Annotated in this window: 50 protein-coding genes and 1 pseudogene (2 of these 51 cut by a window edge); 32 read left to right on the top strand and 19 right to left on the bottom strand. The window is 70.0% G+C overall.

Features of this window, described 5'->3' with window-relative positions:
• Positions 1–1,414, bottom strand: partial view of an MFS transporter gene (locus tag ACGF7Y_RS14495; RefSeq protein ID WP_393233990.1) — the 5' portion only. Its footprint begins 146 nt before the window's first position; the window shows 1,414 of its 1,560 coding nt (coding positions 1–1,414); it begins with the start codon at positions 1,412–1,414; the stop codon falls past the left edge of the window.
• Between the two features lie 434 nt (positions 1,415–1,848).
• Between ACGF7Y_RS14495 and ACGF7Y_RS14490 the strand changes: the two genes are divergently transcribed.
• Positions 1,849–2,421 carry a TetR/AcrR family transcriptional regulator gene (locus ACGF7Y_RS14490; protein ID WP_393233553.1) on the top strand — a complete coding sequence of 191 codons (573 nt, stop codon included), beginning with the start codon at positions 1,849–1,851 and terminating at the stop codon, positions 2,419–2,421.
• 72 nt (positions 2,422–2,493) lie between these two features.
• Here the strand turns inward: ACGF7Y_RS14490 and ACGF7Y_RS14485 are convergent, their stop codons facing one another.
• Positions 2,494–2,919 (bottom strand): hypothetical protein, encoded by a 426-nt coding sequence (locus ACGF7Y_RS14485; protein ID WP_393233551.1) that lies wholly within the window; start codon positions 2,917–2,919, stop codon positions 2,494–2,496.
• A 63-nt stretch (positions 2,920–2,982) separates the two neighbouring features.
• Positions 2,983–5,568, bottom strand: coding sequence for a DNA helicase PcrA (gene pcrA, locus ACGF7Y_RS14480; protein ID WP_393233549.1), 2,586 nt, complete (start codon positions 5,566–5,568; stop codon positions 2,983–2,985).
• 385 nt (positions 5,569–5,953) lie between these two features.
• On the opposite strand from pcrA, the gene ACGF7Y_RS14475 reads away from it, so the two are divergent.
• Positions 5,954–6,247, top strand: a complete 294-nt coding sequence (locus ACGF7Y_RS14475) for a chorismate mutase (protein ID WP_062977356.1) — start codon at positions 5,954–5,956, stop codon at positions 6,245–6,247.
• Between the two features lie 158 nt (positions 6,248–6,405).
• On the opposite strand, the gene ACGF7Y_RS14470 is transcribed toward ACGF7Y_RS14475, so the two are convergent.
• Both ACGF7Y_RS14470 and ACGF7Y_RS14465 read right to left on the bottom strand, forming a co-directional pair.
• Positions 6,406–7,602 carry a hypothetical protein gene (locus ACGF7Y_RS14470; RefSeq protein ID WP_393233546.1) on the bottom strand — a complete coding sequence of 399 codons (1,197 nt, stop codon included), beginning with the start codon at positions 7,600–7,602 and terminating at the stop codon, positions 6,406–6,408.
• 320 nt (positions 7,603–7,922) lie between these two features.
• Complete coding sequence (locus ACGF7Y_RS14465) at positions 7,923–9,380, bottom strand: NAD-dependent succinate-semialdehyde dehydrogenase (protein ID WP_393233544.1); 1,458 nt, start codon at positions 9,378–9,380, stop codon at positions 7,923–7,925.
• 115 nt (positions 9,381–9,495) lie between these two features.
• Between ACGF7Y_RS14465 and pgi the strand changes: the two genes are divergently transcribed.
• On the top strand, positions 9,496–11,133 hold the full coding sequence (gene pgi, locus ACGF7Y_RS14460; RefSeq protein ID WP_393233541.1) for a glucose-6-phosphate isomerase: 1,638 nt from the start codon (positions 9,496–9,498) through the stop codon (positions 11,131–11,133).
• Positions 11,134–11,146: 13 nt separating this feature from the next.
• Here pgi and ACGF7Y_RS14455 read toward each other — a convergent pair whose 3' ends face one another.
• The gene (locus ACGF7Y_RS14455; RefSeq protein WP_393233538.1) at positions 11,147–11,695 is read right to left on the bottom strand and encodes a potassium channel family protein; all 549 of its coding nucleotides are present in this window, start codon (positions 11,693–11,695) and stop codon (positions 11,147–11,149) included.
• A gap of 189 nt (positions 11,696–11,884) precedes the next feature.
• Between ACGF7Y_RS14455 and ACGF7Y_RS14450 the strand changes: the two genes are divergently transcribed.
• A complete protein-coding gene (locus tag ACGF7Y_RS14450) occupies positions 11,885–13,072 on the top strand; it encodes an NAD(P)/FAD-dependent oxidoreductase (RefSeq protein ID WP_393233535.1) in 1,188 nt (395 codons plus the stop codon).
• Positions 13,073–13,227: 155 nt separating this feature from the next.
• Positions 13,228–14,178, top strand: a complete 951-nt coding sequence (locus ACGF7Y_RS14445; protein WP_393233532.1) for an RNA polymerase sigma-70 factor — start codon at positions 13,228–13,230, stop codon at positions 14,176–14,178.
• Here the strand turns inward: ACGF7Y_RS14445 and ACGF7Y_RS14440 are convergent.
• Complete coding sequence (locus ACGF7Y_RS14440) at positions 14,165–15,004, bottom strand: nucleoside/nucleotide kinase family protein (RefSeq protein ID WP_393233529.1); 840 nt, start codon at positions 15,002–15,004, stop codon at positions 14,165–14,167. The genes ACGF7Y_RS14445 and ACGF7Y_RS14440 overlap by 14 nt on opposite strands.
• Positions 15,001–15,927 (bottom strand): LysR family transcriptional regulator, encoded by a 927-nt coding sequence (locus ACGF7Y_RS14435; RefSeq protein WP_393233526.1) that lies wholly within the window; start codon positions 15,925–15,927, stop codon positions 15,001–15,003. Before ACGF7Y_RS14435 ends, ACGF7Y_RS14440 begins: the two co-directional genes overlap by 4 nt.
• Positions 15,928–15,998: 71 nt before the next feature.
• On the opposite strand from ACGF7Y_RS14435, the gene ACGF7Y_RS14430 reads away from it, so the two are divergent.
• Positions 15,999–16,400: a nuclear transport factor 2 family protein gene (locus ACGF7Y_RS14430; protein ID WP_393233523.1), complete on the top strand. Its 402-nt coding sequence runs from the start codon at positions 15,999–16,001 to the stop codon at positions 16,398–16,400.
• Between the two features lie 237 nt (positions 16,401–16,637).
• Here ACGF7Y_RS14430 and ACGF7Y_RS14425 read toward each other — a convergent pair whose 3' ends face one another.
• Positions 16,638–18,257, bottom strand: a complete 1,620-nt coding sequence (locus tag ACGF7Y_RS14425; RefSeq protein WP_393233520.1) for an acyl-CoA dehydrogenase family protein — start codon at positions 18,255–18,257, stop codon at positions 16,638–16,640.
• The gene (locus ACGF7Y_RS14420) at positions 18,244–18,894 is read right to left on the bottom strand and encodes a TetR/AcrR family transcriptional regulator (RefSeq protein ID WP_393233518.1); all 651 of its coding nucleotides are present in this window, start codon (positions 18,892–18,894) and stop codon (positions 18,244–18,246) included. Before ACGF7Y_RS14420 ends, ACGF7Y_RS14425 begins: the two co-directional genes overlap by 14 nt.
• Before the next feature lie 65 nt (positions 18,895–18,959).
• Here ACGF7Y_RS14420 and ACGF7Y_RS14415 point away from each other — a divergent pair, with 65 nt between their 5' ends.
• From ACGF7Y_RS14415 to ACGF7Y_RS14405, 3 genes are all read left to right on the top strand, one after another.
• Entirely contained in the window at positions 18,960–19,721 is a 762-nt protein-coding gene (locus tag ACGF7Y_RS14415) for a crotonase/enoyl-CoA hydratase family protein (protein WP_393233515.1), read from the top strand.
• Positions 19,722–19,726: 5 nt separating this feature from the next.
• Positions 19,727–20,968: a hypothetical protein gene (locus tag ACGF7Y_RS14410; protein ID WP_393233988.1), complete on the top strand. Its 1,242-nt coding sequence runs from the start codon at positions 19,727–19,729 to the stop codon at positions 20,966–20,968.
• Between the two features lie 419 nt (positions 20,969–21,387).
• On the top strand, positions 21,388–22,140 hold the full coding sequence (locus tag ACGF7Y_RS14405) for an MspA family porin (protein ID WP_393233512.1): 753 nt from the start codon (positions 21,388–21,390) through the stop codon (positions 22,138–22,140).
• A gap of 87 nt (positions 22,141–22,227) precedes the next feature.
• Here the strand turns inward: ACGF7Y_RS14405 and ACGF7Y_RS14400 are convergent, their stop codons facing one another.
• Positions 22,228–22,902, bottom strand: coding sequence for a pyridoxamine 5'-phosphate oxidase family protein (locus tag ACGF7Y_RS14400; protein ID WP_393233509.1), 675 nt, complete (start codon positions 22,900–22,902; stop codon positions 22,228–22,230).
• Between the two features lie 81 nt (positions 22,903–22,983).
• On the opposite strand from ACGF7Y_RS14400, the gene ACGF7Y_RS14395 reads away from it, so the two are divergent.
• The 4 genes from ACGF7Y_RS14395 to ACGF7Y_RS14380 are packed head-to-tail and all read left to right on the top strand — an operon-like array spanning position 22,984 to position 27,577.
• The gene (locus tag ACGF7Y_RS14395; RefSeq protein ID WP_393233507.1) at positions 22,984–24,354 is read left to right on the top strand and encodes a PLP-dependent aminotransferase family protein; all 1,371 of its coding nucleotides are present in this window, start codon (positions 22,984–22,986) and stop codon (positions 24,352–24,354) included.
• Positions 24,355–24,364: 10 nt separating this feature from the next.
• Positions 24,365–24,610, top strand: a complete 246-nt coding sequence (locus ACGF7Y_RS14390; protein ID WP_063052940.1) for a DUF2630 family protein — start codon at positions 24,365–24,367, stop codon at positions 24,608–24,610.
• Positions 24,611–24,618: 8 nt separating this feature from the next.
• Positions 24,619–26,055 carry a dihydrolipoyl dehydrogenase family protein gene (locus ACGF7Y_RS14385; RefSeq protein WP_393233504.1) on the top strand — a complete coding sequence of 479 codons (1,437 nt, stop codon included), beginning with the start codon at positions 24,619–24,621 and terminating at the stop codon, positions 26,053–26,055.
• A 13-nt stretch (positions 26,056–26,068) separates the two neighbouring features.
• A complete protein-coding gene (locus ACGF7Y_RS14380; protein WP_393233501.1) occupies positions 26,069–27,577 on the top strand; it encodes a carboxylesterase/lipase family protein in 1,509 nt (502 codons plus the stop codon).
• 9 nt (positions 27,578–27,586) lie between these two features.
• Here the strand turns inward: ACGF7Y_RS14380 and ACGF7Y_RS14375 are convergent, their stop codons facing one another.
• Positions 27,587–28,456, bottom strand: coding sequence for an Fpg/Nei family DNA glycosylase (locus ACGF7Y_RS14375; protein WP_393233498.1), 870 nt, complete (start codon positions 28,454–28,456; stop codon positions 27,587–27,589).
• 54 nt (positions 28,457–28,510) lie between these two features.
• On the bottom strand, positions 28,511–29,254 hold the full coding sequence (cobF, locus tag ACGF7Y_RS14370; protein WP_062976713.1) for a precorrin-6A synthase (deacetylating): 744 nt from the start codon (positions 29,252–29,254) through the stop codon (positions 28,511–28,513).
• 108 nt (positions 29,255–29,362) lie between these two features.
• Between cobF and ACGF7Y_RS14365 the strand changes: the two genes are divergently transcribed.
• The 7 genes from ACGF7Y_RS14365 (at position 29,363) to ACGF7Y_RS14335 (ending at position 35,524) form a co-directional block, all read left to right on the top strand.
• Positions 29,363–30,190, top strand: coding sequence for a thymidylate synthase (locus ACGF7Y_RS14365; protein WP_063052937.1), 828 nt, complete (start codon positions 29,363–29,365; stop codon positions 30,188–30,190).
• Positions 30,187–30,693: a dihydrofolate reductase gene (locus tag ACGF7Y_RS14360; protein WP_393233496.1), complete on the top strand. Its 507-nt coding sequence runs from the start codon at positions 30,187–30,189 to the stop codon at positions 30,691–30,693. Before ACGF7Y_RS14365 ends, ACGF7Y_RS14360 begins: the two co-directional genes overlap by 4 nt.
• A 196-nt stretch (positions 30,694–30,889) precedes the next feature.
• The gene (locus ACGF7Y_RS14355; protein ID WP_040869925.1) at positions 30,890–31,216 is read left to right on the top strand and encodes a cupin domain-containing protein; all 327 of its coding nucleotides are present in this window, start codon (positions 30,890–30,892) and stop codon (positions 31,214–31,216) included.
• Positions 31,217–31,272: 56 nt separating this feature from the next.
• The gene (locus ACGF7Y_RS14350) at positions 31,273–32,325 is read left to right on the top strand and encodes a Dyp-type peroxidase (protein WP_393233493.1); all 1,053 of its coding nucleotides are present in this window, start codon (positions 31,273–31,275) and stop codon (positions 32,323–32,325) included.
• Positions 32,322–33,122, top strand: a complete 801-nt coding sequence (locus tag ACGF7Y_RS14345; RefSeq protein ID WP_040869929.1) for a family 1 encapsulin nanocompartment shell protein — start codon at positions 32,322–32,324, stop codon at positions 33,120–33,122. Before ACGF7Y_RS14350 ends, ACGF7Y_RS14345 begins: the two co-directional genes overlap by 4 nt.
• 101 nt (positions 33,123–33,223) lie before the next feature.
• The gene (locus ACGF7Y_RS14340; protein WP_040869942.1) at positions 33,224–33,754 is read left to right on the top strand and encodes a hypothetical protein; all 531 of its coding nucleotides are present in this window, start codon (positions 33,224–33,226) and stop codon (positions 33,752–33,754) included.
• 165 nt (positions 33,755–33,919) lie between these two features.
• Complete coding sequence (locus ACGF7Y_RS14335) at positions 33,920–35,524, top strand: TerD family protein (RefSeq protein WP_393233986.1); 1,605 nt, start codon at positions 33,920–33,922, stop codon at positions 35,522–35,524.
• 3 nt (positions 35,525–35,527) lie between these two features.
• Here the strand turns inward: ACGF7Y_RS14335 and ACGF7Y_RS14330 are convergent, their stop codons facing one another.
• Positions 35,528–36,202: a TetR/AcrR family transcriptional regulator gene (locus ACGF7Y_RS14330; RefSeq protein ID WP_393233491.1), complete on the bottom strand. Its 675-nt coding sequence runs from the start codon at positions 36,200–36,202 to the stop codon at positions 35,528–35,530.
• Positions 36,203–36,423: 221 nt separating this feature from the next.
• Here ACGF7Y_RS14330 and ACGF7Y_RS14325 point away from each other — a divergent pair, with 221 nt between their 5' ends.
• From ACGF7Y_RS14325 to ACGF7Y_RS14290, 8 genes and pseudogenes are all read left to right on the top strand, one after another.
• On the top strand, positions 36,424–37,959 hold the full coding sequence (locus ACGF7Y_RS14325) for an amino acid permease (protein ID WP_393233489.1): 1,536 nt from the start codon (positions 36,424–36,426) through the stop codon (positions 37,957–37,959).
• Between the two features lie 81 nt (positions 37,960–38,040).
• Positions 38,041–38,793, top strand: a complete 753-nt coding sequence (locus ACGF7Y_RS14320) for a DUF1989 domain-containing protein (protein ID WP_393233486.1) — start codon at positions 38,041–38,043, stop codon at positions 38,791–38,793.
• Positions 38,790–39,404 carry an urea amidolyase associated protein UAAP2 gene (locus tag ACGF7Y_RS14315; RefSeq protein WP_393233484.1) on the top strand — a complete coding sequence of 205 codons (615 nt, stop codon included), beginning with the start codon at positions 38,790–38,792 and terminating at the stop codon, positions 39,402–39,404. The genes ACGF7Y_RS14320 and ACGF7Y_RS14315 overlap by 4 nt, the downstream gene beginning before the upstream one ends.
• The gene (locus ACGF7Y_RS14310) at positions 39,401–41,455 is read left to right on the top strand and encodes a 5-oxoprolinase/urea amidolyase family protein (protein ID WP_393233481.1); all 2,055 of its coding nucleotides are present in this window, start codon (positions 39,401–39,403) and stop codon (positions 41,453–41,455) included. The genes ACGF7Y_RS14315 and ACGF7Y_RS14310 overlap by 4 nt, the downstream gene beginning before the upstream one ends.
• Positions 41,456–41,575: 120 nt before the next feature.
• Positions 41,576–42,526 carry a helix-turn-helix transcriptional regulator gene (locus tag ACGF7Y_RS14305; RefSeq protein ID WP_393233478.1) on the top strand — a complete coding sequence of 317 codons (951 nt, stop codon included), beginning with the start codon at positions 41,576–41,578 and terminating at the stop codon, positions 42,524–42,526.
• 30 nt (positions 42,527–42,556) lie between these two features.
• Positions 42,557–42,700: pseudogene (locus tag ACGF7Y_RS14300) on the top strand (hypothetical protein); the annotation flags it as partial.
• Positions 42,698–42,856 (top strand): CGNR zinc finger domain-containing protein, encoded by a 159-nt coding sequence (locus tag ACGF7Y_RS14295; protein WP_393233983.1) that lies wholly within the window; start codon positions 42,698–42,700, stop codon positions 42,854–42,856. The pseudogene ACGF7Y_RS14300 and the gene ACGF7Y_RS14295, both read left to right, overlap by 3 nt.
• 96 nt (positions 42,857–42,952) lie before the next feature.
• Positions 42,953–43,729, top strand: coding sequence for an SDR family oxidoreductase (locus ACGF7Y_RS14290; protein ID WP_393233475.1), 777 nt, complete (start codon positions 42,953–42,955; stop codon positions 43,727–43,729).
• Between the two features lie 13 nt (positions 43,730–43,742).
• Here the strand turns inward: ACGF7Y_RS14290 and ACGF7Y_RS14285 are convergent, their stop codons facing one another.
• Positions 43,743–44,753 (bottom strand): NAD(P)-dependent alcohol dehydrogenase, encoded by a 1,011-nt coding sequence (locus ACGF7Y_RS14285; protein WP_393233473.1) that lies wholly within the window; start codon positions 44,751–44,753, stop codon positions 43,743–43,745.
• A gap of 90 nt (positions 44,754–44,843) precedes the next feature.
• Here ACGF7Y_RS14285 and ACGF7Y_RS14280 point away from each other — a divergent pair, with 90 nt between their 5' ends.
• Entirely contained in the window at positions 44,844–45,497 is a 654-nt protein-coding gene (locus ACGF7Y_RS14280; protein ID WP_393233470.1) for a TetR/AcrR family transcriptional regulator C-terminal domain-containing protein, read from the top strand.
• 3 nt (positions 45,498–45,500) lie between these two features.
• Here the strand turns inward: ACGF7Y_RS14280 and ACGF7Y_RS14275 are convergent, their stop codons facing one another.
• Positions 45,501–45,974: a MarR family winged helix-turn-helix transcriptional regulator gene (locus tag ACGF7Y_RS14275; protein ID WP_393233467.1), complete on the bottom strand. Its 474-nt coding sequence runs from the start codon at positions 45,972–45,974 to the stop codon at positions 45,501–45,503.
• Between the two features lie 107 nt (positions 45,975–46,081).
• Between ACGF7Y_RS14275 and ACGF7Y_RS14270 the strand changes: the two genes are divergently transcribed.
• On the top strand, positions 46,082–47,218 hold the full coding sequence (locus ACGF7Y_RS14270) for a GDSL-type esterase/lipase family protein (RefSeq protein ID WP_393233464.1): 1,137 nt from the start codon (positions 46,082–46,084) through the stop codon (positions 47,216–47,218).
• Between the two features lie 16 nt (positions 47,219–47,234).
• Here the strand turns inward: ACGF7Y_RS14270 and ACGF7Y_RS14265 are convergent, their stop codons facing one another.
• The gene (locus tag ACGF7Y_RS14265) at positions 47,235–47,846 is read right to left on the bottom strand and encodes a TetR/AcrR family transcriptional regulator (protein WP_393233461.1); all 612 of its coding nucleotides are present in this window, start codon (positions 47,844–47,846) and stop codon (positions 47,235–47,237) included.
• Between the two features lie 71 nt (positions 47,847–47,917).
• On the opposite strand from ACGF7Y_RS14265, the gene ACGF7Y_RS14260 reads away from it, so the two are divergent.
• Positions 47,918–48,475: a peroxiredoxin-like family protein gene (locus ACGF7Y_RS14260; RefSeq protein ID WP_393233458.1), complete on the top strand. Its 558-nt coding sequence runs from the start codon at positions 47,918–47,920 to the stop codon at positions 48,473–48,475.
• Entirely contained in the window at positions 48,472–48,954 is a 483-nt protein-coding gene (locus tag ACGF7Y_RS14255) for an anthrone oxygenase family protein (protein WP_393233455.1), read from the top strand. Before ACGF7Y_RS14260 ends, ACGF7Y_RS14255 begins: the two co-directional genes overlap by 4 nt.
• A gap of 211 nt (positions 48,955–49,165) precedes the next feature.
• Here ACGF7Y_RS14255 and ACGF7Y_RS14250 read toward each other — a convergent pair whose 3' ends face one another.
• Together ACGF7Y_RS14250 and ACGF7Y_RS14245 are read right to left on the bottom strand one after the other, a co-directional pair.
• Complete coding sequence (locus ACGF7Y_RS14250) at positions 49,166–49,804, bottom strand: Uma2 family endonuclease (protein ID WP_393233452.1); 639 nt, start codon at positions 49,802–49,804, stop codon at positions 49,166–49,168.
• Between the two features lie 153 nt (positions 49,805–49,957).
• On the bottom strand, positions 49,958–56,587 hold the end of the coding sequence (locus ACGF7Y_RS14245) for a non-ribosomal peptide synthase/polyketide synthase (RefSeq protein ID WP_393233450.1). It continues 37,269 nt past the right edge of the window; 6,630 of the gene's 43,899 nt are visible here — the last part of the coding sequence; its start codon lies off the right edge, out of view; it ends in the stop codon at positions 49,958–49,960.

The raw sequence follows: 56,587 nt of genomic DNA, 5'->3' as shown, positions 1-56,587 counted from the left end.
CCTTCATCGCGTAGATCAGGTCGGCCTTCTGCTGGGCGAAGGCCGGGTTGATGGGGCGCTTGGTCATTTCGAGTACAGCGATGACGCTCTCGCGGGCGAAACTCTTCTCGTTCGGGGTCATCAGGAAGTCGGGAATGGCATCGATGCGCGGTCCGACCTCGGTGGTGTACACCGACGCCACGATCGATCCGAGCACCGCGACGCCGAGAGTTCCCCCCGCCTCGCGGGTGGTGTCGTTGACCGCCGAACCGGCTCCCGCTTCGTCCAGGGCCACCGAGGCCATGATCGATTCGGTCGCCGGGCCCTGCACGATCGCCAGCCCCAGACCCATCAGCACCATCGAGACGAGCACCGGACCCACATACGGTGTCTCCACTTTCACCTGCCCGGCGATGAACATCCCGACACTCATCACCACCAGACCGAAGACGATGACTGCCGTGGTGCCGACCTTCTGGGCGATCAGCGTGGCCAATGGGGCGCCGACGGCGATGGCCACGGCGAACGGTAGCGAGTGCAACCCGAATTGCAGCGGCGACAGCTCCATCACTCCCTGGAAGTATTGGGTGATCATGAACAAGAAGCCGAACATGGAGAAGTAGCCGACCGCGATCGCCACCGCGGGCAGGGAGAATCGCCGGATCCGGAACAGGTTCATGTTCAGTACGGGCGAGCCGGTGCGCATCTCCCATCGGACGAACACCGCGAAGCAGACCACGGCGAAGACGAAGCACGTCAGGCTGGTCGGGGAGAGCCAGCCCTGACGCGGCGCGGCGATGATGGTCCACACCAAGGTGGTGACGCTCAGGAGCGACAGGGCGATGCCGATCACATCGAGCCTGCCGGTGTGTGCCGCCTTCGACTCCGGAAGCAGTACGCGGGCGAGGAGCAGGACGATCGTCGCGACGGGAACATTGACCCAGAAGACCGAGTGCCAGGAGAAGTGCTCGAGTAGCCAACCCCCTGCGGTGGGCCCGATCGCGATGGCGAAGCCTGCCATCGCCGTCCACGCCGCGATGGCGACGGTCCGTTCCCTGACGTCGGTGAAGATATTGATGATCAGCGCCAACGTCGCGGGGAATACAGCGGCGGCGAACACTCCCATAGCGGCGCGGGCGGCAATCACCTGCCCCAGGTCGGTCGCCAACGCGCCACCCAGAGACATGACGGCGACGCCGGCCAGTCCGAGCATCATCACCATGCGGCGGCCGTAGCGATCTCCGAGGTGGCCGAACGCCAGCAGCAAGCCCGCGAAGGCGAGCGTGTACGCGTCGACTACCCACTGCAATCCGCTGAAACCGGCGTGTAACTGCACCCCCAGGGACGGCAACGCGACGTTGACGACGGTGTTGTCGAGCACCACGAGCAATTCCGCGGCGCAGATGACGACAAGGGCCGGCCACCGCCCCCGCATGCTCGGGGTTGCGGTGTGCTCAGCCCGTGCGGCCGGCTCGGCGACAGATGAGTGGGGCATGGGAAATCGACTCCTCGTCATTGCGATGCGGACCACGCGGAAAGTGGCTGCCGACCCCGGCGGGCAGGGCGATAGCCACCGCGGACCGGTAGCCATGCGGTGTCGGCGGGCAGCTCGATTCCGCGACAGCACCGCCTTTTTGTGGGACGCCGAGATCAGGCCCCGCGGTGGGGTTCGGACCGGTTCCCTCCGACAAATTGATGTTACTTCGCGTAACGCTAACGGCAGCGTAGTAGAACGATTGGTCTATCGCAAGCGAGGGGTAGCGCACTCTTCGAGGAGATCTGGAGACGAGAGTCAATCCGGAAGACTGGATGGTCTACTGTTCGGGTGCGTCGCTAGGCTGGATGGCCTGCGCAGAGGGGAAGAGGCTCATGGCTGCGGATGCGCGACGGCGCTTGATCGAGAGCGCGATCGAGCTGATCAGACGCCGAGGGGTGGCCGGCACCGGGGTGGCCGATCTGCTCGAGCACAGCGGCACCGCACGACAATCGATCTACAAGCATTTTTCCGGCGGAAAGACGGAGTTGATCGAGGAGTCCGTCCGGACCGCAGGCGCCTGGATCGAGCAGATGATCGAGCAGATGGCCGAGACGCTGTCGTCGCAGGAAATGCTGCGGGCCTTCGTCGAGTATTGGAAATGGGTGCTGGTGACCAGCGACTACCAGTCCGGGTGCCCGATCGCCGCCGCGGCGTACGGCGGAAGCGAAGCACCGGGCGCCCGAGAACTATCCAAGGAGGCATTCCGGCGCTGGGAACGCCACCTGGCCGAGAAAGCCATCGCGCAGGGCGTACCAGCCCGGACAGCCCAGAGCCTGGCGACCACGACAATCGCGGCGATCGAGGGCGCAGTCATGATGTCGATCGCGGATCGCAGCATCGCACCCCTCAACCGCACCTACGACCAGCTCCGCGAACTGCTCGGAATCCATCTCGAGGCACCCTGACCACGCCGCCCGTCGAGACAGCGGAGCGGACGGTTACGAGCGCTCAGCTATGACCTCGACGTCTGTGGACGCCTAGGGTGCGGCGGCGATCGCGAGACCGAGCAACGCGACGACCTTCACGACCTCCAGGCCGATGTACCAGTAGTGCGCGTGCGAGCGCGGCAGATCCTCGCCCGCCAGCACGCGATCGGCGCGGCGGGACAGCGGCGGGCGCACCACGAGGATCTGGACGGCCAGCAACACCACGGCCACGCCCAGCCACAACCAGGTCGGCTTGCCGGGGCCCGCGACCAGTGCGGCGACCACCAGCAGCACGGCGAGCACGGCCTCTGCGGCGTTCAGCGCGCGGAACACCAAGCGGCCGATGCCGAGTCCCAGCGGCAGCGTGACCCCGGGTGCACGGAACTTCAGCGGCGCTTCCAGGAACGAGATGGCCAGCACCATGCCGAGCCACAACATGGGCAGAAACCACAGGATGTGCTGCGCGACCGTGTCCATATCGCGGACCCTACCGGCGGAACGCGTCCGCGCGGCAGGGTCCGAAGGCCCGACCCCGGCAGCTCAGAGCTTGACCAGCGTCCGGCTGTACTGCGGGATCAACCGGATCTTGCCCGCGGTGCCGAAGTCGATGGTCACCGTGGCCAGCGGCCCGAAGCCCTCCGCGGCGATCACCCGTCCGAGACCGTATTTGTCGTCGCTGACCCGATCGCCAACGGCGAGCACCAAGTTCGTGTTGTTGCGGGTCGCGCCGCCGGGAGCGGGCCTGCGCGGGCCGCGATCGCGCAAGCCGGGCCGTGGCTCCGACCACCCGTCGCCGCGCGTCCAATCCCGTTCCAGCCCGTCGTCGTCACCGCCGCGACGCCGCAGACCCCTCGTTCCGGGCGATCCGGCGGGCTCGAGCCTGCGCCAGTCGATGAGGTGGCCGGGGATCTCTTGCAGGAAACGCGATTCCGGGTTCGACACCGGCTGCCCCCAGCCGGACCGCACCACCGCCCGCGTCAGGTACAGGCGCTGCCGGGCCCTCGTGATGCCCACGTAGGCGAGGCGGCGTTCCTCGGCCAGCTCGGTCGGATCGCCGAGCGCCCGCATGTGCGGGAACTGCCCATCCTCCCAACCGGTCACGAACACCACCGGGAATTCCAGGCCTTTGGCGGTGTGCAGCGTCATCATCGTGACCACGCCGGAGCCCTCGTCCGGGATCTGGTCGGTGTCGGCCACCAGCGAGACCCGCTCGAGGAACGCGGCGAGCGAACCGGGATCCGGCTCCCCTTCGCCCACCTCGGGCAGCAGCCCCTCCTGCCGGGCCGCCTCCGCGTTGTTCTGCGCCTCCGAGCTGAATTCCCGCGCGACGCTGACCAGCTCGTTGAGGTTGTCCAGCCGGGCGCCGTCCTGGGGGTCGTCGGAGGCCTCCAGTTCGGCGCGATAACCGGTGCGCTCGAGCACCGCTTCGACGACGTTGCCGACATCGGGGAAGTCGGACTCCGCGCGTTCCCCGGCGGCCCGGATGTCGTCGAGCAACTCCAGGAAGCCCGCGATGGCTCGCTGCGCGCGCGTGTTCAGCAGCGCCACCTTGCCTTCGGCGGCGTCGCGCAGCGCGGCGGCGAAACCGATGCCGCGCTGTTCGGCATGGACCGCCACGCAGGCTTCGGCGCGATCGCCGATGCCGCGGCGCGGCGTGTTCAGGATGCGGCGCATGCTCACCGCGTCCTCCGGGTTCTCCAGCACCCGCAGGTAGGCGACGATGTCGCGGACCTCTTTGCGCTCGTAGAAGCGGACGCCGCCGACCACCTTGTAGGGCAGGCCCATCCGGATGAAGATCTCTTCCAGCGCGCGGGAGTTGTTGTTGGTGCGGTAGAACACGGCGACGTCGCCGTAGTTGGCCTCGCCCTGGTCGACCAGCCGGTCGATCTCGCGCGCGACGAACGACGCCTCGTCGTGTTCGTTGTCGGCGACGTAGCCGGTGATCAGATCGCCTTCGCCGGAATCGGTCCACAGCTTCTTCTCGCGCCGGTTCTCGTTGCGCGAGATCACCGCGTTGGCGGCGGAGAGGATGTGCTGGGTGGAGCGGTAGTTCTGCTCCAGCAGAATGGTTTCGGCGTCGGGGAAGTCGCGCTCGAACTCCTCGATATTGCGGATCGTCGCGCCACGGAAGGCGTAGATGGACTGGTCGGCATCGCCGACCACGCACAGTTCGCTCGGCGGGACCCGGTCCTCGGCGCCGTCTTCCACGTGGTGGCCGACCAGCTCGCGGACCAGGACGTACTGCGCGTGGTTGGTGTCCTGGTACTCGTCCACCAGCACGTGCCGGAACCGGCGGCGGTAGTACTCGGCGACCTGCGGGTGATTCTGGAGCAATGCCACCGTCTCACCGATGAGGTCGTCGAAATCCAGCGCGTTCGCCGAGCGCAGCCTGCGCTGGTATTCGGTGTAGACCCGCGCGACCAGGCCGGGCAGCTCGGTGTCGTCGGATTCCGCGTCGGCGGTGGCGCGGGCCGGATCGATGAGTTCGTTCTTCAGATTGGAGATCGCCGTCGCCAGCAGGCGCGCGGAGTACTTCTTGGTGTCGATGTCGAGGTCGCGGCTGATCATGGTGAGCAGGCGCCGCGAATCGTCCGCGTCGTAGATCGAGAAGTTGGAGTTCAGCCCGGACAGCAGCGCCGCCTGGGTGCGCAGGATGCGGACGCAACTGGAGTGGAACGTCGACACCCACATGGCGTTCGCCCGCGGGCCGACCAGTCCGGTCACCCGCTCCCGCATCTCCGCGGCGGCTTTGTTGGTGAACGTGATGGCCAGCACCTGGCCCGGCGTGACGCCACGGGCGGCCAGCAGGTAGGCGATGCGGCGGGTGAGCACCGCGGTCTTGCCCGAGCCCGCGCCGGCCACGATGAGCAGCGGGGATCCGGTGTGCACGACCGCCGCGCGCTGCGGCGGATTCAAGCCGTCGAGCAGCCGCTCGGCCTCCTCGGCGCGCCGCTGCTCCCGCTCGGCGCGCTGCCGCTCGCGCTCCGCGTCGGTCGGCGGCGCCGCGCCGACGGCGGCGGGCTGCGACCCCTCCGCCGCGTTACCGCCGGCGAACTGCGGTTTCGATGCCGGATCCGGGTGCACGATCCGACCGGCCTGCGTCTTGGGAGCCACCGTGATGTCCATCGTCCGTCCACGCTACCGGCGGCCACCGACACAGATGAAGCCCCGGGTGAGATCGGTATCGGTTCGGCGCCGGATGGCTGAACGGCGAGTGAACTCCCGCTGGTGGGAAGGGCGGGTGAAACAACCTGCGAATCTCGCGCGATTGCCAAATGTATATGTTTTGCATACCCCCCAGCCCGTGGCACACTGGCGACATGCTCAGCGCTTTCGCCAGACATCCGATTCGGCTGCCAGCCGAACGCCGGGACCGCGGGGCCTGTACCTGAGCACACCTTTCTGGGGGGACAATACGAGGCCCCACCAGGTCTGTTTCACGGTGAAAGAACCGATCGGTAACGAGCCGCGAGCACGCGCCGATCCATGTTCTGACACGAGGAGATGAATGATGAGCACCCCTGCCACGACGACCGGGTCCGAATCCGCGCTGCCGCAGACCGAGGCCGAGATCGACAAGCTCCGCAAGGAGATCGATCGTCTCGACGCGGAGATCCTGGCCGCGATCAAGCGTCGCACGGAGATCTCCCGGATCATCGGCCGGACGCGCATGGCGTCGGGCGGGCCGCGCCTTGTGCACAGTCGCGAGATGAAGGTGCTGGAGCGTTTCAGCGAGCTCGGCCAGGAAGGCCACACTCTCGCCATGCTGCTGCTTCGCCTCGGCCGCGGTCGTCTCGGCCACTGAACTGAAAGTACGCGGCGCGCTCGCCAGACCGTCGCTTCCGAACAGGCCGTCCCGGGTGTACATGCACCCCGGGGCGGCCGCCTCATGTCCGCCCAGGCCGCCTACCGCCCGGGGAAGGTTTCCAGATCGTCGGCTCGGTGGATGGTGCCCCACCGACGCTATCCGGGATCCACGGTCGGTTTATCACCTGCGGCGGAATCGTTCAGTGCCCGCAGGTCGGCCCTCAGCTCCGCTTCGAGCGGTTCGGCATGCGAGCGCATAACGGGATGCACATGGCGAAGATGCTCTAGGTCTTGACTCGTCCGTTCGATCGCGGCCGCTCGTTCCGCGGGGCTGCCCTCCGCCGCGATCGTGCGATTGTCCAGCACGCGCCAATCTATTCCGGATTGGTCCAACGCCTCTCGCACGGCTGCACTAGGTGGCTGGTGCAACCCGATGAAATCTATGTCCGCGGTCGTCAGATCGAACATCTGGGCTTCGATGAAATGGTTGGCGCGAAAATCCGCTCCGAGATAGTCGCGGCCGATCGGAGCGATACCGTTCACTCCGGCGCCATAGGAGTATTCCGACGGGTTGTCAAGGGGGGAGGGTATCGCCCGCTCCCTCTCCACCAGCGAGTCACCGAACGTGATGGTCGTTCTCGACCGGACCTCCGGCTTCAGGTAGATCTGATTGTCGCCGTAGTTCAGCTCCGACAACGCATCGATCATGCCGTCTTGTGATGGGCGCACTCCGTCCACGGCGACGTAGCCGTAGACGGGTGGGTTGTCGTGGACGTCCGGGCCGAACCACTCGGCTTCGGCATGGGCGCGATCGCCCACGGGATTGCGGATGCCCCTGATTCGCCCTTCCTCGAGGATCGCCACGAGTTTGTCGTCGCGGACACGAATAGCCAACGGTTTCCCGTCGAGCGCGGCCTTCAGCTCTCGCCGCATCTGCTCACGTAACTCGGCGCTGTCCCGGCCGAGGGAAACCGCTGTCTCGTCGATTCTTCTGTCGATGATGGCGTATTGCTCCAGCCGGGACAGCCGACGGTGGGCTATGAGGTCATACAATTCCTCATCGGTCGGTCCGCTCTCGCCGAAACGTCGATTCAGTTCGGCGTCGAGTCTCTGTACGGCCTGGGCCAACGACGCTCGGTCCGGCGGCGGGGGGCACAAATCCCGCCCGGGACCGGCATCGCCACCTGCCGCACGTCGGATCCCGAGCCCACCGTCGGCGTCGCCGTGCGTGTGCGCATCGATGACTTGGCGGGAAGCGCGGGCTGCGCCCGTTTTCATGCCCGCGACGCCCTCGGCTTCCCTCTTGGTCAGCCGTTTCAAAGCGTCCACGACCTGCAATGCGGCTCTGACCACGCCGTTGCTCAATCGAGCATCACCAGCACCCGCGCCCTCTCGCAATCAGCCCACCGGCGGAACCAAGGCCGAGGCTAGTGTCGATGATCCATCAAGTCGCCCCCCGAAAGCACGGGGCACAGACAGTTGGGTTCAGAGCGGACGCCCAGCTGCGCGCCCCGAGCATGCTGAACCCACCTGGGCCGTCCGGTCGGCACCGGACCGACCGACGCCGATCTCGGGTCGGCCGAACCCCACGAATAAGCGCCGCCGACAGGCAGGATTCGACCGTCAGCTGCGCGAGCGATCGCCTTCGGGAACGCGGAACCCGCGGCGCGCGCTCACGTGAGCGCGATGTACTTGGTGGACAGGTACTCCTCGATCCCCTCCGTGCCGCCCTCCCGGCCGAAGCCGGATTCCTTGACGCCGCCGAAAGGAGCAGCGGGGTCGGAGATGACGCCGCGGTTGACGCCGACCATGCCGGATTCCAGCCCCTCGGCGATCCGCAAGGCGCGATCGAGATCGCGCGTGTAGACGTAACTGACCAGACCGAACTCGGTGTCGTTGGCGGCGGCGAGCCCCTGCTCCTCGGTGTCGAAACCGACGATCGGGGCGACCGGGCCGAACACCTCCTCGCGCAGGATCCTGGCTTGCGGCGGGACGTCGGCCAGCACAGTGGCCGGATAGAACCAGCCGGGGCCACCGGGCGCCTTGCCCCCGATCAGGACCCGCGCACCCGCCGCGACCGCGTCGTCCACGAGTTCGCCGACCGTGCGCAGTTGCTCCTCGTTGATCAGCGGGCCCAGCGTCGTGTCCGGATCGGCGCCAGGGCCGAGCCGCACGCTGCTCGACATCGCCTCGACCAACTTGGTGGTGAACTCCTCGAGCACGCTGTTGTGCACGTGAAAACGGTTGGCGGCGGTGCACGCCTCACCGCCGTTGCGCAGTTTCGCCAGCATCGCGCCCTGCACGGCGGCATCGATGTCGGCGTCGTCGAACACCACGAACGGCGCGTTCCCGCCGAGTTCCATCGAGGTGCGCAGCAGCCGGTTCGCGGATTTCTCCACCAGCTTCTTGCCCACCTCGGTGGAGCCGGTGAAGGTGAGCTTGCGCAGCCGGGGATCGTCGAGCAAGGGCTGGGTCACCGCGCCGGAGTGGCTGGAGGTGAGCACGGACAGCACGCCGTCGGGCACCCCCGCCTCGCTGCACAGCTTCGCCAGCAGCAGCATGGTCAGCGGCGTCGCCGAGGCGGGCTTGACGATCATCGTGCAGCCCGCGGCCAGCGCGGGGCCGATCTTGCGGGTGCCCATGGCGAGCGGGAAGTTCCACGGCGTGATCGCCAGGCACGGGCCGACCGGTTGCTTGTGCACCACGATCCGGCCGGTGCCGGAAGGAGCGTGCAGGTAGCGCCCGTGCACCCGGGCGGCCTCCTCGCTGAACCAGCGGAAGAACTCGGCGCCGTAGCGCACCTCGTTGCGGCTCTCCGGCAGCGCCTTGCCCATTTCCAGGGTCATCAGCAGGGCGAACTCCTCCGCGCGGGCGGTGATCTGTTCGAACACCTCGCGCAGGAGCTCCCCGCGCTCGCGGGCGGGCGTGGCCGCCCATTCTTCCTGGGCTGCGACGGCCGCGTCGAGCGCGCGCATCGCGTCCTCCGGCGTCGCGTCGGCGACGTGCGTCAGCACCTCGCCGGTCGCCGGATTGTGCACCGGGAAGGTGCCCGCTCCGGTGGCGTCGACGGGCCGCCCTGCGATCCACAACTGCTTCGGTACGGATTCGAGAAGTTCACGTTCGGACACCATGACGCCAGCCTAAGCCTCACGACGGAAGCGCAAACGCCGAACGCGCGCCGGTCCGGCCGACTCTCCACGCAGGCACCCGTGCGCGCGGCGGTGCCTGCTTGTACTCTCGGCGAACGTGAGCAGCGACATCACCGCGACGGCGGCATGGCGGAAACTGCACGATCACCACGGCACCGTCGCCGGACGACACCTCAGGGAGTTCTTCGCCGACGATCCGGCCCGGGGCAGCGAGCTGACCGTCCAGGTGGCGGACCTGCACATCGACTACAGCAAGCACCGCGTGAACCGGGAAACCCTGCATCTGCTGGTGGAATTGGCGCGCGAGGCGGGCGTACCCGAGCGGCGCGACGCGATGTACCGGGGTGCGCACATCAACACCTCCGAGGACCGCGCGGTCGGCCACATCGCGCTGCGGCTGCCCGAAGGCGAGACGATGATCATCGACGGCGTCGACGCGGGCGCCGAGGTGCACCGGGTGCTGCGGCGGATGGGCGAGTTCACCGACGCGCTGCGCTCCGGCGCATGGCGCGGGGCGACCGGCGAGCGCATCACGACGGTGGTCAACATCGGCATCGGCGGGTCGGACCTGGGGCCGGTCATGGTGCATCAGGCGCTGCGGCACTACGAGGACGCCGGTATCGGCGCCGAATTCGTCTCGAACGTCGATCCCGCCGATCTGGTCGCGAAACTGGACGGGCTCGATCCGGCCACCACGCTGTTCATCGTCGCGTCCAAGACCTTCTCCACCCTGGAGACGCTCACGAACGCGACCGCGGCCCGGCGCTGGCTGGTCGCCGCGCTCGGTGCGGACGCCGTGGCCAAGCACTTCGTCGCGGTGTCCACCAATGCCGAACGTGTCGCGAAATTCGGTATCGACACCGAGAACATGTTCGGGTTCTGGGATTGGGTCGGCGGCCGGTACTCGGTGGCCTCGGCGATCGGCCTTTCGGTGATGGCGACCATCGGCAAGGAGCGCTTCGCGGAATTCCTCGCGGGCATGCACGCCGTGGACCGGCATTTCGCCGAGGCGCCGCTGGAGGCGAACGCTCCGGTACTGCTCGGCCTGCTCGGCGTCTGGTATTCGAACTTCTTCGGGGCGGAATCCCATGCCGTGCTGCCCTATTCGAATGATCTGGCCCGCTTCCCCGCGTACTTGCAGCAATTGACCATGGAGTCCAACGGGAAGTCGGTCCGTGCCGACGGCACACCGGTCACGACCTCCACCGGCGAGATCTTCTGGGGCGAACCGGGCACCAACGGGCAGCACGCCTTCTATCAGCTGCTGCATCAGGGCACCCGGCTCATTCCCGCGGATTTCATCGGATTCGCGCAGCCCACCGACGATCTGGCCACCATCGACGGCACCGGCAGCATGCACGACATCCTGATGAGCAACCTGTTCGCGCAGACCAAAGTGCTCGCGTTCGGCAAGACCGCCGAGGAGATCGCGGCCGAGGGAACAGATCCCGAGATCGTGCCGCACAAGGTGATGCCCGGCAACCGCCCGTCCACCACCATTCTCGCGCCGCGGCTCACCCCGTCGGTCGTCGGTCAGCTCATCGCGCTCTACGAGCACCAGGTCTTCGTGGAGGGCACCATCTGGGGCATCGACAGTTTCGACCAGTGGGGTGTCGAACTGGGCAAGCAGCAGGCGCTCGCCTTGGCTCCGCTGCTCACGGCGGCCGAAGAACCGCGGCCGCAGGACGATTCGTCGACGGATTCGCTCATTCGCTGGTATCGCGCGCACCGCTGAGTTCGTCCGCGCGCTAGGCGGCACCGCCGGGCGGGGGTTGGCGTCGCGTCTCGTCGAGTCGCTGAACGATGCGCGAGGTGGAGATCGCGATCAAGGTACCGATGACGCCCAGGTCGAAGACCACTTGGACCATCGTCGCCACTTTCGCCGCGGGCCCGACCGCGTGCACGTCGCCGTAGCCGACGGTCCCGAGGGTGACGATCGTGTAGTAGAGCGAGTCGGTTCGGGTGCGCAGGCCGTCGAACTGGCCGGGCGCGTGTTGTTCGAGCACGTAGTAGTACACGGCGAAGAACATCACCACGACGCAGACCACGAGCAGTACGTCGTTGATCCTTCCTGCGGTCGTCGGCGGATCGCGCAGGTACCGCCGGATGCGCCACCGCGCCAGCCAGATCAGGCCGGCGACTCCGAAGACGAAGGCGACGAGCCCGAGCACCCCGGCGGGGCGGCCGAGCGCCCGGCTCTCCAGCGGCAGAAAGTAATAGAACAGCAGAGCGCACACCACGGCCAGCACATTGAACAGGGCGCCCGATACTGTGCCGCCTGCGCGATTCTCCGTCATTGATTCATCATCGGGCCAGGTAGAGCGGGTGAGCCACTGCACGCGCCGATACACGGTCCGTCTCTTCGGATGCCCAGGGCCGGGGGTGGTGAGGGGCGCGAGACTCCCGGCGGTGATCTGAATCACACCCTGTCACGGCGGGTGCTCCTGCGGTGTCTTGATGCCGACCCCCGAAGTGAAGGAGACACCATGACTGGGAAAACCGATGTGGTCGTGGTCGGCGGCGGATACGCCGGCGTCTTGGCCGCCAATCGCCTGACACGGCGTGCCGACGTCACCGTCACCTTGATCAACCCGCGTCCGGGTTTCGTCGAGCGCATCCGCCTGCACCAACTGGTGGGCGGATCCCACAAAGCGGTCGTCGACTACCGGGAGATCCTGGGCGAGCGCGTCCGGTTGGTGGTCGACACCGCGACGCGAATCGACGCGGCCGAACGCCGCGTGAGCTCGGCGTCCGGCGGCGCGGTCGGCTACGACTACTTGGTGTACGCGGTGGGCAGTGGCAGCGCCGAACCGAGCGTGCCCGGAGCTGCCGACCTCGCCTTCCCGATCGCCACCCTGGAGGAGGCGCAGCGACTGCGGTCGGTGCTCGACGCCGCGCCCGCGACGGCCGCGGTGACGGTCGTGGGAGCCGGCGCGACCGGTATCGAAACGGCCGCCGAGCTGGCGGAGCAGGGCCGCAGGGTCACGCTGCTGTGCGGCGGGGCGCTCGGCCCGTACCTGCACCCGAGGGGGCGGCGCTCGGTGGCCGCACGGCTGGCGAAGCTCGGCGTGACCGTGCTCGAAGGTCCCGAGAGCAAGGTGACGGCGGTGACCCGCGACGCGGTGCGGCTCAGCGGCGGCCACACGTTGTCGAGCGCGGTGACCATCTGGACCGCCGGATTCGGTGTGCCGGATCTGGCCGCCCGAAGTGGACTCAGCACCGACGCCGTGGGACGCCTGCTCACCGACGAGACGTTGACGAGCGTGGACGACGAGCGCATCGTCGCGGCCGGGGATTCGGCGGCGCCGTCGGGTCTGCCGTTGCGAATGAGCTGCCAGACCGCGCGTCCGCTGGGCGCGCACGCCGCCGACACGGTGCTGGCCCGGATCACGGGCGCGCAGCCCGCGGCCATCGACGTGGGCTTCTTCGGCCAGTGCATCGGCCTGGGCCGGCGCGCCGCCACCGTGCAGATCGCCTCCAGGGACGACGTCGCGAACGGGTTCTACCTCGGTGGTCGCCTGGCCGCGAAGATCAAGGAGTTCGCCTGCGCAAACGTCGTCAAGGAATTGGCGAACGAGGCGCGCGAGCCCGGGTCGTTCACCTGGGGGTTCACGAACGACAAGCGGAGGGAATTGCTTCAGGCCCGGCGAAGCGAAGCCCTGACCGCTCGCTGAGCGGACGCCCGATGCGGGTACCGGTGCGAAAGCCGTCGAGCGTCAGCGGATCCGGGCGGCGCTCGCACGGGACGCCGCCGGACACATACGCTGCGCTGAGTATCGGATCGTCGTCTCTCGGGGCGTGATGCGTGCCGGGCGATGTGCGCAGGTGGATGGCTACCAGGAGAAGGACGGCCAGGAACGGTCGTGAAGGAGAGGCGCGAGAGATGAGCGACCGTATCACCGACCCGGCGACCGAGGCTTTCGTCGCCCACCGCAACCTGCTGTTCACCGTCGCGTACGAGATGCTGGGATCGGCGGCCGACGCCGAGGACGTCTTGCAGGAGACCTGGCTGCGCTGGGTCGAGGTCGACGCGGAACAGGTGCGCGACGAGCGCGCCTATCTGGTGCGGATCGCGACCCGGCAGTCGCTCAACCGGTTGCGCACGATGAAACGCCGTAAGGAGGCGTACGTCGGTCCGTGGCTGCCCGAACCGCTGCTCACCGCACCGGACGTGGCCGAGGACGTCGAGCTCGCCGAGAGCATGTCGATGGCGCTGATGCTCGTCCTCGAAACATTGTCGCCGACCGAACGCGCCGTCTTCGTGCTGCGCGAGGCCTTCGACATCGGTTACGACGAGATCGCGGCCGCCGTGGACAAGACCCCGGCGGCGGTCCGGCAGATCGCGCACCGCGCCCGCAAGCACGTGGATGCTCGCCGCCCACGCTCGGTGGTCTCGGTGAGCGAGACCCGGGCGGTTCTGGAGTCGTTCCAGCGGGCGCTGGAGACCAGGGACTTGAAGGGCCTGCTGGACGTGCTCGCTCCCGACGTCGTCGTGGTCAGCGACGGCGGCGGCGTCAAGCAGGCCGCGCTGCGGCCGGTCATCGGCGCCGAGAGGGTGGTCCGCTTCGTCACGACCGGCCTGCGCAAGCTCGACGCCACGCTCACCGTCGGCCGGAGCGTGGTCAACGGCAGTCCGGCACTGCTCTTGCGCCTGAACGGCGAGATCGACGGTGTCATGGCGGCCCGTGTCGAGGACGGGCGCATCACCGGCCTGTACTACGTCCGCAACCCGGAGAAACTGACCCGCGTCGAGTTCGAGACCTCGCTCACCCTGCGCTGAATCCCGCCGGCGGGACAGCCACCGCGTAGTTTCCCGCCTCCACGCGCAGCACGAGGTCGGCGCGCTGCTCGGTGGCCGCGACGAGATCCGCGTTGCGCAAGTCGCTGTCGCGCACCTTGTCGTGCGCTGCCGCGAGCGTGCGACCACCGCGAATGTGTCTGTGCAGCAGGCGATCCTCGAGCACGTCGCGCGCCGCGTCCAAGTACCAGCACTCGTCCAGGAGTGCCCGGACCGCCGACCATCGGCGCGTGCCGAAGTCGTCGAGCAGCAGATAGTTGCCCTCGGTGAGGACAATGGACTGCCGGTCGAACACCACGCCGCCGGGCACCGGGGCGTCGACGGAACGGTCGAACGTGGGCCATGCCACCGGCTCGCCCACCGGTGTGGTCCGCAGGCGTCGCAGCCCCGCTACGTAACCATCGACATCGAAGGTGTCCGGCTCCCCTTTGCGGGCAAGACTTCCCGTCGCCCGGAGGATGTCGTTGCCCAGGTGGAACCCGTCCATGGGTGCGATCTCGGCGACCATGCCGCCCGCCTCGCGGTTGATCGCGTCGCGCAGCGCGATCGACAAGGTGGACTTCCCCGCGCCCGGCGGCCCCGCGATCCCCAGTAGATACCGTCCCCGCTCCGCATGCTCCCGCACCCGCCGGACCAACCAGCTCAACGGTCTCTCGACGAACTCCCCTGCCACCGCCGCCACATTACCGGCGCTGCCGAGCCCGTACCGCCGTCGGCCGCTGCCCGCCCGCCAGGCGTCCACATTCGTCCACGGAATGAACTTCGGAAGGCCGCGCTGTTCGTCGCGGATAGCGAAACCGGTGATCACGCGCCATCGCGAAGGCGCTGGCGCACCTGGGCCGACAGCTCGGCCGCCTGGTCGCGCAGCGCCTCGGCGAACATCCCTCGGGGTTCGGCGGGGCCGCGGTCGCCGCGATGGGCGAGGACGGTGCGCCGGACCGCGGCGGGATGATCGATCCGCAGCAGCGCGATGGTCGGCGGCAGCACGGGGACGGCGATGCCGGGGACCACCGTGACGCCCAGTCCGGCCGCGACGAGGCCTAGTTTGGCGAACCAGTCGCGGGCGACGAACGCGATCTCCGGCTCCCGGCCCGGGTCGCGCCACGCACCGAGAAGAGTGGCGGACGGCTCCTGGCTGCCCGCGATCCATCGTTCGTCGCGCAGCAGGTCGGGCGTCGCGCTGGTGGCGCAGGCGAGCGGATGCGTGGACGCGACGGCGACGAGCAACGGATCGTCCACCAGTGGCTCGATCTCGACGCCGGAGGGCACGGTGTCCGGCGAGGTCACCACGGCGAGGTCGATGCGTCCGCGCGCGACAGCGGTGAGCAGTCTGGGACTGATCCCCTCGCGCAGCGAGATCCGCGACTGCCGGTCGCGGGCGGCGGTGGCGGCGATCGCACGGGGCACCAAGGCGGCCATGGCGGTCGAGAACGCCCCGAGGCGCAGGCGGCCCGCCGTGCGCACCGCGAGATGACGGATGTCGTGCCGGGCCTGCTCCAGCTCGGCGAGGATCACCTCCGCGTGGCGCAGGACGACCTGCCCCGCCGCGGTCGGCCGCACGCCGCGGGCGTGCCGCTCGAACAGCGCGCGACCCGCCGCCCGCTCCATGAGCGCGATCTGCCGGGACACGGCGGACTGCGTGTAGCCGAGGTTCTCCGCGGCGGTCGAGAACGAGCCGCAAGCGGCTGCCTCCCGCACCACGCGCAGGCCGGACACGGTGAATTCATCCATGCGCATTGCTCATACCAGATATGCGAGACAATCGCTTGTCGCATATGTCTGGTGACCCTAGCGTCGTGGTCATGACCGCGATCGAGAACAAGAAGCTGCTCGCGGACATCTTCGAGCAGATGTCCCTGGGCAATACCCGCGCGCTGAGCGACGCCATGGCCGACGATTTCCGCTGGGTGTTCCCCGGCGACTGGTCCTGGAGCGGCACTTGGGAACCGAAAAGCGCGGTACTGGAACGACTCCTGCGTCCACTGATGGCTCAGTTCACCGGGTACCGCATCGCCGCGGAGACGATCATCGCCGAGGGCGACCGCGTCGTCGTGCGGGCCCGCGCCGAGGGCGTGACCACGCGCGGGGAGAGCTACGACCAAACCTACTGCTTCGTCTTCCGGGTCGCCGACGGCAAACTGCGTGATGTGTTCGAGTATTGCGATACCGCGTTGGTCGAACGGGTGCTGAGCCGGCCCGCCTGATACCGGCACCGGACCGCGAAAACGGGCAGCCGTGCACCGTTCACCGATGCTGTGGACGACGATGCCCCGGACTTTTCGTATCCGAGTCCGATCGCGGTCACCAGGGCAGACGATCCCGGCCCGGCCGGGAGACCGGTCGATACGGTCCGCGCAGATCATCTCCGTACCGAGCGGCCCGAGTCCCGGCTCCGACCCTGGAGCCACCGGGAACCAGACCCGGTCCCCGGTGGCACAGGCTCAGACGAACGCGCGCTCGATGATCGCGCCCGTGTCGACGCCGGTGGGCAGCGTGCCGAACGCGATGCCCCAGTCGTCGCCGAGCCGGGTGGCGCAGAAGGCGTCGGCGACGGCGGGGTGGCCGTGGCGAACGAGCTGAGCGCCCTGGAGTACGAGCGCCATCAACTCGACGACGCGCCTTGCGCGGTATTCGATGTCGTCGAGATCCGACAATTCCTTGCCGACCCGGGCGATCGCGTCGTCCAGGCGCGGGTTCTCGCCCTTGGCGCGCGACACTTCGTCGAAGTACGCCTCGACCGTCTCCGGCTGACGCCCCATGGCGCGCAACGCGTCCAGCGCGGCGACATTGCCCGACCCCTCCCAGATGGACATCAGCGGCGCCTCCCGGTACAGCCGCGGCATGCCGGATTCCTCGGCGTACCCGTTGCCGCCCAGGCATTCCAGCGCCTCGGCCGCGTGGGCGGGCGCACGCTTGCACACCCAGTACTTGGTGACCGCCAGCGCGATGCGCCGCAGCGCCGCCTCGGCCGGATCCCGGCCTGCCCGGTCGGTGGCCCCGGCCAGCCGCATCATCACGGTGGTCGCGGCGTCGGACTCGATCACCAGATCGGCCAGCACATTGCGCATCGCGGGCTGGTCGATCAGCGCGGCCCCGAACGCCTTGCGGTGCCTGGCGTGGTGCACCGCGTACACGGCGCCCGCGCGCATTCCGGTGGCCGAGCCGATCACGCAGTCCAGCCTGGTCATGTTCACCATCTCGATGATGGTCTTGACGCCCGCGCCCTCCGGGCCGACCAGTAGGCCGACGGCGTTCTCGTATTCGATCTCCGACGAGGCGTTGGACTTGTTGCCCAGCTTGTCCTTGAGCCGTTGGATGCGGATGGGGTTGCGGGCGCCGTCCGGCAGCACCCGGGGCAGCAGGAAGCAGGACAGGCCGCCGGGAGCCTGCGCCAGGGTGAGGAACATGTCCGACATCGGCGCGGAGGTGAACCACTTGTGCCCGACGATCCGGTAGCTGCCGTCCGGCTGCGGCGTCGCGGTGGTGGTGTTGGCGCGGACGTCCGAGCCGCCCTGCTTCTCGGTCATCGACATGCCCGCGATGAGCCCGGCCTTGGCTGACGGTTCACGCAGCCCGAAGTCGTAGACGCGGGAGCCGAGCAGCGGTTCGAAGCGCGCCGAGAGTTCCGGGTTGTGCCGCAGGGCGGGGACCACCGCGTAGGTCATGGAGATCGGGCACATGTGGCCCGCGTCGGCGACGCCCCAGGTGTAGAACTTCGCCGCACGCGCTGTGTGCGCGCCCGGGCGGTCGTCCAGCCACGGTGCGCCGTGCAGGCCGTGCTCGACGGCGACACGCATCAGGTCGTGCCAGTGCGGGTGGAACTCGACCTCGTCGACGCGGTTGCCGTAGCGGTCGTGGGTGCGCAGCACCGGCGGGTATTCGTTGGCGAGCCTGCCCCACTCCTGCGCCTGCGCACCACCCGCGAGCGCGCCCAGTTCCCGCACCTCCGCTTCGGCCCAGCCCGCGCCTTCCCGGTGCAGGCCCTCGAGCAGCGCCGGATTGCGCGAGGCGTCGAAGGGCACGATGTCGGGCACCTGGTTGAAGACTTCATGCGTCTGCATCTGAAACTCCTGATTCCAGCCGGGCGGCGAGCGCGCCCGGGTCGTCGCGCACGCCCAGCGCGCGGATCGCGAAAGCGGTGAGTTCGGGGACGACGGATTCGCCGTGTGGCGCGTCGGCGAGCGGGCCCACCAGCACCTCGCCGATCGCGCCGACCAACGCGGCCGCGCTGATCCTCGGGTCCTGCGGGGGCAGTTCACCCCGCGAGATACCTTCGGCCACCGCCGATTCGAAGGTCTCGGCGAACGCTCGCCGGAAGCGCAGGCGTTCGCTGTCCACGGCGGCGTCGACCGGCTCGGCGAGCAGCACGTAGGCCAGGTTCGGGTTCTTCAGCGCGCGGCCCGCGAAGGTCTCCACCGCCGCGGTCACCCGCTCGACGGCGGTTCCGCGCGAACCCGCCTCGGCCACGGCGGCGACCTCGCGGGCGACCACTTTCCGGAACACCGCCCGCACCAAGGCGGACTTGCCGTCGAAGTTCTTGTAAACGGTGCCGGTGGCCACGCCCGCCTCGGCCGCGACCGCCGCCATGGACAACGCGGCATAGCCGCCGCGGGACAGCACCTTGGTCGCGGCGTGCACGATCAGCCCCGCCTGGGCGTCCAGGCGGGCCTGCACGGCGGGGGTTCTGCGGTAGGCCACCCAAGAAGTGAAGCATGGATTCATTTCTTCACGCAAGGGTGCTTTTACGGCGTATGGTCGAGCGCGTGACCGTACTCGTCGAACGCAACGGCCCCGTGACCACCGTGATCCTGCACCGGCCCGAAGCGCGCAACGCGGTGGACGGGCCGACCGCCGCGGCGCTGGCCGACGCCTTCCGGGAATTCGACGCCGACCCCGATGCGGCGGTCGCGGTGCTGTGGGGCGACGGCGGCACGTTCTGCGCGGGCGCCGACCTCAAGGCGCTCGGCACCGAGCGCTCCAACCGCGCCGCCGAGGACGGTGACGGCCCGATGGGCCCGACCCGGATGCGACTGTCCAAGCCGGTGATCGCGGCGGTCTCCGGCTTCGCGGTGGCCGGCGGCCTGGAACTCGCCCTGTGGTGCGACCTGCGGGTCGCCGAGCAGGACAGCACCTTCGGCGTCTTCTGCCGCCGCTGGGGCGTCCCGCTGATCGACGGCGGCACCATCCGGCTGCCGCGGATCGTGGGTGAGGGCCGCGCCATGGATCTGGTGCTCACCGGACGCGCGGTCGACGCCGACGAGGCGCTGCGGATCGGATTGGTGAACCGCGTGGTGCCGACCGGCGAAGCCCGCCGGGCCGCGGAGGCCTTGGCCGCGGAACTGGCCGCGCTGCCGCAGACCTGCCTGCGCTCGGACCGGATGTCGCTGCTCGAGCAGGAGGGGATGACCGAGGAGTCGGCCCTGCGCAACGAGTTCCGCCACGGCCTGACGGCACTGGCAGGCGGCGCCCTGGACGGGGCCGCGCGGTTCGCGTCGGGTGCGGGCCGGCACGGCGCTCGCGCTTGAGCCCGATGGGCCGCCTGAGCGTCGTCGACGAGATCTTTCTGCGTAGCCACCGCGGGCTCGGCACGCCGATCGCGCTGCAAGGGCTGTGGCGGACGGCCGACCGAGTGGACCCGGCGCTGCTGGAACGGGTGCACGCGGCCCTGCGCTCCGGACCGTTGGGCCGCAGGGTGATCGGCTCGCGCGTGCCGGGCGCTCGCCGGGCCTGGCGCCCGAACGTGCGCGCGTATCCGATCGACCGCGCCGAAGGTGTGGTCCCGGTCGCGGAACTGCTCGACTGGGCCGACGCGCAGGGCGGCGGGCTCGATCCGGAATATGGCCCCGGATGGCGGCTTTCGGCCGCGACTCTGGACGACGGCGGTTCGGCCGTCTCTCTCACCTGTTCACACGCACTGGCCGACGGGCGCGCGCTGGTGCTCGCGGTGGACGACGCGCTGGGCGGCGCTCGGGTGCGTCCGGCGGATCTGTCCGCGCGGGAATCGGATTGGGCCGACGCCCGGCGCCAGTGGTCGATCGTCCTGCGCGGCACCGCGGCTGCGCTGCGGCACGGGATACCGCGGCAACCCGCCGTGCCGCGCCGGGACGAGCAGCCGCGCCGGGCGGGCAACGCGACGCACAGCGCGATCCTGCAATGCCCGGCCGCCGAGTGGGACCGCGTGGCGGCGCGCGACGGCGGCACGGCGAACAGCCTGTTCATCCAGCTCGTCGCGACCGTGCTCTGGGACAGCGGATTTACCGGCGACACGATCGAAGCCAGCCTGCCCGTCGACACCCGCGACGAACCCCGGGTCGACAACGACCTCGCCATGACGCGCATCGCGATCACCCGCGCCGACACCCCGGCGACGATCCGCGCACTGGCCCGTTCCGCCTACGCGCACCGCATGTCCGCACCGAGCGGCATGCCCGAAGAACTCCTCCAGGTGATTCCGGACCGCTGGGCCTACGCGCTGTCGGAGGGCGCGGGCGAACGGGACATCCTGTGCTCCAACATCGGAATGCTCCCCGCCTCGCTGCTCCGACTCGGCCCGCACCGCTGCACCGGCGTCGCCGCCCGCGCCATCCATCCCGGCCTGGCCGCCGCGCGACTGCCACGCACCCGTCTCTCGGGCTACCTCTGCCGAATCGGCGACGACTATGTGCTGAGCCTGGTCGGCCTTGACCCGGCGCGGATCGCGTCGGCCGGCGCGTTGCGTGAGCTGGCGCAGCGCGCGGCGAACTGCGCGGGCTTGCACGCCGACGCGTGGTGATTCCCGCGGGCTGACGCGCCGAGCCGAAGCCATCCGCACGGGCGCGCCCGCCGAGCCGCAGGCATCCACGGGCGCGCACCCGGCTCGCGGGTCTGCGCGGCGAATTCGACGACACGCGCAATATTTCGGCGAACAGCGGCGAGTTTCGGCGACCTGGTATGAAATCGGATGGTTTCGCTCGCCGGTCACCGGCGGTTCGCGCGAATGCCGCCGACGACCGCGATCGGTCGGGTCGGCCGACTCGCCGTGTCGGTGTGATCACCGCCGTCGGCCGCACCGCCCGATAAAGTCTGCGGCGTAGGCCGGCCGGGGCCGCGACGACCCATTTGCCGTGCAGTCCTTTCGCGCATGAAGTTCCGATTCCATCGATACTCGACTGGAGCATGATGAACCGAAAGCATTCGCGTACTCTCGCCGCGATGGTAGCGGTGGTTGTGGCCGCCACCGGCGCTTTCGCTGTTTCCGATTCCGTGGCGGGCGCCGCGCCAGGAGAGATCGACGCCGGCGGACTACATCTGATCGCGTCGGCGAACGCCAACAATGTCGTGCCCGCGGGCGGTGATATCGCCCCGGGAGTCCCGTTCGTGCACGCGGTGAAGATGTCCGGAGACTTCTCGGTATCTCTCGACGGCCCCTCGGCGCTGCGCGAGGGAGAAATCGTCGTCGGATATCTGGTCGGCTGCGCGGTCGACATCTCCAACGGCATCTCGATCGGTATCTCACCGAGCATCGGCGCCGGCGTCGGGATCGCGCCCTCCTTCGGCCTGGAGGGCTCCCTCACCTTCGATGCGCCCTCCGTGGAGATGAACATGCCCGATCAGATGAACATGCACGATCACAAGATGAACATGCCCTCCCTGCAACTGATCACGCCGCCGAGCGTCAGCGTCGGCGCCGCCGTCGCCATCCAGCCCAGCTTCGAGGTCGAGGGCGGCCTCGCCGTCGAACTCGCGGTGAATCTGGCCCCCGGTTCGGTCACGGCGGCGGTGATCGGCGCGGCGGAAATCGACGGGGAATCCGAATTCCCTTACACCTTCGCACACACCAATACCCCGTTGAACATCAGCGGCTGCCTTTCACCGGCCTCGGCCATGCCGTTTGTCACCGTACGGGCCGATTCGAAAAGGGCCACAGCGCAAACGACGGGTTACGGCGCAGCGTTCTGGTTCTGACCGGCGCACCGCACCGATCCGTCCAGCAGCGGGCGGACCCCGGTCGCACTGCGAAAAGGCGAGTGGCCGTGCGAGCTACGCGCCGGGTCAGCCGGCCGCGCGCTCCAGGACATCCGAGGGAACCCGAACGCCGGGGTCCAGGTCCGCGGAGTCGATCGGGGTTTCCCAGGTCTGGCGCAGCGGGAGGACACCCGCCCACACGCCCCCGTTGTCGATGTCCGACGGGTCGTCCTTCGGCCCGCCGGCACGGACTTTCACCGAGGCCTCGGTGAGGTCGAAGGCGAGCACTTTCGTGGCGGCGAGTTCCTTCTTGCTCGGGGGCCGCACGCGAGACCACGCGCCGGGCGCCGCGTGATCGACGATCACGCGCAGCCCGTGCAGGCGCTCGTCGTGATCGGTCACCTCGCGAGCCCGTCCGAGCACGACCGCGGAGCGGTAGTTCATCGAGAAATGCATGGCCGAACGCGCGTAGACCACGCCGTCGACCAGGGTCACCGCCACCGAGATGTCGGCGGCGAGTGCCGCGCGCATGTTTCCCGCGCCGGTCGAGCCGTGCAGGTAGAGCGTGTCGCCGTCGCGGCCGTAGGCGGTCGGCAGCACGACCGGCGTGCCGCCGAGCAGTACGCCGAGGTGGCAGATCAGCCCGGCGTCGAGTACCGCGTCCAAGTCGGCGCGATCGGTCCTGGCGCGGTCGGTCAACCTGGTCGGCGTGCTGCGTGGCGTGGGCGAGAGCGGCGTGCGTGGGGCGGCTGTTTCGGTCATGGACTCAGCATCGGGCTGTGAATGGCATCATCAAAGTGCCAATCCGAATGATTTTCAGCAGTCCACTTCGAGGAGCGAACCGTGCTGGAGGACCTTCCCCTCGATCTCGACCGCGACCTGGCGCAGCCGCTGTCGGTGCAGATCGCCGAACAACTGCGCCGCGCCGCGACCGGCGGGCCGCTGCGCGGCGGCGATCGGCTGCCGTCCACCCGCGCGCTGGCCGGGCGGCTCGGCGTCAGCCGGACCGTGGTCGCCGCCGCCTACGACCAATTGCACGCCGAAGGCTGGATCAGCGGCAGGCGCGGCTCCGGCACCTACCTGACGACCGCACCGGCCGCCGCGCCCGCGCGCACCGATTCCGTCCACGACCCGGACGCCGCGCCGCGGCTGTTCGATCTCGCCCCGGGAGCGCCGTGTGTCGACGCCATCGACCCGGCCGCATGGCGACGGGCCTGGCGCGCCGCCGCGGATCACGTCCCGCTCGTGCGCAAGGACCGCGCGGGCGAGCCGGAGTTCCGCACGGCGGTCACCGAGCATCTGCTGCGCCACCGCGGGATCGGCGCGGGCAGCGACACCGTGCTGCTCGCCACCGCCGGGACCAGCTCCGCCGTGAGCGAATTGGCCGCGGCGCTGCTGCGGCCGGGCGATGCCGTCGCCATGGAGGATCCGGGCTATCAGCGCGCCGCGGGGGCCTTCGCGGCGGCAGGCCTCGAGGTCGTCCCGGTCCCCGTGGACGCGCACGGCCTGCGCGTGGACTTGCTGCCCGCCCGGATCAAGGCGGTGTATTGCACTCCGGCGCATCAGTTTCCGCTCGGTGCGCGGATGCCCGCGGCGCGGCGTGTCGAGCTCGTCGAGCACGCGCGCGCGGCCGGGATCTTCGTCATCGAAGACGATTACGACGGCGAATTGCGCTACGACACCGCGCCGCTGCCGCTGCTGGCCACCATGGCTCCCGACGTGGTCGTCCACTTGGGCACGACGAGCAAGATCCTCTCCCCCAGCCTCGGTGTCGGCTGGTTGCTCGCCGAACCGGGGATCGCCGGGGCGGTGCTCGCCCACCGGGAGCGCACCGGCACCGGTCCGAGCCCGGCGGGGCAGCGCGTGCTGGTCGCCTTCGCCGCGCACGGCGATCTGGCCAGGCATCTGCGCAGGCTGCGCCGCGCGCTGCCACCGCGCCGGGCACTGGTGGTGACCGCGTTGCGCCGCCGCGGCGTCGGCGTGCTCGGCGACGACGCGGGCTCGCACGTCGTCGTGCCGGTGGAGTCGGCCGAGGCCGAGCGTCGCGTGATCGCCGCGGGGCAGGCGCGTGGCGTCGCGCTCGACGGTCTGTCCAGGTATCACCTCGGAGCCCGCCGTGATCACTTCGGCGTAGCGCTCGGTTACACGGCGCTGCCCTTGCCCCAGCTCACCGCGGCCGCACCGATTGCCGCGGAATGCCTCGCCCGGCCGTAGCATGGTCCGCATGAGCGAACAGGACATCTTGGGGCGTATCAAGGAACTGGTCGACCAGGAGCACCAGCTGCGCTCGCAGGCCACTCGCGGCGAATTGGACCCGAAGACCGAGCGCCAGCGCTTGGCCGAACTCGAAGTGATGCTCGATCAGGCCTGGGACCTGCTTCGCCATCGCCGGGCGCGGATCGAGCAGGGCGAGTCGCCCGACGGGGTCCGGCCCAATACGGTCTCGCAGGTCGAGGGCTACCTGCAGTAGGCGCGGCGATGTCGAGCGCAGCGACCGACTACGACGTCATCGTGATCGGTGGCGGGCCCGCCGGTGAGAACGCCGCCGCCTACGCCGTCGCGGGCAGCGACCGCACGGCCGCCATCGTGGAGCGGGAACTCGTCGGCGGCGAATGCTCCTACTGGGCGTGCGTTCCGAGTAAAGCGCTGTTGCGGCCGGGCCATGTCCTGGCGGCCGCGCGGGCGATGCCAGGCGTCTCGGCCACCGGCCTGGACGTCGAGGCGGTGCTGCGGCGGCGCGACGCCTTCGTGCACGACCATGACGATGCCACCCAGGTCGACTGGGCCCAGAGCAACCGCATCGACGTCGTGCGCGGCACCGGCCGCCTGACCGGCGCGCGCACGGTCGAGGTCGGCGGGCGGCAGTTGCGCGCCCGGCATGCCGTGGTGCTGGCCACCGGCACCAGGGCGAACGTTCCCGACGTGCCCGGCCTGCGCGCCGCGCTGCCGTGGACCTCCCGCGACGTCACCAACCTGCACGAGGTGCCGCGCCGGGTCGCCGTCGTCGGCGGCGGCGTGGTGGCCGCCGAGGCGGCGACCTGGCTGTCCGCGCTCGGCGCCGAGGTCACCCTGCTGGTGCGCGGCTCGGCTCTGCTGGCCGCGGCCGAGCCGTTCGCGCGCGATCTGGTCGCGGGGGCGCTGTCGGAGGCCGGGGTGCGGGTGCGGTTCGGCACCCAGCCCGTCGGCGTCGAGCGCCCTGCCTCGAAGGACACCGGTGAAGGATGGATCCACGGCGGTCCGGCCACGGTCCGGTTGCGCGGTCCCGAAGGCGAGTCGGCGCTCGAGGTGGACGAGATCGTGGTGGCGGCCGGGCGCGCGCCCGCCACCGAGGGCTTGAGCCTGGACGCGGTGGGGCTGGCCGATGGATACGTCGCGGTGGACGACCACCTCACCGCCCGCGAGGTCGACGGCGAGTGGCTGTATGTGGTGGGCGACCTCAACCACCGCGCCGCGCTCACGCATATGGGCAAATACCAGGGCCGGGTGTGCGGCGACGTGATCGCGGCACGAGCGGAGGGCAGACCGCTGGACGACCCGCGATTCGTCGCGAGCTCCGATCACGGCAAGGTGCCGCAGGTGGTATTCACCGCGCCGGAGGTCGCCTCCGTCGGCTTGACCGAAGCCGCGGCCCGCGACGCCGGGCACGCGGTCGAGACCGTCGAACTGGACATCGCGGTGGCCGGATCGGCGCTGTCGCGCGACGACTACGCCGGTCACGCGAAGCTGGTGATCGACAGCGGCACCGACACGCTGCTCGGGGCCACCTTCGTCGGCCCCGAGGTGGGCGAACAATTGCACGCGGCGACGATCGCGGTGGTCGGCCGGGTGCCGCTGTCCACCCTCTGGCACGCCGTGCCCGCCTTCCCCGCGGTGAGCGAGTTCTGGCTGCGCCTGTTGGAGGCGCGGCGCCCGTAGCTACCATTTGAAAATGGTGGCAACAACGGATATCGCGACCGCCGACGGAATCGTCCGCGGCCGCCGGGGCCGCCGCGTACTGCGCTGGCGGTCCATTCCCTACGCGGCTCCTCCGATCGGGGACCTGCGATTTCGCGCTCCACAGCCGGTCCAACCGTGGTCCGGCGTCCGGGCGGCGACGGAATTCACCTCCGCGGCGATGCAGCACCGTTCCGGGGCGCGGATCGGGCCGCGCGCCTACCAGGTGACCAGCGAGGACGCGCTGACACTGAATGTCACCGCGCCCGCTACGCGGGCGGCGAGCCCGCGTCCGGTGCTGGTCTTCATCCACGGCGGCGGCTACCTCATCGGCACCTCCGCGCTCGGGCTGTATTCCGGCGCGCGGCTGGCGCTGCGCGGCGACGTGGTGGCGGTCTCGCTGAACTACCGGTTGGGCGCGTTCGGCTATGTCGACTTCAGCGAATTCGGCACCGCGGAGCATCCCTTCGACTCGAACCTCGGATTGCGTGATCAGCTCGCCGCGCTGGAGTGGGTGCGCACCAATATCGCGGCTTTCGGCGGCGACCCCGGCAACGTGACGATCTTCGGCGAATCGGCCGGCGCGCACGCCGTGCTCGGTCTGCTGGCCACCCCGGCGGCCAAGGGATTGTTCCATCGGGCCATTTCGCAGAGCCCGCCCGCCGACTGGGCGATCACTCCCGAGGAGTCCCGCGGCTTCGCGCGCCGCTGTGTCGCCGCGCTGGGCGCCACGCCGGACACCGCGCACACCATGCTGCGCACCGCGGGCGCCAACGATATCCGCCGCGCCGTCGATCGCACCATCGGCGCGGTGGTGCGGGAACAACCGGGCGCCTTTCCGGTGTGTCCGGTGGTGGACGGCGAGTTCCTGCCGCTGTCGCCGGTCGACGCGATCGCCGAGGGCTCCGCGCACCAGGTGCCGCTGATCATCGGCACGAACCGGGACGAGGGCACGCTATTCGCCCGGTTCGCCGACGAACTGCCCACCACCGCCGACCGGCTGCGCACCGCGCTCGGACGCGACGCCGAGGCCGAATCACGGATCGCGGCGGCGTATCCCGGTTATCCCCAGCCGAAGGCCGCGATCCAGGCGGGCGGCGACTACACCTTCTGGCGTCCTTCGCTAACCGTCATGGAAGGGCACAGCAGGCACGCGCCGACCTATGCCTACCGCTACGACTTCGCCCCGCGCGCCCTGCAGCTGGCCGGACTCGGCGCCACGCACGCGACCGACCTCATCGCGGTCTTCGGCATCGGCGACACTCCGGTCGGCCGGGCCTTCACCGCCGCGGGCGGGCGGCGCGGACTGCGGGCGGTCACCGATCAGTTCCAGGACAACTGGCTGGCTTTCGCCCGCACCGGAGCCCCGCTGCCGTCCTGGCCCGCTTACACGGAGGCCCGCAGGTCCACGTTGATCATCGACTACCCCACGCGTGTGGAACACGACCCGGACCGGGCGAAACGACTCGCTTGGCAGGGCGTGCGGGTCCCCACGCTGACCTGAGCCGGGCCGCTACTTCAGCAGGCGCGACATCCGCCGGTCCGCGAGGATCTTGCCGCCGGTCTGACAGGTGGGGCAGTACTGGAAGGACCGCTCGGCGTAGGAGACCTCGCGGACGGTGTCGCCGCAGACCGGGCATGGCTGCCCGGTCCTGGCGTGCACCCGCATGCCGGAACGCTTCTCGCCTTTGAGACGGGCGGCGTCCTGGCCGACCGAACGCCGCACCGCGTCGGTGAGCACCGCGCGCATGGCGGTGTAGAGCTCGGCCACCTTGTCGGCGGGCAGGGTCTTCGTGTTCGCGAACGGCGAGATCCGCGCGGCGTGCAGGATCTCGTCGGAGTAGGCGTTGCCGACGCCCGCCAGCAGCGCCTGGTCCACGATCGCGGTCTTGATCCGTTGCGAGGTGCCGTGCAGGATGTCGGCGAACTGGGCTTCGGTCACCTCCAGCGCGTCGGGGCCGAGCCGGGCGATGCCGGGCACCGCCTTCGGCTCGGCCACGACGTACACCGCCAGCCGCTTCTTCGTGCCCGCTTCGGTCAGGTCGAAGGCGGGCGTCGCTCCTTCGGGGGTGAAGAAATGCACCCGCAGCGCCAGCGGACTCTTGCCGCCCGGCTTGGGCGGCGTCGGGCTCGGTTCGTCGATCCAGCGCAGCCATCCACCGCGCGACAGGTGGGTGACGAGCCACAGCCCGTCGCATTCCATCCCGAGGAATTTGCCCCAGCGCCCCGCGCCGGTGACGTCGCGACCGGACAGCGCGGTGATCGGCGGCTCGAACGTCTTGACGGCGCTGAGGGCGGCCACGTCGACGCGGCCGATCACGGCGCCGACCGCATGCTCCCGGAGGAACTGAGCCAACGCCTCCACTTCCGGTAGCTCTGGCACGCGGTCCAGACTACCGAGCCCCACCGACAATCCGCCGGTTCTCGCGCGGGCAGCTCACCCGCCGCGACGCAGCAGGTAGATGTCCATGATCCAGCCCTTGCGCTCGCGCAGCTCGGCGCGGCGGCGGACGATCTCGTCCCGCACCGCGGGCAGCGGTCCCTCGATCAGGGTCTCGTCCGGCATACCGAGGTAGGCGCCCCACCAGATGTGCACATCCGCGTCCGGAATCGCGGTGAACGAGCAGTCGCCGTCCAGCATCACCAGCGCGTTCTCGGCACCGAGGCCCTCCTCGCGCAGGCGGCGGCCGGTGGTGATGCGCACCGGTTCGCCGATGCCGTGCAGCACGACGCGATGTCGCGCGGCCAGCGCCTGCGCGCTGGTGATGCCGGGAATCACCTCGTAGTCGAAGCGCACCACGCCGCGGGCGAGCACCCGCTCGACCATCCGCAGCGTGCTGTCGTACAGCGCGGGATCACCCCAGACCAGGATGCCGCCGACGCCGTCGGACGCGGCGAACGCCGATTCCAGCAGCGCCGACCGGCGATCGTGCCAGTCGTCGACCACGTCCAGGTAGTCGGCCGGCGTCCGGTCGCGCGGCGGATCGGCGATCGGGACGATCCGGTAGGTCCGGTCGGTGTGCGCGTCCAGGATCGCCGTCCGCACGTCGACCAGTTCTCGCTTCGCCTCGCCCTTACCGATCACGAAGAACGTCTCGACCTGCCGCATCGCCTTGATCGCCTGCACGGTGACCTGGTCGGGATCACCGGCGCCGATGCCGATCACGTAGAGCTTGCGCATGGGCTCGAGCTTGCCAGGCGGGCGGAAGACCCCGGTCGCCAGGCGCGGCCGAGGACGCGCCCGATCGGGTCGCCGCGCGCGACACGGTGAAGACTAGAGTTGCCGAACGTGGCTCACGACGCGCTCGATCCGGCTTCCGCCCCCGACACCCAGTACGAGGACCTGCTGCGGCTGGTCCTGGCGTCCGGCTCGAAGAAGGCCGACCGCACCGGCACCGGAACGCGCAGCATCTTCGGCCACCAGTTGCGCTACGACCTCGCGGCGGGCTTCCCGCTGGTCACCACGAAGAAGGTGCACCTGAAGTCGATCGTCTACGAGTTGCTGTGGTTCCTGCGCGGCGACTCCAACGTCGGCTGGCTACGCGACCACGGCGTCTCCATCTGGGACGAATGGGCCGATGCCGACGGCGAGCTCGGCCCGGTCTACGGCGTGCAGTGGCGGTCGTGGCCGACCCCCGACGGCACCCACGTCGACCAGATCGCCCAAGTGCTGCAAACCCTGCGCACCGACCCGGACTCCCGGCGCATCATCGTCTCGGCCTGGAACGTCGCCGACCTGGACAAGATGGCGCTGGCGCCCTGCCACGCGTTCTTCCAGTTCCACGTGGCCGACGGCAGACTGTCCTGCCAGCTCTACCAGCGCAGCGCCGACCTGTTCCTCGGCGTGCCGTTCAACATCGCCAGCTACGCGCTGCTGACCCACATGGTCGCCCAGCAGACCGAGCTGGCTCCCGGTGACTTCATCTGGACCGGCGGGGACTGCCACATCTACGACAACCACCTCGACCAGGTCACCGAGCAGCTCAGCCGAGACCCGCGCCCGTTCCCCACGCTGCGGCTGCATCCCGCCCCGACGCTGTTCGACTACCGCTACGAGGACGTGGAAGTAGTCGGCTACGACCCTCATCCGGCCATCAAGGCCCCGGTGGCGGTGTGAGCGAAAGCCGCACGATCGGGCTCATCTGGGCGCAGACCCTGGACGGGGTGATCGGGTTGCGCAACACCATTCCCTGGCGGCTGCCCGAGGACATGGCGCACTTCAAGGACGTGACCTGGGGTCATCCCGTGGTGATGGGCCGCCGGACCTGGGACTCGCTGCCGCCGCGGTTCCGGCCGCTGGCCGGTCGGCGCAACATCGTGGTGACCAGGCAGCCCGACTGGTCGGCCGAAGGCGCCGAGCGCATGTCGTCGGTGCCCGAGGCGCTGGCCGCCTGCGCCCCGGACGCGGTGTGGGTCGCGGGCGGCGGTGAGATCTACCGCGCCGCGCTGGAGTTCGCGACCGACCTGCGCGTCACCGAGATCGACACCGCGGTCGAGGGCGACGCTTTCGCGCCGTCGATCGGACCGGAGTGGCGGCCCGACGTCCCGGAGCCTTGGCGCACCTCGGCCACCGGGCTGCGCTTCCGCATCCGGCACTACACCCGGCAGCGGCCCGCCTAGCGGAGAACCCGGTGGGCGCCACGCCGCGTGCGGCGCTGAACGCCGACGTCAGGACCGGGGCCGGTGAAACCCGGCCCGCACCGCGGCCGACTCGGGCATACTCCTCGATATGCGGCGGCCGGACGCGTCCGGCCGAACGCCTCGAGCCGTTGCCACCAGCCCGGCATCGGCTGTGGTGATCTGCGAAAGGCGGTCCATGGAAAAGAAATCGCTGACTGCGGTAGCGCGCCAGCAACTGAAGCTGGCGACCATCGCCACGAGCGGGCGCAGTTCCCAGACACTCTATGGCGGCCATACGCATTCGCTGCGGCAGACGGTGGTCGGCCTGAAGGCCGGGCACAGCTTGGCCGAGCACGACAATACGGGCGAAGCCACCTTGCTGGTGCTCAGCGGCACACTGGTTCTGCTCAGCGGCGCCAACGAATGGAAAGGCTCGGAAGGCGATCTGATCGTGGTGCCCAAGGCGCGCCACAGCGTCAAGGCGATCGATGACGTCGCGTTCCTGCTGACCGTAGCGATGTAGCCACCCCGTGCGGGTCCGCACCGCGGCCGGACCGGCCGGGCGTTAGGGTGTCGATCATGGGTGAGCCGCAGCCGATCCTCGAACCGCTCACGCCGTCCGCGATCTTCCTGGTCGCCACGATCGACGAGGGCGGCGAAGCGGCGGTCCGCGACCTGCTCGCCGACATCACCGGCTTGCGCCGCTCGGTGGGCTTCCGCCTGCCGGGCGCGAACCTGACCTGCGTCACGTCGATCGGCTCCGACGCATGGGACCGCCTCTTCGCCGGGCCGAAACCCGCTGAGCTGCATCCGTTCCCCGGTTACGTCGGCGCACGCCACACCGCGCCCGCGACACCGGGCGACCTACTGTTCCACATCAAGTCCGAAGTGCAGGACGCCTGTTTCGAACTGGCCATGGCCATCGGCGACCGGCTGGCGGGCGCGGGCACGATCGTGGACGAGACCGTCGGCTTCCGCTATTTCGAGCAGCGCGACCTGCTCGGTTTCGTGGACGGCACCGAGAACCCGGAGGGCCGCGCGGCCGCCGCGGCCGCGCTGGTGGGCGACGAGGACCCGCGATTCGCCGGCGGCAGCTACGTGATCGTGCAGAAGTACACCCACCCCTTGGCGGACTGGCGCGCGCTGTCGGTCGAAGAGCAGGAGCGCGTGATCGGCCGCACCAAGCTGGACGACTTCGAACTCCCCGACGAGATCAAGCCGGCCGACTCGCACGTCGAGGTGAACACGCTGATCGATCCGGACGGCACCGAACGCCAGATCCTGCGCGGCAACATGCCCTTCGGCAGCGTGCGCGAGGGGGTGTTCGGCACCTATTACATCGCGTACGCGGCCACGCCGAGCGTCACCGAGCGCATGCTCACCCGCATGTTCCTCGGCACCGGCGAGGCCGCCTACGACCGCATCCTGGATTTCTCCGTCGCCCGCACCGGCACCTCGTTCTTCGCACCCACCGTCGATTTCCTCGACGATCTGCCACCGGCGCCACGGGAGACGGCGGAAACCGCGGTGCCGGTGGACACAGCCGGTTCGGCAGAACTGTCCGGCACCGCCGTGCCCTCGGGCGACGGCGCCCTCGGTATCGGCTCGTTGAAAAGGAGCACCCGGTCATGAACAACCTCCATCGCGAACTAGCGCCGATCACCGCCGAGGCGTGGGCGGCCATCGAGGAGGAGGCGACGCGTACCTTCAAACGGCACATCGCGGGCCGGCGCGTCGTCGACCTTTCCGGCCCACACGGCGTCGATTACTCCGCGGTGGGCACCGGGCACACCACACCGATCGACTCCCCCGGCTCCGGAGTGTTCGCCCGCCAGCGAGTGGTCGCGCCGCTGGTCGAACTGCGCGTGCCGTTCACGCTCTCCCGCGAGGAACTCGACAACGTGGAGCGCGGCGCCCAGGACGCCGACCTGGATCCGGTGAAGGACGCCGCGAAGAAGATCGCGTTCGCCGAGGACCGGGCGATCTTCGAGGGATATCCGGCCGCGCACATCACCGGCATCCGCGCGAGTGCGTCCAACGAGCCGATCACGCTGCCCGGCGACACCCGGCTGGTCCCCGAGGCGATCGCGCAAGCGTTGAGCGCGCTGCGGCTGGCGGGCGTCGACGGACCGTACTCGGTACTGCTCAGCGCCGACCTGTTCACGGCGGTCAGCGAGACCTCCGATCACGGCCACATGATCCGCACGCACATCGAGCGCCTGATCCCGGAAGGCGAGATCATCTGGGCGCCCGCCATCGACGGCGCGATCGTGCTCACCACCCGCGGCGGCGACTTCGATCTGCGCATCGGGCAGGACCTGTCCGTCGGCTACCTGTCGCACGACAGCACCTCGGTCCAGCTGTACTTCCAGCAGAGCCTGACGTTCCTGGTGTACACCGCGGAGGCCGCGGTCCCGCTCACCGTCTGAGCACCGCCCGCGCATCGGCCACATCTGGGAAACCGCCAGGTGTGCGCCGGTGCGCGACGCGGTAGCGTGAGCCGGAAATGCGCCCGAGGCAGGTAGGTGAGATGACAACGGTGCGGGCAGGTGTGGTCCCGACCCAGCGCGCCGCGCTCTACAGCGTGTTCGGCATCCTGGCGACCGTCACGATCTGCGGCTCGTTCGTCGCCGCGTTCGGGGTGAACCGGGTGTTCACCGGACTGCTGGCCGGAGCCGTCGTCGGTATCGCGGTGCTGGCCGCGTTGTTCACCAGGGACGCCATCGTGCTCACCGACCACGCCATCTACCGGCGCAAGCCGTGGACGGTCTCCAGCATCTCGTGGGACCGGGTGGTGGCCGGGCGCTTCACCCTCGACGAGCGCTCTCGCTGGTCGCTGGCGCTGGATCTGTCCGGTGGCGACGAGCCGCACGGCGAGCTGGTGCTGCTGTCCATCCCGCCGGTGGTCCGTCCCGTCGCGGGCGCTTACGACCTGCGCAAACGTGATCAGGTCACGGAGATCAGGGCGATTCTGCGGCGCAAGCGCATTCCGGTGACCGTGCTCCCGCAGATCGCTGGCGCGCTACAGGAGCACTGGCAGATCGCGCCGCCGACCCACTGAGACTCCACGGCCGAGCGCGCAGTTGCGAGACACCGCGCCGCCGACCCGGAAACGCGGTGGCCGAGCGCGCGACGTCGGCATGCTCGCTCGGACGCGGCGGCCGGGCGGTGAGCGCCGGATGCGGGACGCCGTGCGCCGGTTTCGGTTACGTTGACAGGCGTGTCCATGCCGAAGGGCGCCAACGTGCCGGTGCCGAGTTCCGCCGTCCGGATCGAAGTGGGCTGGGCGGCCGGGGCGGACGCCGACGCCTCGGCACTGCTCGTGGCGTCCGGCAAGGTGCGATCCGACCTCGATTTCGTGTTCTACAACCAGCCCCATCACCCGTCCGGGGCCGTCCGCCACGAGGGCAAGCGGCCGGGATCGATCGTGCTGGACGTGCTGTCCGCGGACTTGGCACGGGTCGAGCCCCAGGTCGACGGCATCGTGATCGTGGCGTCCACCGAGGGCGGCGCGGTCGGGCGGCTCGAGGGGTTGTTCGTGCGCGTCGTGGAGGTGGGCAGCGAAGCGGAGGTGGCCCGCTTCGACAGCATCGGCGCGACGAGCGAGACCGCGGTGGTGCTCGGCGAACTCTATCGGCGCCAGGGCGGCTGGAAGTTCCGCGCGGTGGGCCAGGGGTACACCTCCGGCCTGGCCGGACTCGCCACCGACTACGGGATCTCCGTGGACGAGGCGCCCGCGACGCCCCACGAATACACGCCTCCGCCGCCGCCCGCGCCTTCGCACGAGTTCGCGCCGCCTCCCCCACCGTCCGGGGCCGTACCGCCGGAGCCCGGTCGGCTCGTGGGGCAACCCCCCGGATCCGGCTCCACCGAACCGGATCAGGCCATGCCGCCTGACGCGCCGATTCCCTTCGAAGCCGGTCATTCCGGCGCGCCGACCTGGCAAAGCCCTACCGCACCGCCGGGCCGCCACCCTGCTTCCTCTGACCAGCCCGTACCTCCCCGGTCCCTCACGCGACCGAGCAACTACACGTCGCCGGGCAACCCGGCGCCACCGCCGGGCGGGTATCGGTCCTACGGCCGGAACCCGCCCGCATCAACTCATTTCGACCGATATCCGGCACCGGGGCATCACTCGTCGCCGTCCGGGCACTACCCGCCGGGCCAGTACGCCCCCGCACCAGCGGGGCACAGCGCTCCTGCACGAGCGGCGTCAGCGGGACAGTCTTTCGGCAAGCTCTCGCTGACGAAAGAGTTTCCCTCGGTGTCGCTGACCGCCCACGGCGCGACCTCGGGCATCATGCGGGTCAACCTGACCTGGGCCTCGCCGCAGGGCGCGAGCGGTGCGGTGGATCTGGATCTGTGTTGCTTCTGGGAACTGATCGATGGGCGCAAGGGCGACATCCGTCCGGTCGGCGATTACGGGTCGCTGGAGCGGCCGCCGTTCATCCGGTTGGACACGGACGACCGGTCCGGGGCGAGCGCCGCCGGGGAGAACCTGGAGATCGATCTCGGTCACGGACCCGGCTTCCGTCGAATCCTGCTCTTCGCCACCCTTTATGACGGCGCGGCCGACTTCCGCGGTATCGGGACGACCGCGACGCTGTACCCGGCGGGCGCTGCGCCGATCGAGCTGAGCGTCGACGGTTGCGCGGACGGCTCCCGGGACGTGGTGCTGGCGCTCATCGAGAACACCGGCACGGAACTGGTGGTGTGCCGGGAGGGCCGCTTCGTCCCGCCGCCGCCGAACCGTCCGCGCTGGGGTGTGACCGAGGTCGACAAGGCGTACGACTGGGGACTGGACTGGGTGCGGGGCACCGGTAAGTCCTGAGAATCAGGCAGCGGGCGCCGCGAGCCGGTCCAGCAGCACGACCGCCTCGGCCCGTATCGCGTCGAGATCGCCGGACCAGCCGAGTGTGCGCAGCACCGCCCCCGGGATGGTCCGCTCCGCGTACCTGGGCGCGGCGCCCTCGTCGGAGCGCATGCCGATCACCGTCTCCACCAACCGGAACGGCAGCGACTCGGTGCCCGGCGCGCTCGGCGCGGCACACTCGGACAGCACCCGCACGGCGAAAGCCTCGTAGTGGCCGCGCAATTCGTCGCGGCGCAGGCGGAACGCGGCGAAGCGCTCGGTGCGCAACTCCGGAAGCAGGTACAGCGCACCCAGGTTCCAGCGCGAGGCGCACAGTTGCCGCACATCGAACACGGCCAGCGCGTACAGCCGGACCGGCACCGGCTCGGGCGCCGCGCGCAGCCGCTCCGCCAATTCGATCGGCGCCGCGACGGTCCCGGCGAGCAACGCGTCGAGGATGTCGTCCTTGGCCGCGAAATGGTGGTACAGCGAGGCTTGGCGGATACCGACCGCATCGGCGATCGCGCGGGTGGAGGTATTGGCATAACCGTTGGTGGTGAACAGTTCGCCTGCGGCGTCGAGGATCTCGGCACGCGGCGTCGATCCGCGTCGGCGCCGCTGTTCGACGCGCGGCCGTCCGGGACCGAGGTTTGCCACCGGCCCATTCTGGCAGGTCGGCGCGGGGACGCTCCGGTGCGGGCCGGGGTACGCACGAGCCGGGATCAGCACCCGGTGCGTTTTCTGTCACTTGATAGAAATCATGGCAACGCAGAAGTTACCTGAGGTCGCCGAAGCGATACACACAGGTCACCGAAAGCGCGATCGCGGCCGCAAAACTGTCGTCTGATAGTTATTGGCCGCTCGCCGAAGGACCGCCCATGGCCACCACGCTCGCCCCGCCCCCGCCGCCCGATCTCACCGGTGACGGCGCCGACCTCGCCCGGTTCGGTTACCAGCCCGTCCTGCACCGCAAACTCGGGCGCTACGCCTCGTTCGCGGCAGGCTTCTCCTTCGTCTCGATCCTCACCACGATCTTCCAGTTCTTCGGCTTCGGCTATTCGTTCGGCGGAGCCGCCTTCTTCTGGACCTGGCCGATCGTGTTCGCCGGACAGTTCCTCGTCGCGCTCAACTTCGCCGAACTAGCCGCGCGCTACCCGATCTCGGGGTGTATCTACCAATGGTCCCGACGGCTCGGCGGCGAACTCGTCGGCTGGTTCGCGGGCTGGATGATGATCATCGCGCAGATCGTCACCGCCGCGGCGGCGGCGATCGCCCTACAGGTGGTGCTGCCCTCGATCTGGAGCGGATTCCAGTTCGTCGGCACCGACACCGCGCTCACCTCGCCGTCCGGCGCGACCAACGCCGTACTGCTGGGCAGCGTCCTGCTCGTGGTCACCACGCTGATCAACGTTCTCGGCATCGACCTGATGGCCCGGATCAATTCGATCGGCGTCACCGTCGAGATCGTCGGCGTCCTCGCGATCATCGCGCTGTTCTTCACCACCGCCGAGCGCGGACCGGGTGTGGTGCTGCACACCGATCAGGCCGCGCCGGGGCCCTACTGGGCCGCGTTCCTGGTGTCCGGGCTCATGGCGGCTTACGTCATGGTCGGGTTCGATTCCGCGGGAGAACTTTCCGAGGAGACCAAGAACCCGCGCCGGGTCGCGCCGCGGACCATTCTCACTGCGCTGTCGGTCTCGGCGCTGGGCGGCGGGCTGATGCTGCTGGGTGCGCTGATGGCCGCACCGAGCCTGTCCGACGGCGCGCTGTCCGCCGAGGGCCTGGCCTACGTGCTCACCGCCAAGCTGGACAGCCCGGCGGGCAAGGTGCTGCTGGGCTGCGTGGCGGTCGCGATCACCGTGTGCACCCTGGCGATTCAGACGGCGGGTTCGCGGCTGATGTTCTCCATGGCGCGGGACGGGAAGCTGCCGTTCGCCGCCAGGCTCGCCGCGGTGCACCCGCGGTACGGCACGCCGGTGCTGCCCGCCGTCGTGATCGGCGCGCTCGGCATCGGCCTGCTGGTGCTCAATCTCGGCAACGCCGCGATCTTCGCGACGCTGGCGAGCGTCTGCATCGTGACGCTGTATCTGGCCTACCTGCTGGTAACGGTGCCGCTGCTGGTCCGCAGATTCACCGGTCTGCCCGACGCGGGCACCGACGCGCGACTGTTCGGCCTCGGCCGGTTCGGCGTTCCGATCAACGCGCTCGCGGTGGTGTGGGGCATCGCGATGGTGGTGAACCTCGCCTGGCCCCGCACGGAGGTCTACGCCCCGGACGGCGGCGGTTGGTGGATGCTCTGGGCCGCGCCGCTTTTCGTGCTGGCGGTGCTCGCCGTCGGCGTCCTGGTGCATCGCTTCGTGGTCGGCTGGTCGCGCGACCTCGCGAGCGCCGAGCCCACACCGCAACCGGCCTGAGCCCCGGTGCGGCGGTGCGTCGCCATGCACCGCCGCACCGGCCGCGATCCCAGAACAATCGGCATTCGAAAGGAATCCATCGTGACAAGCACTGCGGACACCTCCGGCGCGCGAGCGCACGCCCGGGCGCAGGCCGCGGCGGCGACGATCGCGGAGCCCGCGCTGCCCGTGGGCGTCTCCGCCGCCGAGATCACCTTCGCGCAACGAATTCCGCCGGGCGGCTACACGAACATCGCCCTCGGGCGTGGCACCCGCGTGCGCCTGTCCGATCCGGACGGCGCGGCCTGCGCGCACCTGCTGCTGGTGCGCACCGACGCGCCGTGGGAGCGCCTGAACGTCGCCGACACGGTCAAGGTGCCGTGGCAGGCGTACCTGGGCAGCGGTCACCCGCTGCTGTCGGACCAGGGCCGGGTGCTGGCGACCGTGCTCGCCGACACCTCCGGCCGACACGACACACTCTGCGGGCCCACTGCGGAAGCCCGTCACCTGCTGCTGCTCGCGGGCGCCAAACACGGCCTGACACCCCGCGACATCGGGCCGACGGTCTCGTTCTTCCGCGGCGTGCGGGTGGAGCACGACGGCACGCTCATCGCGACCGGCGGGGCGGGCGCGGGCTGCTCGGTCGATCTGCTCGCGCATCTGCCGGTCACCGTGCTGGTCGCCAACTCCGCGCACCCGCTGGACGACCGGCCCGCGACGGACCTCGACTTCGTCGCGTGGGCCGCGCCGGAAGACCTCGCCGCACCCGTCGTCGACGACCCGGAATACCTACGGGCGGTGCAGAACACCGAACAAGCCTGGACCGCCGCCCTGACCCTGGAGGCAACCGCATGACCACGGCCCGCGCCATCGTGCTCGACGCGACCGTCCCCGCCCGCGCGCCGTGGTCGGCCGTGGTCCGTGCGGGCGAGCACCTGGAGATCATCGATCTGCACGGCAACCAGGCGGTGGATTGCCTGCTGTACTCGGCGGCCGATCACTCCGAGCGCTACAGCGCGCAGGCCACCGTCGCCGCCCAGCGCAATATCTTCCTCACCACCGGCAGCGCACTGCGCACCGACGCGGGCGCCACGCTGATGACCGTCGTGGCCGACGATGTCGGCAATCACGACACCATCGCGGGCGCCTGCTCACAGGAATCCAACACGCTGCGCTACGGCCACCACACCCGCCACCAGCACGCTTGTGTGGAGAACTTCCTCACCGAGGCCTTGCGATGGGGACTGGGCAAACGCGACCTGGTATCGAACATCAACTGGTTCATGAACGTTCCGGTCGAGGCGGACGGCACGCTGGGCATCGTGGACGGACGGTCCGCGCCGGGCAAGCGGGTCACGCTGCGCGCCGAGATCGACACGCTGGTGCTGGTGTCGAACTGCCCGCAGATCAACAACCCCTGCAACGGGTTCGACCCGACCCCGGTGCGCATGGTGGTGTCGCGATGACCGTCGCCGAGCTACCGGTGGCCGGGACGGCGCGGACCGAACCCGCGCGCCCCGGCGTTGAGGTCGTTCGCCCGGGCATGCTCACGACCGTGCAGGACTGGCCGGGCAGGATCGGACATTGGCACGTCGGCGTCCCGCCGTCGGGACCGATGGACGATCTGTCCTTCCGGCTCGGCAATCGCGCGCTCGGCAACGACGAGGGCGCCGCCGGACTGGAATGCACCCTCGGCGGCCCCGCGCTGCGGTTCACCGCACCGGCCTGGGTCTGCGTCACCGGCGCCCCAGCGGAGGTCACCGTGGACGGCGTCGCCGTGCCGCAGTGGCGGACGCTGCGGGTGCCCGCGGGCGGCGTACTGGACGTCGGCGCGGTGCGCGGACCTGGCATGCGCTGCTACGTGCTGATCGCGGGCGGCATCGACGTACCCGAATACCTCGGCAGCGCGGCCACATTCACGCTCGGCCGCTTCGGCGGCGGCACCGGCGGCGCGTTGCGCGCCGGTGACTCGCTGCCACTGGGCGCGCACCACGGCCGGGTCACGGCGGGCGTGTCGATGGACGAACAACCCGTCCTCACCCGGCGCTGGGAACTCGCGGTCACCGAGGGCCCGCACGGTGCGCCGGAGTTCTTCACCCGTGCCGACTACGAGACCGTCGTCGGCACCGACTACGAGGTGCACTTCAACTCCGACCGCACCGGCGTCCGGCTGATCGGACCGAAGCCGGAATGGGCCCGCGCCGACGGCGGCGAGGCGGGACTGCATCCGTCGAACATCCACGACACCCCGTATTCGGTCGGCGCGCTGGACTTCACGGGCGATACTCCCATCCTGTTGGGTCCCGACGGGCCGAGCCTCGGCGGTTTCGTCTGCCCGGTCACCGTCGTGGCGGGCGACCGCTGGAAGCTGGGTCAGCTGTCTCCCGGCGACAGCGTGCGGTTCGTGCCCGTGCGCGGCGACCACGCGGCCTCCGTCCGGGAGCTCGGGCCCGCGCGCCGGGCCACGTGGCCGACGGTGCTGTCACCGGGCGGCGACGGCGACGACGGCGTACTGCGCCGCGACGAGGTCGACGACGAGACCGCCGTGACCTACCGACGCGCCGGCGACGACGGCGTACTGGTCGAATACGGCGCCATGGCCTTGGATCTCGGCCTGCGCGCCCGCGTGCACGCCCTGCACCAGCACCTGCTCGCCGCCGGGATGCGTGGGGTGACCGAGCTGACCCCCGGCATCCGCTCGTTGCAGATCCGGCTCGATCCACACGTCCTGTCCGTGCCCGCGCTGCTCGACCTGCTCGCCGAGACAGAGGCGCGGTTGCCCGCCGCCGACCAGCTGGTCGTGCCCAGCCGGGTCGTCCATCTGCCGCTGTCCTGGGACGACCCGTCCACCCGCGAGGCGATCACCCGCTACATGCGCGGCGTGCGCTCCGACGCGCCCTGGTGCCCGTGGAACATCGAGTTCATTCGCCGCATGAACGGCTTGGCTTCGGTCTCCGACGTCTACGACACCGTGTTCGGGGCCGAGTACCTGGTGCTCGGCCTCGGCGACGTCTACCTCGGCGCGCCGGTCGCCACCCCCACCGATCCCCGGCACCGGCTGGTCACCACGAAGTACAACCCCGCCCGCACCTGGACGCCGGAGAACGCCGTCGGCATCGGCGGCGCCTACCTGTGCGTGTACGGGATGGAGGGGCCGGGCGGCTACCAGTTCGTCGGGCGCACCACCCAGGTGTGGAATCACCGAGCCGGTGCGGCGCCCGCGGTTGCCCCCGGTGCGGACCGCTCCGCGTCAGGAGCCGAAACCCCCTGGCTCCTCCGCTATTTCGATCGCATTCGCTGGTACCCCGTGGAGGCCGAAGAACTGCTCGACCTGCGCGCCGACTTCGCGGCGGGCAACGTCCGGGTGCGGGCCGAGGACGGCGAGTTCCGGTTGGCGGACTACCGGGCGTTCCTCGCCGACAACGCCGAATCCATCGAGGAGTTCCGTGCGAAGCAGGTGGAAGCATTCACCGCCGAGCGCAACTCCTGGCGCTCGGCGGGTGAGCTCACGGCGTAGTTTCCCGGCGCGGGTCCTGAAGGCCTGCTCGCTCAACGCGGAATCAGCGGATGGCTGCGGCGGGCAGGGCGGTGCGCACCTAGGACAGATTTCGCCCTAAGCATCCGGCAGACTGGTCGCATGTTGGAAACGTCGGCGCGTTTGCTTCGTCTGCTGTCGCTGTTGCAATCCCCCCGCGACTGGACCGGCGCCGAACTCGCCGAACGCCTCGACGTGGACGTGCGCACCGTCCGCCGGGATATCGACAAGCTCCGCACGCTGGGCTACCCGGTGGACGCGACACCCGGTGCGGCGGGCTACCGGCTCGGTGCGGGCGCGAAGCTACCACCGCTGCTGCTGGACGACGACGAGGCGGTGGCCGTGGCGCTCGGCCTGCGCACCGCGGCGGGCGGCACCATCGCGGGCATCGAGGACAGTTCGCTGCGCGCCCTCGCCAAACTCGAGCAGGTGCTGCCCGCCCGGCTGCGCTATCGGGTGGGCATGCTCCAGGCGGCGACGGTCACCGTGCCCGCGGGCGGTCCGACGGTCGACCCGGACGTTCTCATCGCCGTCGCGGCCGCCATCCGCGACAACCACCGCCTGCGCTTCGACTATCGCACCCACGACGGCTCCACGTCCGTGCGCGCCACCGAGCCGCATCGCTTGGTCCACACGGGCAGGCGGTGGTATCTCGTCGGCTGGGACGTCGATCGCGAGGATTGGCGCACCTACCGCGTGGACCGCCTGCTCCCCCGCATTCCGACCGGCCCCCGCTTCACCCCGCGCGAGGCGCCGGACGCCGACCTGACCGGTTACCTCTCCCGTGGCGTCACGACCGCGCCGTACCGCTACGCGGCCCGCATCACCCTGGGTGTCGCTGCGGAAGTGGCCGCCGAGCGAATCGCCCCGACGGTGGGAGTGATCGAGGCGGTGGACGCCGAGAGCTGCGTGCTGCGAACCGGATCCGATTCGCTGGACGAACTGGCGATCTACGTCGCGGGCTTCGGCTTTCCCTTCCGGGTGCACGAACCGCCGGAACTCGTCGCACACCTGCGCGAACTCGCCGCCCGCCTCGGCGCGGCGGCCGGCTGACCCCGTTCAGGCCGGGACGGCCGGAGGACCGCTCTCCCCCGGGACATCGAGGCCATCAACGCCGTCGCCGCGCGGCGGCCGCTGATTCCGGCACTGCGGATGGACTACAGCGCGGGATATGCCCACCCGACGGCGGCGGCGTTGTCCACGCTCGCCCGGGACGCCACCGATTTGGTCACCGGCCCGCTGTCGGGCCGCATCCGCGTCTGCGCCGCCGACGATTGCGGCCTGCTCTTCGTCGACGCTTCGCGTCCCGGCCGCCGCCGCTGGTGCTCGATGGACCGCTGCGGCAACCTCAGCGAGGTTCGCCGCTACCGCGGCCAGGGGTGACCCGCGCCACGTATGTGTCACAGTCCGCGCCCGCAGATCGTCGTCTCGATGAAGCGAGGGCAACGCCCATCGGCATCGACGAGATCGGAGACAGTCATGACCGCGAAGATCCTGGTCACCGGCGGCACCGGAACCCTGGGCCGCGAGGTGCTGCCGCTGCTGCGCGACACGGGCGCCGACGTGCGCGTGCTGAGCCGCACCGAACGTCCCGCCGACGGCGGCATCGAGTTCATCGCCGGCGACCTGCTGCGCGACCGGGGCATCGATGCCGCTGTCGCGGGCGTCGACACCATCCTGCACTTGGCGGGAGACACGAAGGGCGACGACGTGGCGACCGCGAATCTACTGCGCGCGGCGGCCGGCGCGGGTGTCGGGCACGTCGTCTACATCTCGGTCACCGCTGCCGAACTGCTTCCGCTCACCTACTTCCAGGCGAAGTTCGCCGCCGAACAGGCCGTCGCCGAGTCGGGCATCCCGTGGACGACGCTGCGCGCCGCGCAGTTCCACGATTTCGTGCCGAAGCTGGTGGACACGATGCTGAAATCGCCGGTGCTGCCGATCCTGAGCGGGGTGCGCCTCCAGCCGGTGCACGTACGCGAAGTGGCGGCCCGGCTGGCCGAACTGACGGTCGGCGCGCCCGCCGGACGGGTGCCGGACCTGGTGGGACCCGAGGTGATCGGAATGCGTGAGCTGGTCCGGGACTACTTGGCGGTACTGGGCAAGCGGCGCGCGCTGCTGAGCGTCCGGGTGCCGGGCAAGGCGGGCCGCGTCTACCGCGCGGGCGAGAACCTGGTCACCGACGGCGCCGATGTCGGCGAGCTGACCTGGGCGGACTACCTGGCGCAGCGCCGGGGCGCGGTTCTGGCCGGATGACCCGGCAGCAGGGTCAGACGACGATCACCGTTTTGCCCTTGGCGTGCCCTGCGGCCACGTGGCCCACCGCCGAGGCGGTCGCGGCGAGCGGAAACCGCCGCTCGAGCACCGGGCGCAGCTTTCCCGCCGCGGCCAGCCCCGCCAGGAACTCGAGGTCGGCCCGCCGCGGGCGCATCAGCAGTGGACGCATCGTCTGGCTGACGACCAAGCCGGTCAGCACCACTTTCGCGACCCACACCACCGGCCCGAGCCAGTTTCCGCCGGGCGCACCCGCCGAGGAGACGAAGACGCCTTTCGACGCGAGCACCCGGCGGCACGCGGTCAGCGATCGATTCCCCACCAGATCGAACAAGACGTCGTAACGCGACGTGTCGCGCGTGAAATCCGCGGTGGTGTAGTCGATCACCCGATCGGCGCCGAGCGCGCGCACCGCCTCGACGTGGCGCGTGCTGCACACGGCGGTCACCTCGGCGCCGAGCGCCTTGGCGATCTGCACCGCGCTCGTTCCTACGCCGCCCGACGCCCCGTTGATCAGCACTTTCTGCCCCGCGCGCAGCCCGCCGACATCGCGCAGGCCTTGCAGTGCGGTCATTCCCGAATCCGGCAGAGCCGCGGCCTCCGCCACGGTCGGCCCGGCGGGAATCCTCGTGAGCCGCTCGACCGGCACGCGCACGTATTCGGCGAAGGCGCCCGCGTCGACCGAACCGAAGACCGAGTCTCCACACGCTACTTCGGTTACTCCGGCGCCGACCTCCACCACGTCGCCGGCCAGATCGTGCCCGATCACCGGGTCTTTCGGGCGCCGCAGCCCGAAACCCAGCCGGATCGCGTACGGCTTGCCGGTGAGCAGATGCACGTCACCGCGGCACACCGCCGCCGCACGCATCCGAACCACCACTTCGCCCTCGCCCGGGACGGGTCGCGCCACCACCTCCGTCCGGAGCACCTCGCTGGAGCCGTAGCGCGGCGCGACGATCGCGGTCATCGTCGCGCGCTCGAGGGTGGACTGCTGACCGTCGGACATGGCGTTCCTCGTCTTCACCGGGCACTTACAGCGTAAGTGCGACTCCGCCGACGGTACGCTTACACCGTAAGTGCGTCAAGGGAGGACCCCATGCCCGAGGCTCGCGCGCCGCTCACCAGGGCAGCGGTGCTGCACGCCGCCGTCCGGCTCGCCGACGAGCACGGCTCGGCCGCGCTGTCCATGCGTCGGCTGGCGCAGACGCTCGGCGTCGAGGCGATGTCGCTGTACAACCACGTGCGCAACAAGGACGACCTGCTCGACGGCATCGCCGATCTGGTGGTCGCCGAGATGGCGCCGCCTGCCATCGGCGGCGATTGGAAGGCAGCCCTGCGCGCTCGCTCGATGTCCGCCCACGAGGTGCTGCTGCGTCATCCGTGGGCGACCGGACTGATCGGCACCAGGATCAACGTCGGGCCCGCCATGCTGCGCTACATCGACGCCACCGTCGGCTGCCTGCGCGCGGCGGGCTTCTCCCTACCCCAAGCCGACCGAGCCTGGAACGCGCTGGACAGTCATCTCTACGGCTTCACCTTGCAGGAGTTGAACTTTCCACTGGAACCGTCGGATTACGCCTCCGCCGCACAGCACTTCCTGCCGCTCATCCCGGCCGGCGAATTCCCCCACATGAACGCGCTCGCCCAGCTGGTGATCGACGGAAAGCACTCGGGCATCGCCGATTTCGGCTTCGGCCTGGAACTGATCCTGGACGGCCTCGAACGGCTGCTCGCCGCGAACGCGCGCTGATGCTCAGTCCATCCGGAACGTGGCCTCGGGATTCGAGACGTCCCGGATGACGCGCAGCGCCTCGGACAACGCCGCCAGCTGCGCGGGTGTCAGCAACCCGACGAACCAGCGGTCTACGGCGGCGAGATAGTCCGGCAGTACCTGCGCCAGCCGCGCCGCTCCCGCCTCGGTGAGCACTGCGTACGCACTACGGCGATCCCCCGGGTCCAGCTCACGCTCCACCAGCTCGCCGCGCGCCAGGCGATCGACCAGCCGGGTGACGCCACTGGTGGACAGCGCGGTCTGCACCGCCAGTTCCGACATGCGCAGCCTGCGCCCCGGCGAACGGCTCAGCCGCATCAGGGCGTTCAGATCCAGTCCGGACAAGCCGTGCGCGTTCCACACCGGCTCCAACTTGGCAAGCACGCCGCTGTGCGCCTCGAACAGCAGACCCATCGCCGTCAGGCGCGGGTCGTCGAACAGCTCGTTCAGGTCCATGGGCGAAACCTACCCGACTGTTTCTCCGCGGATAGTTGACATGAGGAATAAGTAGCAGTAGAAATATGCACACGCATTATTCCTCACAGCAACTAATGGAGGTTCCCATGTCGTCCACCGCTTGGATCGCCGGATTCCGCACCGCGGTGATCGGCCCGGACGAGCCGATCAAGTTCGCGGACTCACGCGCGTTCACCGACCAGACGGTGCGCCAGGTGCTGCACCTGGCGGGTGGCGGTGCGCGAGTACGGGTCGGGTTGACGAACCGTTACGGGAAGACGCCGCTGACGATCGGCGCGGCGCGAGTCGCCCTGCGCAAGACGGGCAGCGAGATCGTCGCCGAGACCGACACCGCGCTGCGGTTCGGCGGCGCCGAGCACGTAGTGGTGCCGGTGGGCGGCGAAGTGTTCAGCGATCCGGTGGACCTCGCCGTCTCGGCGGCCACGGATCTGGCATTGAGCCTGTACCTGCCCGGTCCCACCGGCCTGGCGACCTTCTCGCACCAACCCGGGGAAACCGCCTACGTCGCGGAGGGCAACGTCGTCTCCGAGAGTGCGCTCGCCACCGCCGAGGAGTTTCCCGGACGGTTCTACGTGGTCGGCGTCGACGTGCTCGCGCCCGCGGAAACGCCGGTGGCCGTGGCGTTCGGCGATTCCTGGTTCGAAGGCGTCGGCACCACACCGGGCGCCGATCGCCGGTCGGTGGACGTCCTCAACACGCGCCTGAACCGAGGCTGGGTGGTCAACCAGGGCATCGCGGGAAACCGGCTGCTGCTCGACCGAGTGGGCGAGGCGGGCTTGACACGCTTCGACCGCGACGCGCTCGGCGTGCCCGGTGCGACCAGCGTGCTGATCAACTTCGGCATCAACGACCTCGGCCTCGGTGGCATGACCGGGCAGCCCCCCGCGACCGCGGACGAACTGATCGCGGGCTTCACCGCCCTGGCGCGGCGGGCGCACGAGGCGGGGCTCACCGTCCACGCCGCCACGATCGGCCCCTACGCCGGCGTCGTCTACGAAGGCTTGCACGTGGCCGAGGCGCAGCCGGCCCGCCGGCGCGTGAACGAATGGCTGCGCGGCACCGATGTCTTCGATTCGGTGTTCGACGTGGCGCGCGCGGTCGAGGATCCGGCACGGCCCGACTTCATCCGCCCCGAATTCGACAGCGGCGACGGCATGCACCTCAATGACGCCGGGGCGCGGGCGATGGCCGAAACCGTGGACGTGGCAGCGCTTTTCGGCTGAGGCGGTGCGCCACCCGCTAAGGCTCCAGGCCGCGCAGCACGATCTCGACGCCGCCTCGGAATTCGTCGTCGGCCGACATGCCCTTGGCCTGGCCCGCGGTCTGCGCCAGATGCGGATAGTCCGCGGCGGGGAGGTCGGCCATCACGATCGTGCCCCGCCCCGGCAACGGCGCGTAGTGCTTGTTCTGGAGGTAGCCGATCAGGAAGGCGACCAGCGTGCGCTGGGCGATGACGCGGGCGCGTCCGGTGAATCCGCCCTCGGTGAGCGCGGCGAGCATCGCTTCCATTACGCGCAGCGATTCCACCGACGACTGCCGATGCCGCAGCACGATCGGCACGGCGGCCGGATGGGCCGAGAACCCGTCGCGGATATGTTCGAGCAGCACCGTCACCCGCTCTTTCCAGCCGCTTCCGGCGGAGAGCGACGTGTCGATCGACGCGAAGACGTGGTCGGCCACCAGCACCTCGAGCGCATCGCGGTCGCGCACATAGCGGTACAGGGCCATGGTGGCCATGCCCAGTTCCCGGGCCACCGCGCGCATGGTCAGTGCGGACAGGCCGTCGCGATCGAGCACGGCGAGGGCCGCCGCCGCGAGATCGGCGGTGGTCAGCGAGCGAGGACGGGGCACGGATTGACAGCGTACAAGCTACGCGCATACTGGTCGTAGGCGTACGAAGTACACCTACGAGAGGAGCCCCCATGTCGCTGCCGACCACCGTCTCCGGTCGCACCCTGATCACCATCTCCGGCGCTCGAGTCGGGATACCGGATCCCGATGACCTGATCCACCTCCAGTTCCGCCGCTTCGCCGGATGCCCGGTGTGCAACCTGCACCTGCGTTCGATCGTCAACCGCCGCGACGAGATCGCCGCCGCGGGCATCCGCGAAGTGATCGTCTTCCATTCCGGCGCGGAGGAATTGCGCAAGTACACCGCCGAATTGCCGCTGGACGTGATCGCCGACCCGGCCCGCGAGCTCTACCGCGAATTCGGCGTCGAGACCTCACCCCGCGCGCTGCTCGACCCGCGCGGCTGGCCCGCCATCCTGCGCGGCGTCGCCCACGACGCTTACGCGACCCTGCGCCGCGGGCAGGTCGCCCCGCCCGCGAAACCCGATGGCGGCAGTCTCGGACTGCCCGCCGATTTCCTGATCGCTCCCGACGGCCGCGTGCTCGCCGCGAAGCACGGCACGCACGTCTACGACCAATGGTCGGTGGACGAACTGCTGGCGCTCGTCCCGGCGGGGCATGAAGCGTGAGGATTGCGGCAAGACCCTCGTCGGCGCGGGCATTCGCACTGCTCTGCGGCGGATTGCTCGCCGGTGCGTTCGGCTACGGCGCGGTCAACGTCCTTTACGCGTTCCGCGAAGTCCCCCTCGATGTGCGCTTCACCTTCCACACCGCCCTGATGAGCGTGAACGGCGTGGTGATGCAATCGCTGATGGGCCTGACCATCCTGAGCACGCTGGTGCTCGCCGCCCGTGCCACCGGCCGGTCACGCCTGCTCGCCGGTATCGCGAGCGTGCTCGCCGCCGCCGCGTTCCTCCTCACCCGCCTCGGCAACGTCCCGATCAACCAGAAGATCAAGGTATGGGCCGTCACCGACCCACCCGCCGACTACGCGGACATTCTCGGCCGCTGGGAAGCGTTCCACTTCGCCCGCACGGGCTGCGCGCTGGTGGCCTTCCTCCTCGTCGTCCTGACGACCCTGCCCCCGGCGAAAGAAGCACACCCATGATGACCGCAGAGCTGTTCATCTCAGACGACGCGCCGAACGCAAACGCGCACTGGCCGAACGCATTCGGCTCGACCTGACCACCGAGCCGGGCGCACCGGACGCCGTGCTGTCCAAAGCCCGCGAACTGACCCATGTTCTCGTGCGCGGGGCCGACGCGTGGGCGACCGGGGGCGGGCGACCCTGTGCCACCCGCGACCGAAGGGACGGGTCGTCAGGGCTGTTCCAGTACGGCGAATGGAATGGTCGCTTCGACCGGGTCGTCGAGTAGCAATACACGTCGATGGACCGTGTGGGCGAGATAGCGGCGGCCGGACCAGTCGAGACGGTACTCCTCGATCTCTTCGATACGTTCTTCTTTCTGGTCCAGCCGGACGATCAGATACGCGGGAATACCTGCGGTTGCGTACTGGATCCGTTTGTCGTTGATATCGGCATCAATGGTTGATTCGGAAGTGACCTCGACCACCAGCAAAATGTGCTCACGCACGGTGTTGACGTCGTAAGGTTCGCAGTCCCGGATCCAGATGTCGGGGTAGCGGATGTTCAACCGCCTATCCGCCGCCGCGGATTCGGCGTCAGCGAATCGTGCGGCAACGTCGGAGTCCACGACCATGCACGGCCCGCCGTCGCGCCGGGCCGCCTCCAGCATCCCGGCCAGCCGCCGGACCACCCGACTGTGCACGGGGCTCTGGGCCATCAGCCGGACCACGCGCCCGTCGACGATCTCGATGTCACCGAGCTCAGCGGTCGCACCGTCGGCGAACTGCTCGGCCGTCACACGCAGCACCTTTTGCTCATCCGGAGCGCTCATAGCGGACATCATCGCAGTTCGAACCGGAACCCGGACCACGGACTCGACCGATGATCACTCGAGGCGCCGGGAAACTGCCCTAGCCGGGTGATTCTCGCGAGGCGGTACAGATTTCCGCTGAGCGCAGTGGGGCCCCTCCCGATTCGGGAGGGGGCCACTGCTTCCGGTCGGGAAGCCGAACGGCGCGTACCTCTACTCCGCGATCACGATGGTGATCTCGGCACCGGCCGCATCGGTCGATTCGTCCGGGCCCGCGAACCAGTGGGTGACCTCGCCCTCGGTGAGGTCGGTGTCGAGGTCGCCGGTCGGGACGACGGACAGGGCGCCCGCGGTGGCGGAGGTCAGGAACTCCAGGACCGCGGGGCGGCCGGAGAGCGCGGTGGTGTACGTGGTCGACTCGAAGTCGATTTCGTGTTCCTCGCGCAACCGTTCGGCTTCGTCGAGCGCGTCGGACTGGGTGATCGCGACCGCCCCGTCCGCCGTGGCGACGACGAAGGCCGGGTGCTCCTCGCCGAGCGGGCGGACCCGGTCGGCGTAGGAGACCGGATGCGCTGCCGCCTCGGCGATGTCCTGGCGCACCTGGGCGTCGGCGAGCGCCAACCAGCGGATGTCGCTGTCGGCCACCGGTTCCGCGGTGAGTCCGAATCCGGCGCCCGCGGCCGTCAGCTGCTCGGCGGTGAGATCGCCCGCGAACAGGCATGCCGCACCGGCCTTCTGGACCGCCCAGGCCGCGACCACCGCGTCCACCGAACGCGGCAGTGTCACCGCGACGATGTCGCCCGGTCCGGCGCCGCGATCGATGAGCACCCGGGCCAGCTGGGAGGAACGCCGATCCAGCACGTGGTAGGCGACCTCGTCGTCGCCGGCCAGCAGCGCGGGAGCTTCGGGGTCCTCTTCCACGACCTCGGCGAGCACCTTGGCCACCGTGCGCGCCCCGACCCGGCCGACCGGCTCCGGCGTGGACGCCGTTGCGGTGATGCCGGATTCGGCCAGCAGCCGCGCCCGTTCGCCTTCGTCCAGGATGTCGATGTCGCCGACCAGCGCGTCCGGATCGCCGAGCAGCGCCTCCAGCACCCGCACCAGCCGCTCGGCGAGGGTCTCGACCTCTTCGGCGGTGAACCGGCTGCCCAGGTACTTCAGCGTCAGCTCGATGGTGGACTCCGCGATCACCAGCAGCGTCATCGGGTAGTGCGTGGCGTCGTTGACGCCGACGCCGGTCACCGACATGCCGTCGATCGAGCTGGCGGCCGAGATCGCCTCCTTGTCCATCGGATACGACTCGAACACCAGCAGCGTGTCGAACAGCGACCCGGTGCCAGCCACCCGCTGGATGTCGGTGAGCCCCACGTAGTGGTGCTCGAGCAGACCGGCCTGGTCACCCTGCAACCGCGCCAGCAGTTCGCCGATGGTCTGGCGGTCATCGATGCGCAGCCGCACCGGCAGCGTGTTGATGAACAGACCCACCATCGACTCGACACCGGGCAGCTCGGCCGGGCGGCCGGACACCGTCGCGCCGAACACCACGTCGCCGCGTCCGGTGAGACGTCCGAGCAGGATGCCCCAGGCGGCCTGCACCAGCGTGTTCACCGTGACACCGAGTTCGGCGGCGTGCTTGGTGATCCGGCGGGTGCGGTCGGCGTCGAGCTCGGTGACCACCTTGCCGATCTCGTAGTTCTCCGCGGCGCGCGGCTGCGGAGCGAGCTGGGTGGGTTCGTTGACGCCCTCCAGCGCCGCCGACCAGGCGCGCAGCGAGGCGTCCCGGTCACGCCCGGCCAGCCAGCCGAGGAAGTTGCGGTAGGAGGCCACCCGCGGCAAGGCGGTCTGGTCGCCGCGCACCGCGTACAGCACCAGCAGGTCCCGCATCAGCAGCGGCATCGACCAGCCGTCCAGCAGGATGTGGTGGGTCGTGATGGCCAGGTGCCATTGCGCGGAGTCGCTGCGCAGCAGCGTGAACCGGATCAGCGGCGGGACGGCCATGTCGAAGTGCGTCGCCTGCTCGGCCGCGACCTGCCTGCGCAGCTCCGCGGTCCGCTCGTCGGCGGGCAGATCGGTGAGATCCACTTCGCGCCACGGCGCCTCGACCCGATCCAGCACCACCTGCACGGCCTGTCCGTCGTTGTCGGTGACGAACGCGGTGCGCAGGTTCGGGTACCGGTCGACGATGCCCTGAGCCGCCGCCCGCAGCCGTGCCACGTCCAGCGCGCCGCCCAGGTCCACCACGGCCTGCATGGTGTACACGTCCACGGTGGACTGGGTCATCATCGCGTGGAACAGCAGACCCGACTGAAGCGGCGAGAGCGGCCACACCTCGGTCAGCGCCGGGTAGGTCCGTTCCCACTGCTCGATGTCCTGCTGACCCACCCGCACCAGCGGCATGTCCGACGGCGTGTAGCCACCCGCGTCCGGCCGGCGCGCGTGCGTGGCCAGCGCGGTGAGCGCCTCGACCCACAGCTCGGCGAACTCCCGCACCCGTTCCCGCGTCAGCAGGCCGGTCGGGAAGGCGAACGACGCGCCCAGGCTGGGCCCCTCGTCGGAGTCGGTGACGATCGCGTTGATATCGATCGTCGCGTTGGCGGGCATGTCGAGGTCCATGTCGACATCCAGCTGACCCAGGTCGGCCACCGGCACCCAGCCGATCTCGGCGAGCTGCTCGGGGATCTCCCCGGCCGACATCCGGCCCAGGTAGTTGAAGCTGATCTGCCCGGACGATCCCAGACCCGCCGCGGTCTCCGGATTCAGCTGCCGCAGCAGACCGTATCCGAGGCCCTTGTCGGGCACCGCGAGCAACTGCTCCTTGATCGACTTCACGATCTCGCCGAGCGCGGCGCCACCGGCGAACGCGTCGGTGAGGTCGGCGCCGGCCAGATCGAGCCGGACCGGGTAGGCCGAGGTGAACCAGCCGACGGTGCGCGACAGATCCGCGCCCGGCACCACGTCCTCCTCGCGGCCGTGGCCCTCGAGCTTGATCAGCGCCGCGTCCGAGCCATCACCGCGCCAGCGGGCGACGGCCATGGCGAGCGCCGAGAGCAGCCCGTCGTTCACACCACCCCGGTACAGGCCCGGGATCGCGGTGAGCACCGCGTCGGTGACCTCGGCGGGCACGGTGACCTCGACCCGCTCGACGGTGGCGAACGTGTCCACCGCCGGGTCGAACGGACGCTCGCCCAGCAGCGGGTCCGGGGTGGCCGAGACCTGCTGCCAGAACGGCAGTTCCGCGACCCGCTCCGGCGAGCTCGCGGCCTCGACCAGGCTGTGCGCCCAGCGCCGCATCGAGGTGCCGTTGGCGGGCAGTGTCACCGGCTGACCGGCGACCAGCTGCGACCAGGCGACCGCCAGATCCGGGATCAGGATGCGCCAGGACACGCCGTCGACCACGAAGTGGTGCGCGACGATGAGCAGCACATCGCGCCGCTCGCGGTGCCCGACGGCGGCGTCCGCGGTGCCCTCCGTGGTTACGCGAGCTGCCTCCTCCGGGCCCGTCGCTCCCGCCGAGAAGGCGAACCAGACGAACTGCGCCATCGCGGCATTCGCCGGATCGAGCCCACCCATCGCCCCGTCGAGCGCCTCGGTGGCGACCCGGGCCAGCTCCGCCTCATCGGCGTCGGCGGCCAGGTCCACGCGGTGCACCAGAGCGTCGACGTCCACCGCGCCGTGCGGTAGCGCCTCGAACGTCCAGTCCGTGCCGGTCCGGCGCAGCCGCGAGCGGAGCACGTCGTGGTGGTCGAACACCGCCGCGATGGTGGCGACCAGGGTCTCCCGGTCGATGCCGTCGGGCAGCCGCAGCGCCATGGTCTGCGAGAACCGCTGGTACGACGAGCCGCTCGCGAGGATCTGCCGCATGATCGGGGTGAGCGGGATCTCGCCGACACCGCCGCCGGGCAGCTCCTCCAGTTTCACCTGCTCGGTGCCCGCGCCGAGCGCGGCGATCTCGGCCAGCGAGGCCACGGTGCGCCGCTCGAACACATCACGCGGGGTGAACTGCACACCGCGCGCCTTGGCCCGCGAAACCAGCTGGATGGACAGGATGCTGTCGCCGCCGAGAGCGAAGAACGAGTCGTCCAAGCCGATCTGCTCGACGCCGAGCACCTCGGCGAACACCTCGGCGATGACGGCCTCGACCTCGCTGGCCGGCGCGCGGAATTCGCGCGGGGCCAGCTCCGGCTCGGGCAGCGCCTTGCGGTCCAGCTTGCCGACCGGGGTCAGCGGGATCTCGTCGATCACCACGATCGCCGTCGGCACCATGTGCGGCGGCAGGGTGCGCGAGGCGTACTCGCTCAACCGGGCCGTGTCGATCTCGCGACCGGGCGCGGCCAGCACGTAGGACACCAGAATCGTCGCGCCCGCCTCGGTCTTGCGGCCGATCGTGATCGCGTACTCGACGTCTTCGTGACTCGCCAGCACGGTGTCGATCTCGCCGAGCTCGATGCGGAAGCCGCGGATCTTCACCTGGAAGTCCGAGCGGCCCACGTAGTCCAGCTCCCAGCGCACCGACGGCAGCGCGGCGTTGCCCGCCCGCTCACCGGGTTCGGCGAACCAGCGCACCACGTCACCGGTGCGGTACATGCGCGCGCCCTCGTCGCTCCACGGGTTGGCGACGAACCGTTCCGCGGTGAGGTCGGGGCGGTTGTGGTAACCGCGCGCCAGCGCGCCACCGGCCAGGTACAGCTCGCCCGCGACGCCGGGGGGAACCGGGTTGAGCCGGTTGTCCAGCACCAGCGCGGACATGCCGCGCACCGGACGCCCGATGGTGATGTGCCTGCCCGGGGTGAGTTGTGCGTAGGACGAGATGATCGTCGTCTCGGTCGGGCCGTAGGCGTTGAAGTACTTGCGGCCCGGCCACCACTTGGCCAGCAGTTCCGGCGTGGTGACGTCACCGCCGACGGAGGCCACCTCGAGCGCCTCCATGCCTTCCGGATCGACCGTGCCGAGCACCGCCGGGGTGATGATCGTGTGGCTCACCCGCTCGGTGCGCAGCAGCTCCGCCAGATCGGGGCCGCCGATGACGGTCGAGGGCACGACCACCAGCGTCGCGCCGGTGTAGGCGGCGCACAGCCATTCGAGCACCGACGGATCGAAGCTCGGCGAGCAGATGTGCAGGAACCGGTGGTGCGATTCCAGCTGGTACAGATCCGCCGCGACGCCGACCAGTCCGCCCATGCCCGCGTGGGTCACGGTGACGCCCTTGGGCATACCGGTGGAACCGGAGGTGTAGATGACGTACGCCGGGTGGCGCATGGCCAGCGAGGTGCTCCGGTCGGCGTCGGTGACCTGCTCGGCGGACTGGTTCTCGATCAGCTCACCGAGAGCCGGGTCGTCGATCCGCAGCCACTCCACGTCGCGCGGCAGCCGGTCGACGTACTCGCTCGCGGTGATGCCGATGACGGCGCCGGAGTCGTTGACCATGTGCCGCATGCGGTCTTCGGGGTAGGTCGGGTCCACCGGCACGTGCGCGCCACCGGCCTTCGCCACCGCCCAGAACGCGGCGACCATCTCGTAGGAGCGCGGGAACGACAGCGCCACGATGCGCTCCGGCCCCACCCCGCGCGAGATGAGCACCCGCGCCAGGCGCGAGGAGTACTCGTCCAGTTCGCGGTAGGTGATCGAGCGGCCCTGGTAGCGCACCGCGATCTGCTCCGGATCCAGCCGCGCGCCGTACTGCAGCAGGTCCGGCAGCAGGCCGGTGGCCATGACATCCTCGCCCTGCACGTGCGTGAGCAGGTGGAATTCGGCCGTGTCCAGCAGCGGCAGATCACCGATCGGGGTCTCGCGATCAGTGGTGATCGCGGTGAGCAGCCTGGTGAAGCGCTCGGCGAACACCCGCACCGTCTCGTCGTCGAACAGGTCGCGCGCGAAGGAGAACTCCGCGTACATGCCCGCGTCGTCGGGGTTCTCCCCCGCCTCGCGGATGGTCAGCGACAGGTCGAACTTGGCGGTGTCGACGTCGAAATCGACCGCGCCCACGTGCAGTCCGGGCAGCTCGAAGCTGCTCTCGGGCAGGTTCTCGAACGACAGCGCCACCTGGAACAGCGGGTGCCGGGCGGTGGAACGCTCGGGGTTGAGCAGTTCCACCAGCCGCTCGAAGGGCAGGTCCGCGTGCGCGAACGCCTGGAGATCGGCGTCCTTGGTGCGGGTCAGGAACTGGTCGAAGGTGAGATCGCCGTCCACGTGCGAGCGCAGCACCAGGGTATTGACGAACATGCCGATCACGTCGTCGAGTTCGGCTTCGCCACGGCCCGCGATGGGCGTGCCGACGGCGATGTCGTCGGTGCCGGACATCCGCGCGAGGAACAGCGCGAGCGCGGCGTGCACGACCATGAACAGCGTCGCGTTCTGCTCCCTGGCGATCTCGGTGAGCATGCGGTGCAGCTCGCCGGAGATCGGGAACACCACGCGTCCACCGGCGAACGACTGCGTCGTCGGACGCGGCCGGTCGGCGGGCAGGTTGAGCTCGTCGGGCAGCCCGGCCAGCGCGGTGCGCCAGTATTCGGCCTGCTGCGAGATCAGGCTGTCGGGGTCGGTCTCGGAGCCGAGCACGTCGCGCTGCCACAGGCTGAAGTCGGCGTACTGCACCGGCAGCGGCGCCCAGCCCGGTTCCACCCCGGCCGAGCGGGCCGCGTAGGCCAGCATCACGTCGCGGGTCAGCGGACCCATCGACCAGCCGTCCGCGCTGATGTGGTGCGCGACGAACACGAGGACGTACGACGTGTCGGAATCCGCGTCCGTGACGCGGAACAGCTTGGCCCGCAACGGAACCTCGGTGGTCACGTCGAATCCGGCGGAGATCACCTCGATGATCCGGTGCCGGATGTCCCCGGGCGAGAC

The sequence above is a fragment of the Nocardia sp. NPDC047654 genome (genome assembly GCF_043205035.1).
GTDB lineage: Bacteria > Actinomycetota > Actinomycetes > Mycobacteriales > Mycobacteriaceae > Nocardia.
Note: the sequence above shows the minus strand (reverse complement) of the source record. Positions and strands in the feature narration are given on the sequence as shown.

Bases quoted from the DNA above. Each gene is read 5' to 3' on its own strand.
- ACGF7Y_RS14430 (WP_393233523.1), top strand. From the start codon at position 15,999: ATGACCGCGATCGAGAACAAGAAGCTGCTCGCGGACATCTTCGAGCAG.
- ACGF7Y_RS14445 (WP_393233532.1), top strand. From the start codon at position 13,228: ATGGCTACCAGGAGAAGGACGGCCAGGAACGGTCGTGAAGGAGAGGCG.
- ACGF7Y_RS14305 (WP_393233478.1), top strand. From the start codon at position 41,576: ATGTTGGAAACGTCGGCGCGTTTGCTTCGTCTGCTGTCGCTGTTGCAA.
- ACGF7Y_RS14310 (WP_393233481.1), top strand. From the start codon at position 39,401: ATGACCGTCGCCGAGCTACCGGTGGCCGGGACGGCGCGGACCGAACCC.
- ACGF7Y_RS14400 (WP_393233509.1), bottom strand. From the start codon at position 22,902: ATGACCGAAACAGCCGCCCCACGCACGCCGCTCTCGCCCACGCCACGC.
- ACGF7Y_RS14450 (WP_393233535.1), top strand. From the start codon at position 11,885: ATGACTGGGAAAACCGATGTGGTCGTGGTCGGCGGCGGATACGCCGGC.
- ACGF7Y_RS14485 (WP_393233551.1), bottom strand. From the start codon at position 2,919: ATGGACACGGTCGCGCAGCACATCCTGTGGTTTCTGCCCATGTTGTGG.
- ACGF7Y_RS14425 (WP_393233520.1), bottom strand. From the start codon at position 18,257: ATGCAGACGCATGAAGTCTTCAACCAGGTGCCCGACATCGTGCCCTTC.
- ACGF7Y_RS14290 (WP_393233475.1), top strand. From the start codon at position 42,953: ATGACCGCGAAGATCCTGGTCACCGGCGGCACCGGAACCCTGGGCCGC.
- ACGF7Y_RS14410 (WP_393233988.1), top strand. From the start codon at position 19,727: ATGGGCCGCCTGAGCGTCGTCGACGAGATCTTTCTGCGTAGCCACCGC.
- ACGF7Y_RS14335 (WP_393233986.1), top strand. From the start codon at position 33,920: ATGCCGAAGGGCGCCAACGTGCCGGTGCCGAGTTCCGCCGTCCGGATC.
- ACGF7Y_RS14490 (WP_393233553.1), top strand. From the start codon at position 1,849: ATGGCTGCGGATGCGCGACGGCGCTTGATCGAGAGCGCGATCGAGCTG.
- ACGF7Y_RS14315 (WP_393233484.1), top strand. From the start codon at position 38,790: ATGACCACGGCCCGCGCCATCGTGCTCGACGCGACCGTCCCCGCCCGC.
- ACGF7Y_RS14380 (WP_393233501.1), top strand. From the start codon at position 26,069: ATGGTGGCAACAACGGATATCGCGACCGCCGACGGAATCGTCCGCGGC.
- ACGF7Y_RS14340 (WP_040869942.1), top strand. From the start codon at position 33,224: ATGACAACGGTGCGGGCAGGTGTGGTCCCGACCCAGCGCGCCGCGCTC.
- ACGF7Y_RS14350 (WP_393233493.1), top strand. From the start codon at position 31,273: ATGGGTGAGCCGCAGCCGATCCTCGAACCGCTCACGCCGTCCGCGATC.
- cobF (WP_062976713.1), bottom strand. From the start codon at position 29,254: ATGCGCAAGCTCTACGTGATCGGCATCGGCGCCGGTGATCCCGACCAG.
- ACGF7Y_RS14260 (WP_393233458.1), top strand. From the start codon at position 47,918: ATGTCGCTGCCGACCACCGTCTCCGGTCGCACCCTGATCACCATCTCC.
- ACGF7Y_RS14385 (WP_393233504.1), top strand. From the start codon at position 24,619: ATGTCGAGCGCAGCGACCGACTACGACGTCATCGTGATCGGTGGCGGG.
- ACGF7Y_RS14405 (WP_393233512.1), top strand. From the start codon at position 21,388: ATGGTAGCGGTGGTTGTGGCCGCCACCGGCGCTTTCGCTGTTTCCGAT.
- ACGF7Y_RS14325 (WP_393233489.1), top strand. From the start codon at position 36,424: ATGGCCACCACGCTCGCCCCGCCCCCGCCGCCCGATCTCACCGGTGAC.
- ACGF7Y_RS14275 (WP_393233467.1), bottom strand. From the start codon at position 45,974: ATGGACCTGAACGAGCTGTTCGACGACCCGCGCCTGACGGCGATGGGT.
- ACGF7Y_RS14355 (WP_040869925.1), top strand. From the start codon at position 30,890: ATGGAAAAGAAATCGCTGACTGCGGTAGCGCGCCAGCAACTGAAGCTG.
- pcrA (WP_393233549.1), bottom strand. From the start codon at position 5,568: ATGGACATCACGGTGGCTCCCAAGACGCAGGCCGGTCGGATCGTGCAC.
- ACGF7Y_RS14270 (WP_393233464.1), top strand. From the start codon at position 46,082: ATGTCGTCCACCGCTTGGATCGCCGGATTCCGCACCGCGGTGATCGGC.
- ACGF7Y_RS14390 (WP_063052940.1), top strand. From the start codon at position 24,365: ATGAGCGAACAGGACATCTTGGGGCGTATCAAGGAACTGGTCGACCAG.
- ACGF7Y_RS14475 (WP_062977356.1), top strand. From the start codon at position 5,954: ATGAGCACCCCTGCCACGACGACCGGGTCCGAATCCGCGCTGCCGCAG.
- ACGF7Y_RS14280 (WP_393233470.1), top strand. From the start codon at position 44,844: ATGCCCGAGGCTCGCGCGCCGCTCACCAGGGCAGCGGTGCTGCACGCC.
- ACGF7Y_RS14455 (WP_393233538.1), bottom strand. From the start codon at position 11,695: ATGACGGAGAATCGCGCAGGCGGCACAGTATCGGGCGCCCTGTTCAAT.
- ACGF7Y_RS14345 (WP_040869929.1), top strand. From the start codon at position 32,322: ATGAACAACCTCCATCGCGAACTAGCGCCGATCACCGCCGAGGCGTGG.
- ACGF7Y_RS14465 (WP_393233544.1), bottom strand. From the start codon at position 9,380: ATGGTGTCCGAACGTGAACTTCTCGAATCCGTACCGAAGCAGTTGTGG.
- ACGF7Y_RS14285 (WP_393233473.1), bottom strand. From the start codon at position 44,753: ATGTCCGACGGTCAGCAGTCCACCCTCGAGCGCGCGACGATGACCGCG.
- ACGF7Y_RS14435 (WP_393233526.1), bottom strand. From the start codon at position 15,927: ATGGATGAATTCACCGTGTCCGGCCTGCGCGTGGTGCGGGAGGCAGCC.